The following is a 57,671-nucleotide window of genomic DNA, read 5'->3' as shown; positions in this document are numbered from 1 at the left end:
GATATTAGTGTAATTGAACAGGCAAAAACTTTAGATTTACCTATTTGTGTTATAGGGGGTATTACTTTACAAAATGCCCCTATTTTACTTAAACAAGGTGCTAATTTATTGGCTGTTGTTAATGAACTCTTTGCTGTCGAGTCGACCAAACAAGTTAAAGCCATAGCTGAACAATTTGTCCAGCTTATAAACTATTCAAATTAAAGGCTAGCCCCCTGTTAGCATTTTTTCTGCATGAGCTAAGGACTCTTTGGTTAAATCAACACCGCCTAACATTCTTGCTAACTCTTCTATTCTTTGTTGTTTATCCAGTGCTGTTACTGCTGTTTGAGTAGAGTTTTTAGTACGCTCTTTATGTACAAATAAATGATGATGCCCTTGTGCAGCTACCTGTGGTAAATGGGTTACTGTTAACACCTGCCCTTGTTCACCTAGTTTTCGTAATAACTTGCCTACAATCTCTGCTGTAGGCCCACCAATGCCCACATCCACTTCATCAAAAACTAATGTTGAAACTCGGGATGTTTGAGCAGTAATTACTTGAATGGCAAGACTAATTCTTGACAACTCGCCACCAGAAGCCACTTTATTTAAAGGCCGTACAGGTTGCCCAGGGTTACCACTTACCAAAAACTCTATTGTTTCTAAGCCATGCAATTGTGGTTCAGAAGTATTTATGGTTGTTAGTTCTATGGTAAATTGCCCTCCTGGCATACCTAATGTTTGCATTTCTTGCTGTACAGCTTTTGCCAATTTTGCTGCTGCTTTTTTACGTAGTGCAGATAGTTTTTCAGCGGCTTGCTGATAGTCTTTGGCTAATTGTTCTAATGTATTAGCTAATTCCTCTAACTTTTCATCACCTGCTTCAATATTGGCTAATTCATCCTGCAATCTCTGAGTAAGCTCAACCAACTCTGTAGGTTGTAAATGATGTTTTCTTGCTAGACTATAAATGGCATCTAGCCGATCCTCTACTTGTTGTTGGCGTAGTGGATCTATATCAAAGTGGTCTACAAAATGATTAATCTCAGCAATCGCTTCTTCTAATTGAATCTGTGCATTACTTAATAAACTAGTAGCATCTGCTAATCCTTCTACAGGTTCTTTAAAACCAGTTAAACGCCGCACACTCATGCTAAGTGCAGATAAAATATTGGCCTCATCATTACTACAAGTATCTAAAACTTGCTGGCAGGCGCTTAAAATAGTATCTGCTTGACTTAGATTTCTTTGTTCTGCTTCCAGTTGCTCTACTTCATTATCAGCTAAAGCCAGTTTTTCTAACTCCTCAAGTTGATAACTTAATAATTGTTGTTTTGCCTGTTGCTCTTCACTATTACTGGATAATCTTTGTAGTGTTTGCTGTGTTTGTTTCCATTGTTGGGCAAGTTGCTTAACTTGTTCAGCTAATGCTCGACTACCTGCATAATCATCTAATAAATGACGATGTGTTTCTAATTTTAACAACGACTGGTGTTCATGCTGACTATGAATATCTATCAGTAATTCACCTAGCAATTTGAGATGGGATAAAGGACAAGGCGTACCATTAATATAACCACGTGAACGACCATCTTGATTAATTACGCGACGTAATATACAAATATCATCACTTACAAGATCGTGGTCAATCAACCACTGTTTAGCTTCTGGAATATTGGTTAGCTCAAAACTAGCTAAAATATCTGCTTTATCTGCACCTTGTCTAACCACACTGTTATCACAACGATCACCCAAAGCTAAGCCTAGTGCATCTAACATAATAGACTTACCAGCCCCTGTTTCCCCTGTAATCACTGTCATTCCAGATGACAAATCAAGATCCAGATGATCGACAATGGCATAATTTTTAATAGACAAATGCACTAGCATGAATAATTAACCTATAGATAATGCTATAAATACACTAAATGACTATTATAAGCTATTAGTCAACAAAACGTGATCCATAGCCCATTATTCTTTAGTAAATGTTAAAATAATAACAGTGATTAAATAGATGAGTATTATTTGTGAAAAAATTTAAGGGTAAATTAGCGGTTGGCTTTCTTCGTTTATTAGCCTTATTACCTTGGGGTGGCATACAAAAAGTAGGGGGTTTTGTTGGCTATCTTATGTGGATATTCCCAAACCGTTCAAAGCAAGTGGCCTTAATTAATTTAGCAAAATGTTTTCCTAAACTTTCAGCAATAGAAATAGAAAAACTCGCTAAACAAACCTTAATTAACCAAGGTAAAACAATGGCCGAAAGTGCTTGTGCATGGTGTTGGCCTCCAGAAAAAACCCTTAAATATATTAAACAAGTTGAAGGACTAGATGTTTTACTAAACGCTATTAATTCAGGTAAAGGCGCGGTTGGTATTACTAGCCATTTAGGTAATTGGGAAATACTTAATCATTTTTACTCTAGTTATTGTAATCCTATTATTTTTTATCGCCCACCTAAATTAAAAGAGCTTGATGAGTTTTTAAAAAAACGTCGTGTACAAATGGGAAATAGAGTAGCCCCCTCCACCAAAGAAGGTATTTTAAGTGTTATCAAAGAAATCCGTAAAGGCGGCTGTGCCGGTATTCCAGCTGATCCAGAACCCTCTAGATCATCCGGTGTATTTGTACCCTTTTTTGCTACTCAAGTGCTTACCAGTAAGTTTGTACCTAGTATGGTTACAGGTAAAAAAGCAGTTGCGTTCGTAGGACATGCTATTCGTTTAGAAGATGGTTCAGGTTATAAGGTTATTTTTGAAAATGTACCTGAAGAAATTTACAGTAAAGATACAGATGAAAGTGTAGCTGTTATGGGACAAATTATTGAAGGCTGTGTGAAGAGATGGCCTACCCAATATATGTGGAGTATGAAACGTTTTAAACAACGTCCAGAGGGAGAGGATCGCTGGTATTAATTAAATCTAGCACTTTTTAATGTAATTAATATATTGTTTATAAAAGACTTTATAAAATGTTAGCATTAAGTCTCATAGTAATAATACTATTCATATTACCTATAATTACTACTGATCATTCAACCTATAAGGTATTATCATGTCTTTAACTGATATTATTTCACAATACACCAAACTAGCCGGCTCACTTTCCTCTAATAATGATGCAGGTGGTTTACTAGGTATGGCAAAAAGCCTGCTTGGTAATGAGGTTTCTGGCAATCTTATTCAGAAATTTTTAGGCAATCTTTCACCTGATATTATCCAAAAGCTATCTGCCCTAAAAGCACTAGGTAGCAATGAAACTAGTAATCCTGATTCATCAGAAAACTTTATTGCTATGTTTAAGCAGTTAGCTGGCCAATTTGCTGCAAAAGATACCGACCAGCAAGTTTCAGAATTAGCCAAACCTGATAATGCTAACCTTGTAGCTAAAGCATTAGATATGGCTAAAGGATTTGGTATTAATTTAGATAAATTTATTTAATAGTTATCGAGAGGGTATATTTTATACCCTCTAAACCTAATTCTTTTTAGGTTTTTGCCAGTCATCTTTTTGTATTTGACGAGCACGACCAATCGCTAAAGAGTTAGGTGCCACATCTTTAGTAATAGTTGAGCCGGCTGCTGTTGTAGCTGCATCACCAATAACTACTGGGGCAACCAGTGAGTTATTAGAACCAATAAATACTTCATCACCTAAAACCGTTTTGTATTTATTAACTCCATCATAGTTACAAGTAATCGTACCAGCTCCTATATTACAATAACTACCAACCTCTGTATCACCTAAATAAGTTAGATGACCTACTTTGGAGTATTCTCCTAAAGAGGTATTTTTTAACTCCACAAAATTCCCTACGTGAGCTTTTCTATGCAATATTGTACCTGGACGTATACGGGCAAAAGGACCTGCATCACTTTCTTCTTCTAAGATAGCACCTTCTATATGGCTATTTGGCTTAACAATCACACCTTCCTTTAAAGTAGTATTTTTAATAATACAGTTAGCCCCAATAGTTACACCATCTTCAATAACTACTTTGCCTTCTAAAATAACATTAATATCAATTTCAATATCAGAACCTACTTCCACTTCTCCCCGTAAATCAAAACGGCTAGGATCAAGTAAGGTAACACCCTTTTTCATTAATATTTGAGCTAATTTCAGTTGGTAATATCGCTCTAGTTGTGCTAATTGAACACGATCATTAGCCCCCTGTACTTCCATTTCTGTTTCGGGCTGTGTGGTCGCTATAGTAAAACCATCATTAACTGCCATGGCAATAATATCAGTTAAATAATACTCACCTTGCGCATTTTGATTGGATAATTTTGCCAACCATTTTTTTAATGGTTCAGTAGATAATGCTAGAATACCTGTATTACCTTCTTTAATCTGTTTTTGCTGCTCAGTAGCATCTTTTTGCTCAACAATGGCTATAACACTTCCCTGCTCATTACGAATAATACGACCATAACCTGTAGGATTAGCTAGATTAACAGTTAATAAACCCAAAAATAACGGTTGTATAAATTTAATTAAGCTTTCTAGTGTATTTGTTTCAATTAATGGCACATCGCCATACAGTATTAATACCTTTTCACTTTCCACAAAAGGTATCGCAGCGGCTACTGCATGCCCTGTTCCCAATTGCTGTTCTTGTAAGACAAAATGTATATCATCTGCTGTAAATAATTCTTTTACTTGTTCAGCACCATGACCAATAACCACATGTATTTTTTGAGGTTTTAATCTTCTAGCACTATCAATCACGTGCCCTAGCATAGTTTTACTTGCTATTTTATGTAAAACTTTAGGGAGTGTTGAACACATGCGAGTACCTTTACCCGCTGCAAGAATAATCACTTCTAATGACATAATTAATACCCCAAAAAACAAAGGGCAGCCTAAGCCACCCCTTTTTATAAATTAAATCACTTACCCAACAATTATTTAAACTTTTTTCTAAGTTCAGTAATTGTCCGTAATTGTGCTGCTGCCTGCGCAAGACTAGAAGCTGTTTTACTGTAGTCTTGGTGAGATGTTTTATCATTCAACTCATGTTCAGCACTAATCATGGCAGCTTTTGCTGCGGCTTCGTCAAGGTCTTCTGCACGAATACCTGTATCAGCTAGTACCACTACTTCTAATGGCTGAACTTCTAAAAACCCACCAGAGATATAGAAAATCTCTTCTGAATCATCTTCTTTAACAACACGCACAGGGCCTGGTAACAAACTAGTTAATAGCGGCGCATGATTAGGTAATATACCTAGATCACCCATACTACCATGAGCTACCACGCGTTTAACAGTACCAGTAAATAATGATTCTTCTGCACTGACTATGCTACATTTAATCATTGCCATATCTATATTACCCTCTACTTTATGCCCATAATAACATTATGGGCACACCCATTATAGGGTCTTAGCCTTTTCAATGACTTCGTCGATAGTACCTACCATATAGAATGCTTGCTCTGGTAAGTGATCATAATCGCCATTTAAAATGCCTTTGAAAGCACGAATTGTTTCTTTAAGAGGTACATATTTACCTGGCGAACCAGTAAATACTTCCGCTACGAAGAATGGTTGAGATAAGAAACGTTGCATTTTACGAGCACGAGCTACTAGTTGCTTATCAGCTTCTGATAACTCATCCATACCTAAAATAGCAATAATATCTTTTAACTCTTTATAACGTTGCAATACATATTGTACACCACGTGCCACTTCATAATGCTCTTGACCAATTACATGTGGATCAAGCTGACGAGATGTAGAATCTAGTGGATCAACTGCAGGGTAAATACCTAACGATGCAATATCACGCGATAATACTACGGTCGCATCTAAGTGAGCGAAAGTAGTTGCTGGTGATGGGTCAGTTAAGTCATCCGCAGGAACATATACTGCTTGAATAGAGGTAATAGAACCTTTCTTAGTAGTAGTAATACGTTCTTGTAATACACCCATTTCTTCAGCTAGGGTTGGTTGATAACCTACCGCCGATGGCATACGGCCTAAAAGCGCTGATACTTCAGTACCTGCTAGGGTGTAACGATAAATATTATCGATAAATAATAATACATCACGACCTTCATCACGGAATTTTTCTGCAATGGTTAAGCCTGTTAACGCTACACGTAGACGGTTTCCTGGAGGCTCGTTCATTTGTCCATAAACAAGAGCAACTTTATCAAGAACGCTTGATTCTTTCATTTCATGATAGAAGTCATTACCTTCACGAGTACGCTCACCCACACCTGCGAATACAGAGAAGCCACTGTGTTCCATCGCAATATTACGGATAAGTTCCATCATGTTAACGGTTTTACCAACACCAGCACCACCGAATAGACCTACTTTACCCCCTCTAGCAAAAGGACAAATCAAGTCGATTACCTTGATACCTGTTTCTAATAAGTCATTACCGCCTGCTTGCTCTTCAAACGAAGGAGCTTCACGATGGATACTCCAACGTTCTTCTTCACCAATAGGACCGGCTTCATCAATAGGATTACCTAATACGTCCATAATTCGACCTAAGGTTTTTACACCTACGGGTACAGAAATAGGAGCACCTGTATTAGCTACATCAAGACCACGCCTTAGACCTTCAGTAGATCCCATTGCAATGGAACGGACAACACCATCACCTAATTGTTGTTGAACTTCCAGCGTTGTCTCAACGCCTTGTACTTTTAATGCGTCATAAACTTTAGGTACATTGTCACGTGGAAACTCCACATCAATAACAGCACCGATAATTTGAATGATACGTCCGCTACTCATAGCTGGATATCCTCTGAATTTATAAACCTTTCTTACGATACAGCAGCTGCACCGCCAACAATTTCGGAAATTTCTTGGGTAATGGCCGCCTGACGAGCCTTATTGTAAATTAACTGCAATTCACCAATAAGATCTTCGGCATTATTAGTCGCATTCTGCATCGCAATCATACGCGCTGCTTGCTCTGCTGCCCCATTTTCCACCACCGCTTGATACACTAATGACTCAATATAGCGAATTAACAATGTATCAAGTAATTCTTGCGCATTGGGTTCATAAATATAATCCCAATTACGTTCAACCATCTTCTGATGTTCAACAGCATCATCTTTCGCCGTTGAAGTAGTTGGCAATGGTAATAGTTGTAATAATCTTGGCTTCTGAGTCATGGTATTAACAAACTCATTACCTACTAAATACACTCTATCTAAACGCCCTTCATCAAAGGCATCTAACATTACCTTAACACCGCCTACTAATTCTTTAATAGAAGCTTGCTCACTAATATTAGTTATTGCTGCAGTGACTTTTGCTCCAAAATGATGGAAAAAACTAATGCCTTTTGATCCCACCACACAAAGCTCAACTTCAACACCTTCATCATTCCATTTTTTGTAATCTTTGATTACTTCCTTAAATAAGTTAGTATTCAAACCACCACAAAGACCACGGTCAGTAGAAACAATAATATAACCAACACGCTTAACAGGTCTTTCTGTCATAAAAGGATGACGATACTCAGCTGCATTAGCATTGGCTAAATGAGTAATTACTTGATAAATGCGCTCAGCATAAGGACGACCTGCCGCCATTAGTTGTTGCGCTTTACGCATTTTACTCACTGCTACTTTTTCCATAGCACTGGTAATTTTCTGCGTACTTTTAATACTCGCAATCTTTGTGCGAATTTCTTTTGCGCCTGACATATTACACCTTTAGCATTAGTTAGCAGGTGTTGTTACAACACCTGCATCGTCTTACCAAGTATGGGTAGCTTTAAAGCTCTCAATACCTGCTTTAATCTCAGCATCAATCTCATCGTTAAAGTCACCTTTAACGTTAATTTTTGCCATAAGATCCGCTTTATCTCTGTTGAAGTATTCTAATAATGCTTCTTCAAAAGCACCAATCTTATCTAACCCAATATCTTGCAAATAACCACGTTCTGCCGCATAAAGAGAAACTGACATTTGTGCAACTGAGAATGGAGCATATTGTTTTTGCTTCATTAACTCTGTTACACGTTGACCATGTTCTAATTGCTTACGGGTTGCCTCATCAAGATCAGAAGCGAACTGCGCAAATGCCGCTAACTCACGATATTGAGCAAGTGCAGTACGGATACCACCTGATAATTTTTTGATTATCTTGGTTTGTGCTGCACCACCCACACGAGATACTGAAATACCTGCGTTTACCGCTGGACGAATACCTGAGTTAAATAATGATGCTTCTAGGAAGATCTGACCATCAGTAATTGAAATTACGTTGGTTGGTACAAATGCAGAAACGTCACCTGCTTGCGTTTCAATAATCGGTAAAGCTGTTAAAGAACCCGTTTGGCCTTTTACTTCACCATTAGTGAACTTCTCAACATACTCTTCTGATACACGTGAAGCACGTTCTAATAAACGACTGTGTAAATAGAATACGTCACCAGGATAAGCTTCACGTCCAGGAGGTCGACGTAACAATAATGAAATTTGACGATAAGCTACTGCTTGTTTTGACAAATCATCATAAATAATTAATGCATCTTCACCACGATCACGGAAGAACTCACCCATGGTACAACCAGAATAAGGTGCCAAGTATTGTAATGCAGCAGATTCAGAAGCACTTGCTACTACTACAATAGTATTTTTTAAAGCATCATTTTCTTCTAATTTACGTACCACGTTAGCAATCGTTGATTGTTTTTGACCGATAGCTACATAAACACACTTAATGCCACTATCTTTTTGGTTAATGATCGCATCAACTGCTAAAGCGGTTTTACCAATTTGACGGTCACCAATGATTAACTCACGTTGACCACGACCAATTGGAATCATCGCATCAACAGATTTATAACCTGTTTGTACTGGTTGGTCTACTGACTTACGCCAAATAACACCAGGTGCCACTTTTTCAATAGCATCAGTAGCAGAAGTGCCTAGAGGACCTTTACCATCAATAGGATTACCAAGCGCATCAACAACGCGACCTAATAACTCACGACCGATAGGTACTTCTAAGATACGACCTGTACATTTTGCACTCATGCCTTCAGAAAGGCTTAAGTATTCACCTAATACAACGGCGCCAACAGAGTCTTCTTCCAAGTTAAGTGCCATACCATAAACACCACCTGGAAACTCAATCATTTCACCATACATTACATCAGCAAGACCGTAAATACGTACAATACCATCAGAAACACTAACGATAGTACCTTCATTACGAGCTTGCGTTGAAACATCAAGTTTAGCGATACGCTCCTTGATAATTTCGCTTATTTCAGAAGGATTTAATTGCTGCATGCCATGCCCCTCAAATCAGGAATTCATTGCTTCGGCGAGCTTATCTAGCCGACCGCGAACCGAACTATCTATTACCAAGTCACCTGCACGAATGGTTAATCCACCAATTAATGCAGCATTTACTGTTTGCTTAGCTTTTACTGTTCGCTCAAGCCGCTTTGATAAGGCGGCAGTTATTTTTTGAAGCTGCTCATCAGATAATTCAAAAGCAGTTTCTATCTCTGCATCTACTACACGCTCAGCTTCTAGCTTATAGTCTTTATAAAGTTCACAAATAGTAGGTAATAAAGACAAACGATCATGTTCACCCACTATATGTAAAAAATTACTAAAGGTTTCGTCTATTTTGCCTGCCAATAAATTGGATAATAAATCAGCTTTATGAGCACGCGTTAATGTTGGTTTACCCAGTTCTTGAACAACTACAGGTTGCTCCAAAGCACAAGCAGCCAGTTCTAACATAGTAAACCAAGCGTCAACTTGGTTTGCTGTCTTAGCAAACTCAAAAGCAGCTCTTGCATAAGGTCTGGCAAGCGTATGGGTATTTATCATTGCTTGCTCCGCTTACAGTTTAGAAGCTATTTTATCAACCAGATCACTATGCGCATCAGCATCTACAGAAGACTCTAAAATCTTCTCAGCTCCTTGCACAGCCAAACTTGCTACTTGTGAGCGAAGTTGGTCTCTGGCACGATTTACTTCCAGATCAATTTCAGACCTAGCACTAGCAATTAATTTTTCGCCTTCGGTACGAGCTTGTTGTTTAGACTCTTCTATAATAGATGAAGCTGTTTTATTAGCTTTATCAAGAATGTCTGCTGCTTGCTCTTTACCTTCACGAAGTATTTGCTCTACTTGCTGTTGGACTTCTTGCAATTCGCGCTCAGCACGACCTGCCGCATCCAAACCTTCCGCAATTTTTTTCTTGCGTTCTTGCATAACCTGATTAATAGGAGGCCATACATATTTCATACAAAACAAGACAAAAATAGCGAAGGCAATAGTTTGACCGATTAATGTCAAATTTATATTCATAGCGACTTACCTCATGCTATCCCAGTTGATTTGGCTAGTTTCATTAAATTAAGCATCAAAATGCTCAAAATCTTTAACTAGCGTTAGGCAACTACGAAGATAAGGTACATAGCAATACCCACACCAATCATTGGTACCGCATCAAGTAAACCAGCCATTAAAAAGGTTTTAGTTTGTAAGGTAGAAGCTAACTCTGGTTGACGAGCTGTTGATTCAAGTAATTTTCCACCTAAGATAGCGAAACCGATACCAGTACCTAAGGCACCTAAACCGATCATTAAAGCTGCTGCTAAGTAAACCATATAAACTCCTAAAAGTAATATAATAAAAAACCAAAGTTAATAAAAAACTATCTCACACACCAATTATTTATTATTAGTGATGCTCGTGCGCTGCACTCAAGTAAACCACTGACAATACCATAAATACGAATGCTTGCAATGGAATAACTAGAATATGGAAGATTGCCCAAGGTACATTAAGCACCCATTGAATCCAGAATGGTAACAATGCAATCAAAATAAAGATTACTTCCCCTGCATACATGTTACCAAACAACCGGAGAGCCAAACTAAGTGGCTTAGTTAACAATCCGATGATTTCTAAAAACAGATTAAAAGGTACTAATAACCAGTGATTAAATGGTGTAAACGCTAATTCTTTGGTAAAACCACCTACCCCTTTAATTTTGAAACTATAGTATAGGATAAGGATAAACACACCAATAGAAATACCAAAAGTACCATTAGGGTCTGCTGTAGGAACAATTTTCCAATAAGGAATACCAATAGCATGTGCAAGACCTGGAATATAATCAACAGGAATCCATTTCAAACTATTCATCAAGAAAACCCAAACAAAGATTGTTAGGGCAAGTGGAGCAATAAGAGGATTATTGCCTTTAAAGACATCTTTTACAGTGCCATCAATAAACTCAACCGTCCACTCAACTAAGCACTGTAGTTTACTTGGATTATCTAGAGAAGCTTTTTTAGCTACCGAACGAAATAGCCATAAGAAGAAGACACCCATTAAAATGGAGAAAAACATAGTATCAACATGTATTGACCAAAAACCCATTTGCTGTACTTGCTCATGAGTCTTTGCAAACATCCAACCATCTGGAGTTTTACCAAAAACTAGATTTTGCAGATGGTGCTGAATATAACCTGCTGCCGTTTGTCCTTCGCCTGCTGCCATAATTGCCTCAACCGTTAATATTTTTTAAAACTTTTTTTAACTAATAACAACCCTAAGGATGAAACTATTAGCACTATAAAGTAACTAATGAACAGTGCTATTAAATTTGTTGGCTTAATAGCCAAAAACACCAGCACAAATAAAGCTGCTGTTAAAACATACTTGCCCATTTCACCAGTCCATAATGACAGAGTAATGGCCATAGCTGACTGGGCGCCAAAATAACGAAATGTTTTTAGTGCAAAATAAATATTAGGTAATAAGGCAATTAAACCACCTAATAATGCACAAAAACTTGCATTTAAATCTTTTAACAAGAAAGCTAATGCTAACCCTATTGCTACTAAAGCTTGTATTACTAGCACCTTAAATGCTGGTAACTGGTAAATAGGCATTTTATTGCGAAAAGCCACTGTATTAGCCTGACTATTTTAAACCAATAAAGTTATTTTTCATTAACTTCAATCATAATTATTTAATTTGGCGCAAAGTATAGGGATATCCAAGCAAAGCTTCAACTCAAAGTTACATTATTTTTTACAAATTTCCTTTAAGTCAATGAATATGCTTTAAAACACCCTGTAACTCATCAAGTGAATTATAACGTATTACTAACTCACCTTTACCTTTTTTATTATGCTTAATCGCCACAGGCGACCCTAAGCGTTCAGCCAGTTTTTGTTCAAGCCTTTTGATATCAGGGTCATTAGTCACTTTAGTAGTTTTCTTTGAGGTATCATTTAACCACTGACGAACCAAAGCTTCTGCCTGACGTACTGACAAACCCCTTGCGACAATAAACCGCGCGCCTTCTATCTGTCTTTCAACCGGCAATCCTAATAAAGCACGCGCATGCCCCATTTCTAAATCACCATGAGAAAGCATTACTTTTACATCTTCTGGCAAACTAATCAAGCGTAATAAATTAGTTACTGCTGTTCGAGACTTTCCTACAGCATCTGCTACCTGTTGTTGCGTTAACTCAAACTCTTGTTGTAAACGTTGTAAAGCTATGGCTTCTTCAATAGGGTTCAAATCTTCCCGTTGAATATTTTCAATTAAAGCTAATGCAATCGCCGTTTCATCAGGAATATCTCTTACCAATGCAGGTATTTTATCTAAACCTGCTTGTTGACTCGCTCTCCAACGGCGTTCACCTGCAATAATCTCATAGCGACCTTTAGCTATTGGACGCACCACAATTGGCTGCATCACGCCTTGCGATCTAATAGACTGCGCTAACTCTTCAAGACTTTGTGGATCCATATCACGACGTGGTTGATATTTTCCACGCTGGATAATTTCTAAAGGTAAATGTTGTAATTCACTTTGTGGAGTATTAGCTGCTTGCTCTTGAACGGCAGATACGGTATTGCCACCAAGCAATGCATCTAAACCTCGTCCTAGCCCTCTTTTCTTTACAGCCATAATGGTTCCTTATGAATTTGTATTCTTTGCACTACGTTGTCTTTTAATCAGCTCTTTAGCCAACGCTAAATAAGCCTCTGCACCTTTTGATTGTTTATCATAAATCAATGCAGGCAATCCAAAGCTAGGCGCTTCAGCTAACCGAATATTACGTGGAATCACTGTATCATAAAGCTTATCACCAAAATGTTGTTGCAATTGTACAGAAACATCATTGGTTAAACTCATCCGCGCATCGTACATAGTACGCACCAAACCTTCAATATGTAAGGTAGGATTTAATGACAACGTAATTCTTTCAATAGTATTTAATAAATCTGTTAATCCCTCTAATGCATAATATTCACATTGCATAGGGATAATAACTCCATCAGCAGCCACTAAAGCATTAACGGTTAACATAGAAAGTGAGGGTGGGCAATCAATCAGGATATAATCATAATTGTCACGAATAGGTGCTAAGGATTCTCGTAAACGATTTTCTTTATGAGCAATTTCTAATAACTCTACCTCAGCCGCTGTTAAATCTCTATTCGCAGGTAATAATTGATATCCCGCCTGCTCAGAAAAATGCATAGCCTCTACAAAGCTACAGTCTCCGACTAACACATCATAAACAGATCGCTCTAATGCCAACTTGTCAACACCGCTACCCGTGGTCGCATTGCCTTGAGGGTCTAAATCAATAAGCAATACATGTTTTCTAGAAGCTACCAAGGAAGCAGCAAGGTTGATACAGGTAGTTGTTTTACCTACCCCACCTTTTTGGTTAACAATTGCATAAACCTTGGCCATGTATTTACCTTTTACTGGTGATGTTTTATAACTAATAAATGACGCTGTCCATCACAATTTGGCACCGTCAACTGATAATCAGATTCTACCTTAAATTCTTTTGGCAGTGTTTGTAACTCTTCTTCAGGATAAAGACCTTTCATAGCAAACCATTGTGTTTTTTGATCTGCCAAGTGCTTAGTTAAGTTAATAAAATCTTCTAGTGAGCTAAAGGCACGAGAAACAATACCTGAAAAAGGTTGTTTCACGTGAAACGATTCCGCTCGCTGATTAACCACATGCACATTAGTCAATTTTAGCTCAAGTACTACTTGTGTTAAAAATCTAGTTTTCTTACCATTACTATCAAGCAAGGTAAAATCACTATCAGGAAACATAATAGCCAAAGGAATACCTGGCATACCGCCACCACTCCCCACATCTAACCAATTTTTTCCTGTTATATAGGGAACAATACTTAAACTATCTAATAAATGGCGAGATACCATTTCATTAATATCACGTACCGCGGTTAGGTTATAAGCTTTATTCCATTTCGCCAATAATTCTAAATAACCAAGTAATAACTGCTGCTGTTGCTCAGTTATTGCTAGTCCTAGCAGCTTTATACCTTGCTTGAGCAAATGAGCTTGTTGATCTGTGACCAAGCTCATTATACTTGCTCCAACTTACGGCTGGCATTACGTTTTTTCAAATAAACCATTAACAATGAAATGGCTGCAGGCGTTACCCCTGATATTCTGGATGCTTGACCTAATGTTTGTGGCTTAACTGCCATAAGCTTTTGCTGAATTTCCTTAGACAGCCCAGAAATGATGGTATAGTCTATATCTTCAGGTAGACTAATTTCCTCGCTCTCACGTAACTTAGCGATTTCCTCCTGCTGACGATCAATATAACCTGCATATTTGGTTTGAATTTCTATCTGCTCTGCTACTTGCTCATCAATACTTTCAATGCCAACAATAGCTGCTAATGATTTAAAATCAATCTCAGGACGAGCTAGCAAATTAAGTAAGTTATACTCATGTGTTAATGCTGTATCAAATCGTTTAACTATTGCATCACCTTTTGGTGTATTGGGTAATATCCAAGTAGATTTTAAACGTTCTGTTTCCTTTTCTATTTGCTCACGCTTACGACAAAATGCATCCCAGCGAATATCATCAACTAACCCCAATTCACGACCTTTTGCTGTTAAACGTAAATCTGCATTATCCTCTCTTAAAATAAGACGATACTCAGCGCGTGAAGTGAACATGCGATAGGGCTCTTGAGTACCTAAGGTAATTAAATCGTCGACCAATACACCTATATAAGCTTCGTCTCGACGAGGACACCAAGGCTCTTTTCCTTGTACTTTTAAAGCAGCATTACAACCTGCTAATAATCCCTGTGCTCCTGCCTCTTCATAACCCGTTGTACCATTAATTTGGCCTGCAAAGAACAGATTATTAATATGTTTAGTTTCTAAGCTCGTTTTTAAATCCCTAGGATCAAAGTAGTCATATTCAATAGCATAGCCTGGACGCAAAATATGTGCATTTTCTAGTCCTTTCATAGTATGAATAAAGGCTAGCTGTACATCAAAAGGCAATGACGTAGAAATACCATTCGGATACAACTCGTTAGTATTTAACCCTTCTGGCTCCAAGAAAACTTGATGACTTTCCTTATCAGCAAAACGATGTATCTTATCTTCGATGGATGGGCAATAACGAGCCCCCACACTTTCTATTACCCCTGAATACATGGGTGAGCGATCAAGATTTGCCGCTATAATTTCATGGGTTCGAGTATTGGTAGTAGTAATCCAACAACTAACTTGCCTAGGATGATCTGCAACACTACCTAAAAAAGACATAACAGGTGAAGGAAAATCACCTGGTTGTTCTGTCATTACTGAAAAATCAACAGTTCTTGCATCAATACGAGCTGGTGTACCTGTTTTTAAGCGACCCACAGTTAATGGTAACTCTCTTAAGCGATTACCTAATGCAATCGCTGGTGGATCACCGGCACGCCCTGCTGAATAATTTTGTAAACCTATATGAATTAAACCGTTTAAGAAAGTACCTGCCGTTAATACCACAGTATCAGAAAAAAAGCGCACGCCCATTTGGGTAACCACACCTTTTACTGTATCACCTTCTACAATTAAATCATCGCAGGCTTGTTGGAATAACCAAAGGTTTTCTTGATTTTCTAATTTATAGCGAATAGCGGCTTTATATAAAATACGATCTGCTTGGGCACGTGTTGCTCTAACTGCTGGCCCTTTCCTACTATTTAAAATACGAAACTGAATCCCTGCCTTATCAGCTGCATGGGCCATTTCACCACCTAGTGCATCAATCTCCCGCACCAGATGACTTTTACCAATCCCGCCAATAGCAGGATTACAGCTCATTTGACCTAATGTTTCAATATTGTGAGAAAGTAGGAGTGTCTTAACCCCCATCCGTGCAGACGCCAATGCAGCTTCTGTACCTGCATGACCGCCACCAACAACAATGACTCCAAAACGACTAGGAAAGTCCACCATTCAACCTCTTAGGAAAAAACAGACGAATGCCTGAAAAATAACCGCATATTATAGTTATTTTACCTACAACATTAAAGAAGTTATATATTACTTAGTTTACAAATTTAATTATTTATTGATTTTTAGGCTTTAGCTAATTATTTATTAACCTAATTGATGATAAGCATAAAAACTTAGATCGTGAAAACACTTAAAGAAAATAGCGACTGATCTTGATAACAACTTATGCTAGCAGGCTTAATAAATTAAACCTGCTAAAGCACTTTAATTTTTACTTATGTTTAACAGCAAATTCTTCTGTTAATGTTCCTGGTTCACCTGGTGCTTTAGGTGCATAATCTCTTGGAATATCATTATAAGTTGTAACAGTTACAGCTTCCGCCACACAGACTTCCTCAGCACCTTCTGCTGAATAATCTAACGCTTTTTGATCATTCGCTTTAATTTCTGATATTAATCTAGCACGCAACTCACTATCTGTTACTAGAGCCTCTACTGAATGCTCTAAATGTGCTTGCATTTCTTGATAATCTTGAGAAAGCTTTTGAGCAATATTAGCTGTTTTATTAAAATGGCTAGCTACTTCACTTTGATAATCTGTAAAGCGCTCTTCTAAACTCTCCATTTGATTTTTTAAATTGCCAGAGCGATCACTACTTCCAGTAGCTTTGCTGACTAAAAAGCCACCAAACATGCCTACTAAAAATGCTACGATAGCAATAATTACAACTAACCCCATCTCCATCATCATGCCTCTCTTTCAATATAATTAGCCATACAAGGAAATATTACAAAGTAATGGTATAAAACAAAAATACTTTGCTTTAAAATTTATTCTTTATATAGTCTACCAATATATTAATGTTTTGGACACGGAGTTTAACGTTGTCAGCTCAAGAAATTGTATTATTTATTGACGGGCCTGCTGGGAAACTTGAGGCACTATATCTTGAACAGCCTGATGCTAAAGGCATTGCTCTGGTATGTCATCCTCACCCATTATATGCAGGAACTATGCATAATAAAGTTGTAGCTACTTTACAACGTACTGCCAGAGATAATGGTTGGAGTACTTTACGCTTTAATTTTAGAGGCGTTGGTAATAGTGAAGGCAGCTACGGTGAAGGCGAAGGCGAAATAGCTGATGCTCAAGCTGCTTTTGAATGGCTACAAGTAAAAAATCCTAAGCAACCTATTGTCATTATGGGTTTCTCTTTTGGTTCTTGTGTAGCAGCTTGTTTAGCTGGCGATTTAGAGCGACAAGCTATTGCTATTAAGCAATTAGTGATGATTGCGCCCCCAATTGAACGCTTCAATATAGATGGCAGACTACCTGAGCAAAGTCCTTTATTAATTATTCAACCAGAAGCAGATGAAGTAGTTAATCCACAAACCGTTTATGATTGGGCTAACTCATTAACTAAACCCCATACATTGTTAACTGTGCCTGAATGCAGTCACTTCTTTCATGGCCGCTTAAACGATTTAAAAGAATTAGTAACCCCTTATCTTCAATAATTTATTTACAGTAAGCGATATTATTATGACAACTCGTGTTCTTACAGGCATTACAACAACAGGTACTCCCCATTTAGGAAATTATGCAGGGGCTATTCGTCCAGCTATTATGGCTAGCCGCCAGCCTGATGTTGATTCATTTTATTTTCTAGCTGATTATCATGCACTTATTAAATGCGATGATCCTGCACGTATTCAAAAATCACGCTTAGAATTAGCTGCTACTTGGTTAGCCAGTGGTCTTAATCCTGAAAAAGTAACTTTTTACCGCCAATCAGATATCCCTGAAATACCTGAATTAATGTGGTTATTAACCTGTGTTTCTGCCAAAGGTTTACTTAATCGAGCTCATGCTTATAAAGCTTCTGTTGATAAAAACTTAGAGCAAAATGAAGATCCAGATGCAGGCATTACTATGGGGCTTTTTTGCTATCCTGTACTCATGGCAGCAGATATCCTTATGTTTAATGCCCATAAAATCCCTGTTGGTCGAGACCAAGTACAACACGTAGAAATGGCTAGAGATATCGCGCAACGTTTCAATATGCTATTTGGTCAAGGAAAGGAACTATTTACTTTACCAGAGGCACAAATTGAAGAGGCTGTAGCCACTCTACCAGGTTTAGATGGCCGTAAAATGTCCAAAAGTTATGACAACACAATTCCTTTGTTCAGTTCAGAAAAGCAATTAAAAGAGGCTATCTTAAAAATTGTTACTGACTCAAAACAACCCGGTGAAGCTAAAGATCCTGACAACTCCCATTTATTCACTATTTACAAAGCATTTGCCACACCAGAACAAACCACCACTTTCTACAATGAATTAAAAGATGGTTTAGCGTGGGGAGAAGCTAAACAGCAATTATTTACTGTGATTAATAATGAATTAGCAGAGCCTCGCGAACTTTATCAAGAACTTATTAATCAACCTGCTAAAATTGAAGAAATCCTACAAGCAGGTGCTGCTAAAGCTAGAAAACTAGCCATACCTTTCTTACAAGAGTTAAGAGAATCTGTGGGATTACGCAGCTTTAAGCAGCAATTAATAACTACAAAATCTGAAAAGAAAAAATCAGCTAAGACAGCTCGTTTCGTTAGCTTCCGTGAAAAAGATGGTAATTTCCATTTTCGACTAATGGCTGCTAATGGTGAAGAATTATTATTATCTAAAGGTTTTGCTAACCCTAAAGAAATTGGTGAACTTACTAATCAACTTATTAATAACCCAGAACAGATAGGTATTATACAGCAAGGTTTACAATTAATTATTTATTGGAATAATGAGCGTATCGCCAATAGTATTGAATATACAACTGACGCCGAATTAGCAACCACTGTTCAAGAAATAAAACAAGCTCTACAAGAACTTGCAGAACAGGAATAATAATGGTCTTACCCAGTTTTAAACAACAATTTAGGCAGTTGCTACAAGCGGCTTCTGTCAGTTGTACCCAAGCCCATATAGATCAAAGTAATAAAGTTGTTATTGATCTATTGGCTACATGGTTAACAGAACTGGGATTTACTTGTGAAATAACACAAGTCACTAAAGGCAAATATAACCTATTAGCACAATATGGCTCTGGAGTTGGTGGCTTAGTATTAGCTGGTCATACTGATACTGTGCCTTACGACGAATCGCTTTGGAATAGTAATCCATTAGATTTATTTGAGGCAGATAATCGCTGGTATGGTCTAGGTAGTTGCGATATGAAAGGCTTTTTTGCTATTGCCATTCAAGCCATTCAACCCTTATTAACACAATCTTTTAAATACCCCCTATTTATTCTTGCTACCTGTGATGAAGAAAGCTCAATGAGTGGAGCAAGAGCATTAGTAGCTAACCAACAAAAATTTGGTCGTGCGGCTATTATTGGTGAGCCAACTAACTTGCGCCCTATTCGTTTGCATAAAGGGATTATGATGGAACGCATAGAATTACTAGGGCAAAGTGGACACTCTTCAAACCCTGCTTTAGGCCATAATGCTTTAGAAGCAATGAATGATGTAATCACAGAGCTTATAAAACTACGTACACAATGGCAGCAACAATATCAAAATCCATTGTTTACTGTGCCCTATCCTACTTTAAATTTTGGTTGTATCCATGGTGGTGATAATCCTAATCGGATTTGTGGGCAATGTGCTTTGGAGTTTGATTTAAGACCCTTGCCTAATATGTCTGCTGATGAGCTAAGAATGGCTATTAATAATAAACTAAAACCTATAGCAGAACAGCATCAGATAAGTGTTGAATACAATCCTTTATTTAGTCATGTACCTGCCTTCGAGCAAAATGCTAACTCTGAATTAGTAAAACTAGCTGAAAAACTAACTGGTTATCAAAGTGAAGCGGTTGCTTTTGCTACAGAAGCTCCCTATATTCAACAAGTAACAGGTGACACTATCGTATTAGGGGCAGGTTCAATTGATCAAGCCCATCAGCCTAACGAATACTTATCTCTTTCCCAAATTGAACCTTATACTTTATTATTACGCCAATTAATAGCATACTATTGTTTATAAATTAATCAGGAGCCTAAAGCAGTGAAACGACGATAAAACGAACTAACTCATGGGTATAAGTTGACTCTTTTCGTTTTAACAATAGGTTCTTATTATGTTTGATTTTGATTACGTACAATGGCTTCGGCAAGCATCCCCTTATATTAATGCCCATCGGGAAGGCACTTTTGTTGTTATGCTCCCTGGTGAAGGCATAGAACATCCTAACTTTAATAATATTATTTATGACTTAGTACTATTACATAGCTTAGGTGTTCGACTAGTTTTAGTACATGGCTCAAGACCACAAATTAATAAAAAAACAACCGAGAAACAGATTACACCAAAATATCACAAAGGCTTACGTATTACAGATGCTGCAACATTAGAATGCGTAACTGAGGTAGTTGGACGGCTACGCAGTATTTTTGAAGCAAAACTTTCTATGGATTTAGCGTCGTCTCCTATGCAAGGTTCTAGACTACGCGTCACCAGTGGTAATTTTGTCACTGCCAAGCCTCTTGGTGTGGTAGATGGTATTGATTACCAACACACTGGAGAAGTAAGAAGAATTGATCGTAAAGGTATTATCCGCCAGCTTGATGAAAGAAATATTGTATTACTCTCAGCTCTTGGTTATTCACCTACTGGTGAAATTTTCAACCTATCCTGCGAAGATGTAGCAATGGCTACTGCCATTAAACTGCAAGCAGACAAGCTTATTCTATATGGTGAGCAAAAAGGTATTTTCAACGAGCAAGGTGAACTTATTCGTGAACTACGTCCCAATGAAGCCCTACCCCATATTACAAGGCTAGCCAATGACTACCAAGCAGAATTATTAAATGCTGCTGTAGAAGCTTGTCGGCAAGGTGTGCAACGCTCACAAATTGTTTCCTATGTTGAAAATGGCGCTTTACTAGCAGAATTATTTAGTCGCGATGGCAATGGAACACTAGTAGCCCAAGAACAATTTGAAACCATTAGAGAAGCCACCATTGAAGATATCGGTGGCCTTATGGAGTTAATTCGTCCCTTAGAAGAGCAAGGTATATTAGTACGTCGTTCTCGTGAAGTGCTAGAAAGAGAAATTAATCAATTCTCTGTTATTGAGCGCGAAGGGATGATTATTGCCTGTGCAGCGCTTTACCCTATTTCAGATTCAGACTCAGGAGAGTTAGCTTGCCTAGCTGTTAATCCACAATATCGTCATGATGGTAAAGGAGATTTGCTATTGGCTAGAATTGAGTCACGTGCGCGCCAACAAACTATAAAAACACTATTTGTACTCACAACAAAAACAGCCCATTGGTTTTTAGAACGTGGTTTTAATCCAAGTAGTGTTGATCGATTACCTACAGCTCGAGCTTCTCTTTACAACTTTCAACGTAACTCAAAAGTATTTGAAAAAGTACTTTAATATAAAAATTACAAGGTCATACAATGAAAACAAAAGCCGTTTTAACACAACAAGAGGTGCAAAAAATATTAACTGCTGCTCGTGAAGAAGCATTAAAAAATAACTGGGCTATGGCAATTGCTATAGTTGATGATGGTGGTCATTTATTAGCATTAGAGCGTTTAGATGACTGCGTGCCTATCTGTTCTTACATTGCGATGGAGAAAGCACGCACTTCTGCATTAGGCCGCAGAGAGTCTAAAGCTTATGAAGATATCATCAACGATGGTCGTAACTCATTTATGACAGTACCCGTGCTTTCCGCCATATTGGAAGGTGGAGTACCTATTATCTATGAAGGGCAAGTTATTGGTGCTATTGGTGTATCAGGCGCTAAATCCTTTCAAGACGCTCAAGTAGCTAAAGCAGGGGCTAATGCTCTTAATTAGCTATTAAATTATCATATTATTTTACTTGGTTTTCATTATATAATAATGGGATTTTGAACATTATTTATATAGAAATAACTGAAAACTATTTCCCCATTAGTTTGTAATCAGTTACTTTATTCCCTAAAGAATGCTTTTTTAAATACCTGCTAAGCACGGTATGGAGTTTTTTATTAAATGATTGTATTGGATCAGGTTTACAAGCGTTATGCCCATCCTGAAAAGGGACAGTGGTTTGATGCAGTACATCCTACCTCTCTTACTATCGATCAAGGCGAAATTTTTGGGTTAATTGGTTTTTCTGGGGCTGGTAAATCTACTTTATTGCGCTTGATTAATCTGTTAGAGCGCCCTGATGGTGGTAAGGTAGAAGTTGACGGGCAAGACCTCACCAGATTACCAAGCCCACAATTACGTAAAGCACGCCAAAATATTGGAATGATCTTTCAGCAATTTAATTTACTAAGCAATTTAACAGTTGCTAATAACGTAGCCTTTCCCTTAAAAATTGCTGGTTGGTCAAAAACAGAAATTACCAAACGGGTAAAAGAATGTTTAGCTATTGTTGGTTTAGAAGATCGTATTAACCATTATCCTGCTCAACTGTCTGGTGGACAAAAGCAACGTGTCGGTATTGCTCGTGCTTTAGCACCTAGTCCACATGTTATTTTAGCTGATGAACCAACCAGTGCCTTAGATCCTTTTACTACCCGTAGTGTTTTAGACTGCCTAAAAGATATTAACCAACGTTTTAATGTCACTATTGTTATTGTTACTCATGAAATGCAAGTAATTCGCAGTATATGTAATCGTGCAGCACTGATGGAACATGGTCAACTCGTTGAAATTGCTGAAGTTAAAGACAAACAAATTTTAGCTAACTCTGAACTTGCTACAAAATTAATTGAGGATTTATAAATGGAGTATAGCTCTGGTCTCCTCTATTATTTAGAGAATATCTGGTCCATAAGAAGTGAGATTTGGTTAGCTAGCCAGCAAACTTTTATTATGGTTGCTATTTCGACAATAGTGGCTGTGGTTTTTGGCCTAACAATAGGTGTTTGTTTACACCTAACTAGTACCAATCAGTTATGGCAAAATAAATGGTTTAATAAAACATTAGGTACATTAGTAGATTTCTTAAGGGCTTTCCCCTTTGTTATTTTAATGGTCGCTATTAGTCCTTTCTCAACATTATTAACAGGTGCTCGCATTGGTCCTTATGCTGCTTCTGTAGCTTTATCTATTGCTGCTATCCCTTATTTTGCTCGATTGGTCGAACAAAGTTTAAGGGAAATCCCCAAAGGAATTATTGAAGCAGCCCAAGCAATGGGAGCTTCTAATGCCACTATTATCTTTCGTGTTTTAATTACTGAGGCTAGGGCAGGAATTGTATCCAGCACCACCGTACTAATCATTAGTATACTTTCTTATAGTGCTGCGGCAGGTATGATTGGTGGTGGTGGTCTAGGTGATTTAGCCATTCGTTATGGTTATAATCGTTATCAAACAGATGTGATGGTAGCTGTTGTTATCTTACTATCAGTTATTGTTATTATGATACAAGCATTGGGTAATCTTGTTACTCGTAAACTCGATAAACGTTAAGGTTGGATATAATAATGCAAAATAATATTGTCTTAAAAGTTTTAAGTACTGGGCTCTTAGCTGCTTGCTTAGGTTTAGCTGGCTGTGGTGATAAAAAACAAGAAGATCATTCTTCTCATAGTGCTGAATCAACTGTAAAAAGAACTATTGTTTTTGGTACTACTGTGGGTGATTTTGGTGATATGGTTAAATTTTCTATCAAACCTATCTTAGAAAGAAAAGGTTATGAAGTTAAACTAACTGAGTTTACTGATTATGTACAACCTAATCTTGCTTTGGCCGAAGGAAGTATTGATGTAAATATTTTCCAACATAAGCCTTATTTAGATACCTTTAAAGAAGAAAGAAAGTTAGATTTAACACCTGTATTCCAAGTGCCTACAGCTCCACTAGGCATCTATTCTGGTCGTTTAGAAAAACTAGATGAAGCTAAACAAGGCATGACGGTTTCTGTACCCAATGATCCTAGCAACTTTGCTCGTGCTTTAGTAATGATGGATGAGTTAGGATGGGTAACGCTTAAAGATAATATCAACCCACTAACTGCCTCTGAACGCGATATCCAAGAAAATAAGTATGAGATTAAGTTAGTACAATTAGAGGCTGCTCAAATCCCTCGTGCTCGTAATGATGTAGATTTTGCTATTATCAACGGTAACTATGCCGTAAGTTCTGGTGTGGATTTAACAACAGCTCTTTACCAAGAGCCTAGTTTTGCTTATGTTAATTGGGGTGTAATACGTACTAAAGATATTAATACCCCTTGGGCAAAAGATATTATTGCTGCTTATAATTCTGATGAGTTTAAAGCTTACTCTCATAAAACATTTGCTGGATACAAATGGCCTGCTAATTGGAATGAACAAACAAATGCTGTAAAGTCTGAAGAAAAACAGCAAGAAGAAGCCCCAAAAGAAACTAAAGTCACTCAATAATTATTTGCTTACTATAAAAAAGCCCTTCAAATGAAGGGCTTTTTTTATTATTTATGTTTTACTGTTTTCTAATAAGAGCCATTAAATCTAATGGATAGTCCACATAAACACGAACTTCATTATTATCCCCATAAGAGAATTTATTAGTCGCCCTATAGAATGAAGTACGTAATCTTAATGATAAATCTTTAGTGGGTCCTTCTTGGAAAGTATAAGAAACTTGGTTAAATAACTCTCTTTCCTTACCCTTTTTACCACCACTATAACCAGCAGTATCAGCATCCCAGCCATACACATAAGCTGATTTAAAAGCTAAACCTGGAACACCTATACCTGCCCCGTTTAACTCATAACTTACCTGCAATGATTTTTCATCTTTAGCATTAAAATCTGACTCATAAGAGTTAGCTAACCAAATAGTACTACCACCATCATTAGTACCATAGCCTGAACCATAGTCAAAACCATGGCCATACCAACCACCTTGTGATTGTTGATAGGCTAAAATAAAGGAGTGAGCATCATAAGTATACTTACCAGCTAAGCTCCATGTAGTATTATTAATACTCTTATCAATATCACCATTACTGGTACGACGCACATATTTTTTATCATAGTCTGTATGATAAATATTAAAATCGAAATTTACACTTTGTTTTTTATCAATGGGATAAGTGTAGTTCAAATTACCATAAGCACGTTTAGCAATATCCTCGTTCCAAGCATAATAGAGGCTAGAACTAAAATTATCTGTAAACTGATAAATACCGCCTATTAAATCTAAACGTTTCATACCAACAAAATAAGCATTTGGATAGCCTGAGTTGTCATGCCCTGTACTATGAGCACCACTTATAGCAGTAAAGTGCCCAGCATGAATGACTAGATTTTCAATTTCTTTACTTGTAATCAAAGTACCCGTCACGGACTCTGGTAATAGCCTTGTAGAATCCGTTGTTAAAACAGGCAAGTTTACAAACTGATTACCATATTTAATCGTTGTATTTGATATTCTTGCTTTAACAGCCCCACCAAGCTGACTCCAATCATGAGCTGCACGCCCTGAGTCCCCTACAGGAGTAACATCCATCGCAGCATTAGCATGGCCTCTACCACCATCTAAACGAATACCTTGTAATCCCCACGCATCAAAACCAAATCCAACCGTACCTTCAGTAAACCCAGACTCAAAAATTGTACTTAAGCCAAGTCCCCATGCCATACGTTTACTCTGGCCAGTATAATGACTACTTTTAAAATCACGACTAAAATAAAGGCTTCGAACATGAGCATTCCATTTACTATCTTCAATAAATCCTTTACTCTCACTTTGTTCGCTAGCAAATGAAAACGGCGGAAAAGCTAAACAGGCGGCTACTAGTAAGACACCTTTTTTGGATGGCTGCATTTATAGAGGACTCCCAAAGTCTAGTTAACTATTATTTTTTAAGACACATTTTGTTATAACTGAATCTTATTATACATAATCTTAATAATTATGCTTATACAAAAATGTAAAGGATTAACTTTATGAAAACATCACAACAATTTTTCAATAAGAATGGTTATTTACTAATAGAATCAATATTAACCGTTGAAGAACTAACAGCCATTGAACAAGAATTACATGCTATTAATATGGATGGTGCTGGTAGTAGAGAATTATTAACAGAAGACTGGTGTAAAAATTTAGCTAATAAACTCAAGAAACATCCTTTATTAACCCCCATATTGCCTAAAGAGCCTTCAACCATACAGTGTACTTTTTTTCGAAAATCATCAGCAAAGAACTGGTTAGTGCCTTTGCATCAAGACCTGAGTATACCTGTCAAAGAGCATCTTAATGAAACAGGTTTTACGGGTTGGTCAGAAAAACAAGGTTTTCTTTTTGTACAACCCCCTTCTTCTATTTTAGAACAAATCGTTGCTGTTCGATTACATATAGATGACTGTCACCAACAACATGGACCATTAAAAGTTGTTGCTGGAACCCATCAAGCTGGACGTATACCAGAAAAAGATTGGATAACTATTAGGGATCAAAAAGACGAGCAAGAATGTATTGTTAATGCAGGAGGAGCTGTTATTATGCGGCCACTTATTTTACATTCATCATCAAAGGCGAAAGAGGCTAATGGTCGGCGTGTTTTACATTTCTTATTCGTACCTAATAAGCTAACAAAAGAGATACCTTTTTTATTCACCATATAAAAGCTAATGCGTTGGTTTACGTAACCTATCACTACGACGACGTAAATACTCAATGCTTAGTAGTAATGCAGCAGAAGAAATCAACATAATTGTGGCAGCAGCAGCAATGGTAGGCTCAATATTTTCTCTTATACCACTAAACATTTGCATAGGTAGCGTTCGCTGACTAGAGCTGGCTAAAAACAAGGTAACAACCACCTCGTCAAAAGAAGTAGCAAAAGCAAATAACGCCCCTGAAATAACACCTGGTGCAATTAATGGGAAAGTAACTGTTCGAAAAACCACAAAGGGAGAAGCACCTAAACTAGCGGCTGCTCGTGAATAATTTTCATCATAACCACGTAACGCTGCACTCACTGTAATAACCACAAAAGGAATACCTAGTACAGTATGAGCTAAAATAAGCCCAAAATAACTATTAGTTAATTTAAGTTGTGCAAAGAAAAAATAAAGTCCTACAGCGATAATCACAATAGGAGTAACCATCGGCGACATAATAATACTCATAAACAGTATTTTGCCCCTAAATTTATTTTTAGCTACACCTATTGCCGCAAATGTTCCCAATACAGTAGCAAATAAAGTAGCAACAGGTGCAATAATAAAACTATTTTCTAACGCTCCTATCCAAGCCTCTGAGGCAAAAAATGCTTTATACCAATCTAATGAAAAACCATCTATTGGATAAGTTAAAAAAGAACTTTTATTAAATGAAAGTGGAATAATAACCAATACAGGCGTAATCAAAAATATTAATGCTAATACAGCAAAGCCATTAAATAAAAAACGACCTATTTTCCAGTTAGTAGAACGATAATAATGTCTAAACATTTTAGGCTTTCCGTCTTCTATAAGAGATTTTACTGTATATCCAACTGAGTACAATTACTATTACCATTAGTTGCACACTTAAAGCGGCTGCTAAGCCCCAGTTATTGGTTTCATTAGTATAGTAATTAATAAAATAACTAATCATCTGATCAGCCGGACCACCTAATAAAGCAGGTGTAATGTAATAGCCAATAGACATAATAAATACCAGTAAAACACCTGCTCTTAACCCTGCATAGGTTTGTGGAACATAAGCTGTAAGGAAAGCATAAGCAGGGTGTGCGCCTAGTGATATAGCTGCTCGTAAATGGCTAGAGGAAATTCCCCTCATCACTGCATAAAGGGGTAATACAATAAAAGGTAATAAAATATGAATCATTGCAATATAAACGGCAAAACGTCCTGGAATAAAGGATGTTGGATGATCCACTATATTTAAAAACTGTAATAGGTAATTAGCCAAGCCATTCGATTGTAATAGAATATACCAACCTGTAGTTCTTACTAATAATGATGTCCAGAAAGGCAATAACACTAAAATCAAAAATAAATTAGCTCGTTTTGTTGGCTGGCATGACAACCAATAAGCTAAAGGATAACCTATTAACACACAAAAGAATGTAATAACAAAAGCCATCCATAAAGTACGAAATAATATTTTTACATGGTAATTAGCCACTTCTTCATTATGGATCTTAATAGTAATAGGTGTTAACTTTTCTGTATGTGGATCTATTTTATAATCAAAAGATTGTAATAGGTAACGGCTGGTTAAAGTAGTTGATGCCCATTGTATCGTTTGCCATGTACTAGGTTCTTGCCATAAAGGTGAAGCTTTTATAACAGCACCTTTAATATCTGTTACATGCTGTGCAGGTAGTCTACGCAATGTAGCACTTATCATTACTCTATATTTATCATCCTCATAACCTAAACGTCTGCCAATTGCACCTGCCACACCTTGTTTTCTAGCTTCTCGTAAGTCATTCACTAATGCTTTAAAAACATCTTCATCAGGTGTTGATTTACCATCCCAATTTTTTAATGCTTCTAGTGTGGCTGGTAAATTTTTATGAATTTCTGGATTAATAACACTTTTACAAAGAATATCACCTAATGGAATTAAGAAGAAAAAAACTAAAAAAGCAATAGCAGGCATGACTAATAAACGGGATACCCAACGTTTTTTACGACCTGATTTATTAAGTCGTTTTTTTAGCCTTTTTTGATGTTTTACAGTTTGTTCCATTACTAATTCCACTATTGAGAAGCCCAAACATTAAAACGTTGTTCTAATGGTTCGCCTTGTTCAACCCAAAAATTAGCATTAATTTTATAAGAATGTTGCATAGTATCTGGATTATTGGGTAATTGTTTAAGTAACTCCGCATTAATGATGGGTATTGTATGGTTATTAACAAAACCATAACTAGAGTATTCTGAAAACTCTTTTTGTGGTTCAGCAGATACAGCAAAAGCGATAAACTTTTCTGCTAGCTCTTTATGATGACTACCTTTTACAATAGCAAAATTATCTACATCATAAAAACTATTGTGCCATATAAGCCCAACAGGCTTACCTTCTTGTTGAGCGATAACGCCCCTGCCATTAAAGGTTGTTGTCATTACCACATCACCTGCCAATAACATAGGTAATGGCTGTGAGCCTTTTTCCCACCATTTAATATAAGGTTTGATCTCATCTAATTTTTTAAAAGCTCTATCTATACCTTCTGGTGTTGCTAATACTTTATAAATATTATTTGGTGCTACACCATCGGCTAATAGGGCTGCTTCCATAGCAATCATAGCTGTTTTTTGTAAACCTCGATTACCTGGAAAATCTTTAACATTCCAAAAATCTTGCCACGTTTTAGGTGTTTTTGAGAGTTTATCGATATTGTAGGCAATAATAATTGACCAACTAAAAAAACCGACGCCACATTCTGAAAAATTACCCTTGATAAAATCTTTAGTGTTTCCTATGGCCAATTGATCTATGGGCTCAAATAATCCCTCACTACAACCTCGTATTAGATTAGGTGTTTCAACTTGTACAACATCCCAATCTATTTGCTTAGTTTCTATCATCGAGCGAATTTTTGCCATGCCTCCTGTATAGCTACCACCAATAATAGAAATATCGTTTGCTTCTGCAAAAGGTTTATAAAAAGCCACCTTTTGTGCTTTAGCATGTACCCCACCTAAGGAGATAACAGTTAATGAATCATCTTGTTGCTGACAAGCTGTTAATAAGCCCATGATAACAACAAACATTAATCTTTTTATCACCCTGCTAAGCTCCACTTAATAACACTAAACAAATCATATATTACTCAGAAGCCCACACATTAAAGCGCTGTTGTAGTGTTTCACCATAATCTATCCAAAAATCTGGATCTAATTTATGGGCATTTTTCATATGCTCAGGCGCAGTAGATAGATGATCAAGTGTTTTGGCGTCTAATAATTCTGCTGTTTTCTTATTAGAAAAACCATAACCTGCTACTTCTGAATAAACTTTTTGATTTTCTGGTTGCATAGTTAATTCAATAAAACGTTCAGCCGCTTGTTTATTTTTTGTTCCTTTAATAATGGCAAAACTATCCATATCATAGAAACTATCATTCCATACGATTTGTACTGGTTTACCCTCTTGTTGTGCATCATAAACTCGTCCATTGTAGGCTGAGGTCATCACCACATTACCAGAAATTAGCCATTGCATCGGCTGTGAACCTGACTCCCACCATTGCACATAAGGTTTAATTTCATCTAATTTTTTAAAGGCTCTATCAACGCCTTCAGGCGTTGCTAAAACTGTATAAATATCTTCTGTTTTTACTCCATCCGCTAACAAAGCTACTTCTAAAGCAAGGATAGGACTTTTTCTTAATGCTCTTTTACCAGGGAATTTTTTAACATCCCAAAAATCCTTCCAATCTTTAGGAGGCGTAGTGAGCTTAGAAGAATCATAAGCAAGCACAACAGACCAGATAAAAAAGCCAGCGCCACATTCGGAAAGCGATCCATCAACATAATCACTTTCACCATCAACCTTTAGATTTGACCAATCAAGTTGCTCAAATAAACCCTCACTACAACCTCGATAAAGATCACCTGTTTCAACTTGTAATACATCCCACGAGGTGCGACCAGTATCGACCATTGATCGTACTTTAGCCATTTCACCGTTGTATTCGCCTGTAATTATTTTAGTATTGTATTTTTTCTCATAGGGTTTATAAAAAGCCTCACCCTGTGCTTTTAAATGCAAACCACCATAGGAAATAACTGTTAATGGTTCTGCTTGGGTTTGCATAAAAATGCTTGTTAACAATGTAACTGCTAAAATTTTCTTTATCACAGTAAACCTCTTATTTAAAAGAATAGATTTTTACAATGGATTAAGTGCACAAGCATCTTCACCATACCAACTAACAGGAACTGTAACACCTGCTGTCCAATGACTTTGCATAGCTGAAATAGGGATTTTTGCGGTAAACTCAGTGTTATCTGCCACTTTTAACCGAACACGAACATGATCACCTAGATAGATAAGTTCTTCTATTATGCCCGTTAAACAATTACTTTCTGCTTGCGCTAAGATCACTCGCTCCGGTCTAATTGATAGCGAAGTAGCATCACCAACACTTAATGGTATTCCCATTCGAGCGATAACCTCAGCATTATTAGCTAAACGTATTCGACATGTATTATTTTCAATCGCTAGCACTATCCCAGGTAATTCATTATTTTCACCAATAAAATGAGCAACAAAAGAATTACACGGCTGTTCATAGAGTTTTTGTGGTGTATCTACTTGTTGAATAATGCCATCATTAAATACTGCTACCCGATCTGACATGGTTAATGCTTCAGATTGATCATGAGTAACAAACACAATAGTAACGCCTAGCTCTCTATGAAGATGTCTTATTTCTAACTGCATTTGTTCTCGCAGCTGTTTATCTAATGCCCCCAATGGTTCATCCATTAATACCAATTGTGGTTGAAAAACTAATGCCCTAGCTAACGCTATACGTTGTTGTTGTCCACCTGATAATTGTGCTGGATAACGAGCAGCCAAGTTTTGTAGCTTAACCATTGCTAAGGCTTGTTTTACTTTTTCAGCTATTACAGCTTTAGCTACTTTCCTAACTTTTAAAGGATAAGCTAAATTTTCTGCCACCGTCATATGAGGAAATAAAGCATAGTTTTGGAATACCATACCTATATCACGTTTATGGGGTGGTAATGTGTGCAATGGCTTATTTTCTAAAAAAATTTCACCTTTGGTTGGCATCTCAAACCCTGCCAACAACATTAAACACGTTGTTTTACCTGAACCCGAAGGCCCAAGTAAAGTCAGAAACTCTCCCTTTTCTATCTCTAAATTAAGATTTTTTACTACCAGTTGTTCACCATCATAAGTCTTTTGGACATTATGAAAATGCACATAAGGGTGAGAGACTGCTACCATATAATTAATCTCTTTTTACTCTTTAACTAATCACGTTTAGTTAATCAGTGCCATAATGACACTTTGTTATTTAAAAAACATTACTATTATCGCATATTAAGGCCGTTATAGTTAAACATCTCTTGACTTATTAGCAATAGTTATTAATGATAATTACTTACATTTAATTGGATACCTAATTATGGCTGACACAACTACTAAAAAAACACTGCTATTAACGGGTGCAAGCCGTGGTATTGGTCATGCTACGGTAAAACATTTTAATGCTGCGGGCTGGAATGTCATTACTGCTGCAAGAAATAATTGGAATAACGATTGTCCTTGGTCGCAAGGCTTAGAGAATCATATTAATTTAGATTTAGAAAATATTGAAAACCTTGACGAAACAATAGAGTTAATCAAAGAAAAACTACCCGATGGTAAATTACATGCACTTGTTAATAATGCTGGAATTTCTCCAAAAGGGATTAATGGTGAACGTTTAGGTGTGCTAGAAACAGATTACTGTACTTGGCTTAATGTATTTAATGTTAATTTGTTCTCTACGGCATTATTAGCAAAAGGATTATTTAATGAATTAAAAGCGGCAAAGGGTAATATCATTAATGTTACTTCTATTGCTGGCTCTCGTGTGCATCCTTTTGCTGGGGTTGCTTATGCAACTTCTAAAGCTGCTTTAGCCGCATTAACCCGAGAAATGGCTCATGATTTTGGCCCTCATGGTGTGAGAGTTAATGCCATTGCTCCAGGAGAAATTGATACTTCTATTCTTTCACCAGGCACTCAAGAAATTGTAGATCATGATATTCCTCTACATCGCCTAGGCAAACCTGAAGAAGTCGCTACCCTTATTTATTTCCTTTGTACAACGGGTGCTTCCTATATTAATGGCGCAGAAATTCATGTTAACGGTGGACAGCACGTTTAAGCCTATCATTAAGATAGGCTTCAGATTTTACTAAACTTTATCTTTTTGCTCTTTTAATAAATCTCTTATTTCTGCTAGTAATTCTTCTTGTGTAGGTTTAGCAGGCTCTTCTGGTTTTTCTTCTTCATGATGGGTTAATTTATTCATTGCTTTAATACCCATAAAGATAGCAAAGGCAATAATTGTAAAATCCACTATCGTTTGAATAAATTTACCATAGGCTAATACTACTGCTGGCGCACCATCAGCTGCTTCTTTCAAGGTAATGGCCAAATCGGAGAAATCAACCCCTCCAATTAAGATACCAAGAGGTGGCATAATTATATCGCCAACAAATGAAGAAACAATTTTGCCAAACGCAGCACCGATAATGATACCAACCGCCATATCAATAACATTGCCGCGCATTGCAAATTTTTTAAATTCTTGCAGTAAACTCATAGAAATACTTCCTCAACTAAAAATTAATTTTTTTATAATGCTATAGTTAATAATCCTTTACAATAACCCTTTTGTTTAATAGTTTACCTATTTAAAATGAGGACTGTATGGCTAAAGCTAAACGTTTATACGGCTGTACTGAGTGCGGTGCAACTTTTCCTAAATGGTCTGGACAATGCGCTGAATGTGGAGCATGGAATACCCTTATAGAAACCGTTGTTGATAATTCACCGATGGCTAGTACTATCCGTAGCTGGACAGGACAAGCCGCACAGGTAAAAACCTTAGCTGAAGTCAGCACCGAGGAAACGCCTCGTTTTACTACCCATTCTTCTGAGCTTGATCGTGTACTAGGTGGTGGTTTAGTAGATGGTTCGGTTGTATTAATTGGTGGTGACCCTGGTATTGGAAAATCAACTATTTTGTTACAAACCCTTTGTAACATAGCCAACTACCACCCTGCCCTCTATGTAACAGGTGAAGAGTCACAACAACAAGTGGCCATGCGTGCTCGTCGTTTAGGATTACCTGAAGATAAACTACGCGTGATGACTGAGACTTCTATTGAAGCCATTATTAGTACTGCTAAACAAGAACATCCTAAAGTAATGGTGATCGACTCCATTCAAACTATTTTTACTGAACAACTACAATCTGCTCCTGGTGGTGTAGCTCAAGTAAGAGAAAGCGCCGCACTATTAACCCGTTATGCTAAACAAAATAATACCGCTATTTTCTTAGTCGGCCATGTGACTAAGGAAGGGGCGCTAGCAGGCCCTCGCGTACTAGAGCATATGGTTGATACGGTACTTTACTTTGAAGGCGAATCTGATGGTCGCTTACGCTTATTACGTGCTGTAAAAAATCGTTTTGGTGCGGTTAATGAGCTAGGTGTATTTGCGATGACAGATAAAGGGTTAAGAGAAATTTCTAATCCTTCTGCTATTTTCTTAAGTCGAACCCAAGAAGAAGTACCTGGTAGTGTAGTAATGGCTACATGGGAAGGTTCACGCCCTATGCTAGTAGAAGTACAAGCCTTAGTGGATACTAGTCATTTAGGCAACCCTCGCCGTGTTACACTGGGCTTAGATCAAAACCGCTTAGCGATGTTATTAGCTGTATTACACCGTCATGGTGGCGTACCTACTTACGACCAAGATGTATTTATTAATGTGGTTGGTGGAGTAAAAGTACTTGAAACAGCTGCTGACTTAGCATTACTTGCTACCGTTATTTCCAGTCTACGTAACAGACCTTTAGCTCATGACTTATTAGTGTTTGGTGAGGTAGGTTTATCAGGCGAGATTCGCCCTGTTCCTAGTGGTCAAGAACGTTTAAAAGAAGCTGCTAAACACGGTTTTAAACGTGCCATCGTACCGAAGGCTAATGCACCTAAAACAGCACCTGAGGGTTTAACTATAATTGCCGTTACCCGTTTAGAACAGGCATTAGAAGCCTTATTTGAATGATTTAAGTTAATTCTGTTTGCTTAGTTTCTTTACCTAATACAAGTACAGCAATAACACCTATGGCAATAACCAAACAGAATATATTAAAAATAATACTTGGGCTAAAGTGGTAACTTACCATATAGCCCACCATTAAGGGGCCTAGTATTCCCCCTATTCTACCAATACCTGCTGCCATTCCTGCACCAGTCGCTCTAGCTAATGTTGGATATTGCTCAGGGGTATAGGCATACAAAGCACCCCATGCCCCTAAATTAAAAAATGATAAAAACATTCCTGCTATCACTAATTGCATCGCTGTATTTGCTATTCCAAAAAAATAAGCGGCAATAGCAGTACCTACTAGATAAGTTACCAACACAAATTTTCGACCAACTTTCTCAATAAGCCATGCAGCCGTAAAATAACCTGGTAACTGCGCTAATGTCATAATTAACACATATTCAAAACTTTTTACTAAATCAAAACCTTTTAAAATAACCACCGAAGGTAACCATAAAAACATACCATAGTATGAAAAAACCACACAAAACCATAATATCCACAGCATCAAAGTGGCTTTTTTATACTCTACTGACCAAATCATTTTAATATTGCGAATAATAGAAGGTTTAACGGTTTGTGCCGTATAGCGAGGTGAGTCTGGTAAATTTAATCGTAAATACACTGCATAGAACGCAGGCAATGCACTTAATAACATAGCCACTCGCCAACCATAATCAGTAATAACAAAATAACCAATAAGCGCTGCTACAATCCAACCAAACGCCCAAAAACTTTCCAGTAGAACAACAATTCTTCCTCTTTCATGAAGTTCAACACTTTCAGCAACCAATGTTGAAGCAACAGGTAACTCTCCCCCCAATCCCATACCAATAAAAAATCGTAGGATTAGAAATAATGTTAGACCTGTAGTAAATGCGGTTAAACCACTGGCTATACTGAATAATAATAAGGTAAAAATAAAAATAAAACGTCGACCAAAACGGTCAGCCATTAAACCAAATAGAAATGCGCCAACCGCCATCCCAATAGAGTTAACACTACCAATCCACGCTATTGTTTTTGCTGTCAGTTGCCAATCTTTTGCTAAAGCTGCTAACACAAAAGATAATAGGCCAACATCCATTGCATCAAATAACCATCCAAGTCCTGCTATTGTTAGGAGTTTATTTTTTGAAATTGTTTTTTCCATTCTTAAAGCCTTGCTATTAGTAATAATCTACAATGGACAAAAGTCTACTTATAGAACTTTTTTTCTGTTAAAAATAGGCATTAATCGTTACAATAGTCTATTAATAATAATGGATTTAATAGCTAATTATAGCTTACTCATTTAGCTTTCTATATAAATTATATTTTTATAATACCCTATTTATTTAAGGCTTTATTTTATGAAATTTCTAAAGTTATTATTTTGTTGCTTAGCACTTAATAACTTTTTCTCATTTATTGCTATGGCCAGTAGTGATATTAATTACTGCGACTACTCTTTATCATTAATAAATCAACAAAACAATATTTGTAGTAATTTACCTTTTCTTAGCCCTTTTAATGATAGCCGTACTAACTTAATTTTATTAATAAATAACACTGATATACAAAAAGCTACTTTTGCAACCCTTTCATCACCCCAAAATAGAGCACCTTATTTAGCTACTGAGGTTAGAAGTGGCATTGCTCATATTCCCTTTGAACTTACTATTTATGATGCTTATTTAGATGATTTACAAAGAACTCATCAAACCAAAGTAAAACGCGTAAAAGCAAACTTAAATGACAAAACTAAAAAACTTATTGAACAAGTAATGAATAACTCTTCTTTACTTGATAATAATGATTTCTTAGTTTCACCTGCCCTTGAATTTATTGAACAAATAGCTACTACTCATGGTTTAAATGATCAAGAACGTAAAGATTTACTACTTGCTCGCTATCTATTATTTGATAATCCAAAAGCCGATATTAGTTCATTTATTCCTGCTGATCCCAGTTTTACAGCAAGACATTTCTCTAATTATCTACAAGGTGCTAATGCTTTTTATAAAAATGATTACACCTCTGCCTTAAAGTTTTTTACTACTGCCAGTACAGCCGCCCAACTTTGGGTTAAAGAAGCGGCTACTTACATGATAGCTAGAACGCTACTTAATCAAGGACAGGCTGTTGCCTATAATAATTGGTTTGAATTGGATTTAAAGAAAGTTAATCAAGCCACTATTATTAAAAGTCGTACTGCTTTTAATAATTACTTAAAACTTTATCCAAAAGGCAAATATGCTAATTCGACAATAGCTTTGTTAAGACGTATTTATTGGTTACAAGGTAATCAAGTTGCATTAGCTAGTAGTTATGAAAATCTATTAGATAATCCTAGAAGGCATATTAATTTAACCTCATCTAATAGATATTCTGTTGCTGATCTTATTTTAGAAATTGATAATAAAGTTTACTTTAACAGTAATCCTGCTACTGTTCGTTCTTTATCACAAACACCAAAATTATTAGTGGTATATGATCTTCTTAAAATGAGATCTAACCAAATAAAATTAGAAGACTTGGAAAAACAGCAAAATACCTTCAAAAATAATCCTGAGCTTTATAACTATCTATTAGCCACTTATTACACCTATATAGAAACTAATCCTGAGCAAGTATTATCACTTATTCCAGAATTGATTATAGAAGATAAAACTATAACAATTACGCCACTTCAGTTTAGTGGCCAAGTATTAAGGACTATGGCTTTAGAAAATAGTTCTAGAGCATATGCAGCAGAAAAGCTATGGTTATCTTTAAAAGAACTGGCCAAACAATCTTATCAGGAACCTTTCGTTGAATTAGGTCTTGCCCTAAATTATGAAAAAACAGCAAGAATAAACAGTGTTTTTGCTAAATACTCTCCCATTACTACACCACAATTACGTTATATTTTATTAAGAAAAAATGCTAATCGTAGCCAGTTACAGCAATTACTCACTAATAATGAGTTACAAGAATTTGATAAAGCTACGATGATTTATCTATTACTTTATAAGGACTTACTCTCGCAAAATTACAGTGATTTTTTAACGGATAATTCATTATTAATTTCTAAAAATACACTGGATGAAGTTTATTTGGGTAATATCAGCAAATACGGCCAAACTAATTTAACCTTATTTTCTGAAGCTATTCCAAGTCATTCAGAATATCCTTGTCCTTCTCCTATTATTCTAGCTAATGTATTAAAGCTAAATCCTACTGATGGTAAAGCATTAAATTGTTTAGGTGAGTTTAGTGAGCATTATCAATTACCTTATCCTCGTTATATGCTTTTTTCATCTTTAAATAATACTAATAATACAGGTAGTTTAGGTACAAATAATCCCACAGATTTTGGCAAATTTTTATATTCACGATTAAAGGGTTACCAATTCATTATTAATGATGAAACAGCAACAGACGAAGACAAAGCCTATGCTCTCTATAAAGCCATTCGTTGTTTTACTGGTGGCTATAATCATTGTGATAGACAAGATATACCATTAACTAAACGGAAAGAATGGTTCCAATTACTACATTCTAAATATGCAAAAACACTATGGGCAAAACAGCAACCTATTTACTGGTAAAACTAGTAATAGCTTGGTTATTACTAGTTAGTTTTCCTTGCTTTGCTAAGGTAAAAGCAGAAGATTATGATGCTTTTTGGTTATGGAGCGGTATTCGTTCGCAATCTGTTTTAAATAATGCTTCTACTATCTACCTTTTAAGAGGACAAATAGTTTCTAATTACAATAATAAAACTCATTTTATTAGCCAAGGTAACTCTATTCATTCCCTTGATAATCAACAACTATGGCTAGTTTATCGTGCTCACACATTGAACTGGTCAGAAGATACTCTTACTATTCTTAGTAAACAATTAAAACAATGGCAATCAAATGATATTAAAGTAATCGGTATCCAAATCGATTTTGATGTAGCTACCAATCAATTGGCAGAATATATAGATTTTCTAATTAAAGTTAGACAATGGTTGCCCGAAAACTATAAGTTAAGTATTACAGGTTTATTAGATTGGGGCAGTAATGGTGATCCTGTTTTGATCAATCAATTAACCAATATTGTAGATGAAGTTGTATTCCAAACCTACCAAGGTAAACACACCATTAGTAACTATCAACAATATTTGAAAAATCTACAAGCTATAACCATTCCTTTTAAAATTGGTATTATTCAAAATGGTGAATGGCAAGCACCCAAATACTTAGAAAAGAATCCAAATTTTAAGGGTTATGTAGTTTTTCTACAAAACCCTTAAATAAGCTATTACTTCTTAGTTACTGCCCAAATTGTTGTGTCTTCTAATGCTTTTTCAAAACTATTTAGAATCATTTTAATTTCATTTTCTTTAATAATTAATGGTGGGCAAAAAGCGACAATGTCTCGCATAGAACGTGTAATCATACCATGCTGTATAGCTCTATCACTTAAGTACTTCCCTAAGTTACCTTCTTTTTCAAAAGGTGCTTTGGTTTGTTTATCTGCTACTAGTTCAACTGCTGCAATCAGTCCTTTACCTCGAATATCACCTACTAGTGGATGATCTGCAAATTGCTGTAATCCCTTTCTTAAAACTTCGCCCATAGCTATTGCATTAGCTACTAAGTTTTCTTCTTCAATTATTTTTAAGTTTTCTAGGGCAACTGCTGTTGCTACAGGATGACCACCAGCTGTATAACCATGACCTAAACCACCTAAAGCATTGGATTCATCAGCAATGCCTTGATAAACCGTATCATTAATTAAAATTGCAGAAATAGGCTGATAAGAAGAAGAAAGCTGTTTTGATATAGTGATAATATCAGGCTCAATATTAAAGGTTTGGCTACCAAACATATTACCTGTTCTACCAAAACCACAAATAACTTCATCAGCTACTATTAAAATATCGTATTTACGACAAACCTTTTGTACTTTTTCCCAATAACCTTGTGGTGGCACAATTACCCCACCTGCTCCCATAATAGGTTCACCAATAAAAGCGGCTATATTTTCAGGACCTTCTTTTTGAATCATTGCTTCTAGTTCAGCCACTAAACGATCAACAAACTGCTCTTCTGTTTCGCCTTGTTTAGCATCACGATAATAATAAGGACAAAGGGTATGTAAAAAACGATCAGATAAAGGTAGGTCAAAACCATTTAAGTTTGCAGGAATGCCTGTCAAACTACCAGCCGCCAAAGTAATGCCATGGTAAGCAAATTTTCTACTTATAAATTTCTTTTTATTAGGACGACCTTTAGCATTGTTATAGTACCAAACTAGTTTAATGACTGTGTCATTAGCCTCGGATCCTGAATTAGTAAAAAATACTTTACTCATAGGTACTGGGGCTAATTCTATTAACTTCTCTGCTAATTCGGCACTGGCAGGATGTGATTTTTGACCAAATAAATGATAAAAGGGTAATTTCTCAAATTGTTTGGTTGCTGCTACTGCCAATCTCTTATTGTTGAAACCTACCGCAACACTCCATAGTCCTGATAAAGCTTCTATATATTTATTATTATTTTCATCAAATACAAATACACCTTCGCCACGTTCAATCATTAATGAACCTTTTTGTTCTTGTAGACGAGCATTTGTATAAGGATGTAATTGATTTTTTATATCTTTTTCAACAATTTTAGAGAGATTGGTCATTACAAGTTACTCTTATTAAATTAATAGAATTATTTGACTAGTCTAATTATCATATAGCTGTTTCTATATAATTTTAGACGAGGCGAATGACTGAAGACAGTACAACTAGTACAGCAAAGTCATTCAACGACATATAAAAATATAGTGCAATAGCTATAATATACGACATAACCTAATTAACAGTAGTTCAAAGGTTATTAGTAATATGTCAAACTAATTGATACTAGTAGTTAATTCAATAACTACTTAAAATTATTTTTATTAAATTAACTGGATAGCTTCAATGAATATTTTAAAATCATGGATAACTAATTGTAATTATTTAAAAAAATTTACTTTATTAATTTTCTCAATATTACTATTAACTGCCTGTCAAAAGGATAATACCAAGCCTATGACTACTAAACATATTGAAGTAGCTCCTTACTTAGTTGATTGTACAGGTGTTGCTCCTATGAAATGTATGAAAATTAAGGAACAAGGCCAAACAGAATGGGAATTCTTTTATGGCTCTATTGATGGTTTTACTTTTGAGCCTGGTTATAATTACCAACTTGAAGTAAATGTTACTAAAAAACCTGAACCTATTCCTGCTGATGCCTCATCATTACAGTGGACTTTAGTAAAAATCATTAATAAACAAAAAATAGTTAATAATTAATTTATTACTGCTAGTTTATATTGTTTAATTCCATAGTATGCTGCCTATTAGCATTTAGCTAATTAGGCAGTTGCTAAAGATCAATTTATATATCGCCTTGCTTAATCCATATTAAATCTTCTGTTGCAAAACCAAGTTCTTTTGCTTTAGCAACTAAGCTATCTTTAATATTCTGATCTAAAGTTGGCGTACGCGATAAAATCCATAAATAGTTTTTATTAGGGCCACAAACCAGAGCGTATTGATAATTATCATCTAAAACTATAACGTTATAACCACCATAAATTGGCCAAAAGAAAGTAACTTTAAGTGAAGCTATATTAGGTGAATCTACAAAATAAGCTCGACCATCACTCTCTTTCCATGCTTTTTTATTTGGATTATAACCACGGTTAATTACATCAAGACCACCATCACTACGTAATTTGTAATTAGCCGTAACTTGTTCTAAATCTTTTTCAAAACTATGATTAAGTCGGGCTATTTCATACCAAGTACCTAAATAACGATTAGCATCAAAATTTTGGACTACGGTTACATTTGAAGGTGGTTTAGTAGAACAAGCTGTCAATATTAATGAAAAAATTGCAGTTAAAAATAATGAGAATAGTTTCATCTCTTTTCCTCTGAAAAATCTAATAACTGTATATATTTTTTTGTTATATATCATTAATAATGAAATAGTAAGTTGAGGTCTAGTAGATATATGTATTATCAAACGAAAAATTGTAGTAATTTAGTTAAAAATTATTGCAATTAGAATACTATAACTTAAAAAATCAATTAGTTATATTCATCACATTATTATCATTTTATTAATATTAATAGAAAAAGTTACATAAATAATAAAAATCTTTTGTAATTACTAATAAATATACTACTTTTAAAAATTTGTTATTTTCCTATACAAAAGCTTGAAAATATCCTACCCAATAAATCATCTGAGGTAAATGTGCCTGTAATAGTGCCTAATGCTTGCTGAGCTTGTCTTAAATCTTCAGCTAACAGTTCCCCTGCTCTCTGCTCTACTAATTGCTTATAACCATGTTGTATGGCTTCATGTGCTTCTTGCAATGCTTGTAAATGACGACGACGTGCACTAAAGCTACTTTCTGATGTATGTTCATAACCCATACATGCTTTTAAATGTTCTCTTAGTAAATCTATTCCTTGATTCCCTTTAGCACTTAAATAGATCGTAGTATGCCCATCTTTATTAACAATTAATTCTATTTGTTTATAGCTTAGATCTGCTTTATTACAGATAACAGTTACTTTTTCCATAGCAGGCTTTGGATTTAAAAAACTTGGCCAAACACTCAATGGATTTGCTACTTCTGGTTTTGTAGAATCTACTACTAATAATATTCTATCTGCTTCAGTAATAGCTAATAAAGCACGTTCTACCCCTATCTTTTCCACAGGATCATTAGTATCTCTTAAACCTGCAGTATCAATAATATGTAAAGGCATTCCATCTATTTGAATATGTTCTTTAAGAATATCTCTAGTGGTACCTTCTATATCAGTAACAATTGCTGCTTCACGACCTGCTAAAGCATTTAATAGACTAGATTTACCTGCATTAGGTAGACCTGCTATTACTACATTCATACCATCACGTAATAAAGCACCTTGTGAAGCTTCTCTTGCTACTTTTTCTAACTGTTCTAATAATTGTTGTACTTGAGTTAATACATTACCCTCAGATAAAAAATCAATTTCTTCTTCAGGAAAATCAATAGCAGCTTCTACATAAATTCTTAAAGCTATTAAACTTTCAGTAAGTGCATGTACTTTATTCGAAAATTCACCTTGTAGAGAACGCAAGGCATTACGAGCAGCTTGCTTAGAACTGGCATCAATTAAATCTGCAATAGCTTCTGCTTGTGCTAAATCTAATTTATCATTCAAAAAAGCTCGTTCACTAAACTCCCCTGGTCTAGCTTGCCTTGCTCCAAAGCTTAAACAAGTTTCTAATAATAAATCTAATACTACAGGCCCACCATGGCCTTGTAATTCTAATATGTCTTCACCAGTAAATGAGTTTGGTGCAGCAAAAAATAATAAAATACCTTGGTCTATTATTTGATCTTGATTATCAAACCAAGGGCCATAATAAGCATGTCTAGCTTTTAAATCTGTTTGTTTAGATAGTTTTAAAGCGATAGTTTTAGCTAAAGAACCAGATACCCTAACAATACCTACACTTCCCCTACCCTGTGCAGTCGCAATGGCAACAATAGTATCTTTAGTATAAATCATATTTTTAACTATCCAAGTAAAACGCCCCTATCGGGGCGTTTTTTATTTTAGTTTGTTGGTTTCTTTTTCAAATTCTCAATTTGTCGAGTAATAACCCACTGTTGAGCAATTGATAAGACGTTATTCACAACCCAGTATAATACTAAACCTGCTGGGAACCAAATAAAGAAGAAAGTAAAGATAATAGGCATCATCTTAAATACTTTTGCTTGTATTGGATCAGGTGGTGCAGGGTTTAATCTTTGTTGGAAGAACATAGTAGCACCCATAATAATAGGTAATATTAAGTATGGATCGCTTGTTGATAAATCATGAATCCAACCTAGCCATGGTGCTTGACGTATTTCCACACTTTCCAATAATACCCAATATAAAGCAATAAACACAGGCATTTGGATAACAATGGGTAAACATCCGCTTAATGGATTAAGTTTTTCTTCCTTATATAATTTCATCATTTGCTCAGACATTTTCTGTCTATCATCACCATAGCGCTCTCTAATAGACTGCATTTTTGGTGATGCTGCACGCATTCTAGCCATAGATTTATAACTAGTTGCAGATAACGGGAAGAATATTAATTTAATAATAATAGTTAATACAATAATCGACCATCCCCAATTGCCTACAATATTATGAATAACTTGTAGTAACCAGAAAATAGGCTTACCAATCATACTTAAAATACCATAATCAATGGTTAAATCTAAGCCTGGTGATAATTCTTTTAAACTATCTTGTAATTTAGGGCCTGCATAAAGCGTAAAATCTTCATTTACTTGACCACCAGCAGGTGCTGTAACTAATGGCGTAGTAAAACTAACTATATAATTACCTTGTTGATCTTTATAAGTTTTAACTACATGGTTTTCGCTCTTATCCCCTACCCAAGCTGTTACAAAGTAATGTTGTAACCAAGCTATCCAACCACCTTGTACAGTTGCTGAAGGTAAAGGTAAGTAATTAAGATTTCCTTCTGCTTTCTTCTGTGTAGCAACCTGCATAATCTTATCAACATCTTTAATAGCAATTCTAGTATAAGGTTTATCAGGTGTCCAATAGGCCATACCTAAGAACGTTGTCATACTGGTAGCTGTTGTAGAAGAAGGATCACCAGCATTGTTACGAGTTAAGGAAGCTAAGAAATAACCTTGCCAAGCTTTATCTGTATTATTGGTAATTTGATAATTAACACCTATACGATAAGCAGCTGGATCTACACAACCTACCCTATTTTTCTTTTTACTAGCACAAGCTTCATCCATGCCACGTAAGAAGGTATAAGTTTTAACGTAATTAATACCATCTTTTGTATAAGTTAAATTAACTTTTAATTCTTTTTGACCATCAGCTAATTTATAACTTTGTTGTTCAGTTTGATAAACAGGAACAACATTATTATTAGAAGTGGAAAATACCCTACTTCCTGCGGTATATAAAACTTCTCCAGAATTACTAAATAATCTGAAAGGCGTATTAGGTGTATTTAAAGCTTTTGGATAAGCTTTTAAATCTAACTCAACAACATCACCACCTTTTGGATTAATTTTAAGTTTTAAAATATCCGTTTCTACTTCTATAAATTGACCATTAGTAGAAGTGGCAATTGGTTGATTAGGCACAGTAACTTGATGATTTTCTGTAGTATTAGCATTTTCACCAGTAGTAGGTGCAGGCTGATGAATATCTGACTCAATATTATTTTCACCAGTAGAATTCTGCACATTTTGAGTTACTTGCGCTGTTTGAGTCCCTTCTTCATTAGGAACTTTATGATAATCATCATTCCATTGTAGTAATATTAAATAAGCCACAACAGCTAATGCAACTAATAAGATAGGACGTTGAATATCCATAGTTATTTAATCTTCAATTGAATGTTTAGAGGTGTTTTTAGGAGGAACCGGATCATAACCACCTGGATTCCATGGATGACAGCGGAGTAAACGGCGAACTCCTAAATAGCTACCATGTAGCAAACCATACTGTTCAATTGCTTCATAAGTATAACAAGAACAGCTAGGATAAAAACGACAGTGACTTGCCATTAACGGACTAATAGCATACTGGTAAAACTTTATGGACAATAATGCTACTTTACGCATATCAGCCGCCATTTTCAGAATTTGTAAAGTTTTTAACTGAAAGCTTTTTCCAAAATTTAATGAATTGTGCTTGTAATTCATTATTTTCTATTTCAGCTAATCCTCTACGCGCCACCACTACAACATCATAAGTATCAATTAGATGTTGATTTAGACGAAATACTTCTCGTATTTGTCTTTTTAGTCGATTACGTTGTACTGCTAATTTTACGCTTTTTTTGCCTATTACTAGACCTAAGCGAGGATGATTTAAATTATTTTTACAAACAAGTAGTAAAATATAACTTGTTGATAGTTTTTTATCTGGCGAGTCAAAAACACGCTTAAAGTGTTCAGCTTCTAGCAAACGTTTTTGTTTGGAAAAGTCGTGACTCACCACAATAAAAATTAAATAGCAATACGTTTACGACCTTTAGCACGACGGCGATTAAGAACTTGACGACCACTTTTAGTAGCCATACGAGCGCGAAAACCGTGTACACGTGCACGTTTTATATTACTAGGTTGAAATGTACGTTTCATATTAATGTTACCTTGTGTTCAAAAAAGGACACCTAATTTTAAAGAGCCAGCAATTTTATTTGAAGCTGAGCAGAAGGTCAAACAATAAATAGTACTTTACATAAAAAAGTTTATTTTACGTGTAATAAAATAATAAATATAAAATATATATGTATTTAAAAGATTATTTATATTGTTTTTATTAGTAAGCTAATAATCTGTTAATAACTTTATATAAGTCTTACTATATAATGAGTATAGTGTTTTATAAAGATGTTTATATTCTATGAGAAAGATGTGTTTTAGATGTAGTTTAACTGTGGATAAATAGTACTTTTATTCACAGTAGATTTATCCACTGTTTTATTTACACTTTATAAAGGTAGTTTAAGCTTATTTATGCACAGCTTTACTTTACAACTATTTATTTTATTTTTAATAGTATTTAGCTGTGGATAACTTTTCTTAGAGCCGTTAGAATGTCTATTTATTTATCAGTTGAGCTATATTGTGTTATTAGATCTTTGGCAACAATGTATTAATATTTTAGGTGATGAATTACCAAGTCAACAATTTAATACTTGGATAAGACCGTTACAGGTTGATGTAAATAATGATGGTTTAATCATTTATGCACCCAATCGTTTCGTATTGGATTGGGTAAATGAAAAATATTTTTCTCGTTTACAAGAACTTATTATTGAACGTTCAGCTGATGCACCTCCTAATATAACATTAACTATAGGCAGTAAAAGTGCTGCTGTTACTACTAAAACAGCTGCTAATAAAACTGAGAAATTGTCTTCTGTTAAATCTACAAAAAAAATAACTGAAAGAAATATTGTAGATATATCTAATAGAATAATAGATGGTGATATTAGTGAAGAACAAGTTGAAATCACAAAATTACATCATTCTAACTATTTAAATAAGCAATTTACCTTTGATAATTTTGTAGAGGGTAAGTCCAATCAAATGGCTAGAGCAGCTGCTTGGCAAGTAGCTGATAATATGAAGCATGGTTATAATCCACTATTTCTTTATGGTGGAGTTGGTCTTGGTAAAACTCACTTAATGCATGCGGTTGGTAATTATATGCTGACCAAAAAACCTGATGCTAAGATAGTTTATTTGCATTCAGAGCGTTTTGTAGCGGATATGGTGAAAGCGTTACAAATGAATGCTATTAATGATTTTAAAAAGTTTTATAGATCTGTAGATGCTTTATTAATTGATGATATCCAGTTTTTTGCTAATAAAGAACGTTCGCAGGAAGAGTTCTTCCATACTTTTAACGCCTTATTAGAAGGTGGTCAACAAATTATTTTAACTAGCGATCGTTATCCTAAAGAAATTGATGGCTTAGAAGAACGATTAAAGTCTCGTTTTGGCTGGGGGTTAACAGTAGCTATAGAGCCTCCTGAATTGGAGACTAGAGTAGCTATTTTAATGAAGAAAGCAGAGCAAGCTAAGATAGATCTTAACCAACATGATGCTTTTTTTATAGCACAGCGTATACGCTCAAACGTGCGTGAATTAGAGGGCTCTTTAAAGCGGGTAATGGCTCATGCTCAGTTTACGGGTAAACCTATTACCATTGAGCTAATAAAGGAAGCATTGAAGGATTTATTAGCTTTACAGGATAAGTTAATAAGTATTGATAATATTCAACGTACAGTTGCAGAATATTATAAAATAAAAGTATCTGATTTATTATCTAAGCGTCGTTCTAGATCTGTTGCAAGGCCTCGACAAGTAGCTATGGCTTTAGCCAAAGAACTTACTAATCATAGTTTACCTGAGATTGGTAATGCTTTTGGTGGTAAAGACCATACAACTGTATTACACGCTTGTCGTAAAATTGAAGAGCTTAAAAAGCTTGATGTAGATATTCTTGAAGATTATAAAAACTTATTACGTACATTAACTACCTAATTAAAAACTATTAACTTGCGCGAATGAGCAAGAAAAGGCAAAATTAGCTAGTTTAAATTAGCTTATGGAAAGTATAGGGATAACTGGGACGTTTTGAGCAAATATCAACAGGGTTATAAACATGCATTTTAGTATTCAACGTGAACAGTTATTAACACCTTTACAGCTAGTGACAGGCGTTGTAGAGCGTCGTCATACATTACCTATACTTTCTAATGTGTTGTTAACAGTAGAAAATAATCAACTATCTTTATTAGGTACTGATTTAGAAGTTGAATTGATTGGTAGAGTAGCTTTAGAAAATGTTACTGAAGTAGGTGAAATTACTGTACCAGCTAAAAAATTAATGGATATCTGTCGTAGTTTGCCTAGTGAATCTATGATTGATATTAAATTAGATGATCAAAAGCTATTAATTAAAGCAGGACGTTCAAAGTTTACATTATCTACTTTACCTGCTAATGATTTTCCTACTGTAGAAGATGGTCCAACTTCTTTAACCTTTGAAGTTGAACAAAGTAAATTGCGTCGAATTATTGAACATACTAGTTTTGCTATGGCTCAACAAGATGTACGTTACTATTTAAATGGTATGCTATTGGAGCTAAGTGATAGCCATTTAAGAACGGTAACTACAGATGGTCATCGTATGGCGGTTTGTTCTGTTCCTTTAGAATTAAATGGTGCTATTGCTGAAAAGCAACAAATTATATTACCTCGTAAAGCTATCTTAGAACTAGTAAAACTACTTACAGATCAAGAAGCTAAGTTATCTATTGTATTAGGTGAGCATCATATTCGTGCAACTACTGGTCATTTTACATTCACTTCAAAATTAATTGATGGTAAATTCCCAGATTATGAAAGAGTATTACCTAAAGGTAGTGATAAATTAGTAATAGCAGATCGTCAGTCATTAAAAGAATCATTTACACGTGCGGCTATTTTATCTAATGAAAAATATCGTGGTATTCGTTTAAATCTTGAAAATAACTTATTGAAAATACAAGCAAATAACCCTGAACAAGAAGAAGCAGAAGAAGAAATTGCTGTAGAATATACAGGTGCTTCTTTAGAAATTGGTTTTAATGTAAGTTATTTATTGGATGTATTAAATGTAATCAGTACAGAAAAAGTACGTATATTCTTAGCTGATTCAAATAGCAGTGCATTAATTCAAGAAGAAACTAATGATGATTCTTCTTATGTTGTAATGCCCATGCGTTTATAAGGTTAAATGTCTGTTATTCGTTTAGATGTTACTGGTTTACGTAACTTAGAGCCAGTAACATTATCTCTTTCTCCTCGTGTAAATATTTTTTATGGTGCTAATGGCAGTGGTAAAACCTCTGTCTTAGAGGCTATTCATTTATTAGGATTAGCTCGTTCTTTTCGTAGTCATAAAATAAATACAGTTATTAATTATGATAAAAATGATTGTACTATTTTTGGTCAAGTTAAGCAGAATGAACATATTATTCATCAATTAGGAATAAACCGTAATAAACAAAGTGAATTACAAATAAGAATAAATAATCAAAATATTCGTACAACAGTACAATTGGCAGATATTTTGCCCTTACAAATTATCAATCCTGATAGTTTTAGATTATTAGAAGGTTCACCCAAATTAAGAAGGCAATTTATAGATTGGGGTGTATTCCATGCTGAACAAAGATTTCTATCTGCTTGGCAACGAGTACAAAAATCTTTAAAACAAAGAAATTCTTGGTTAAGACAAGGTAGAAATAATTTAAAAGAACTAGAAGTTTGGAATCATGAATTTTGTCAGGCTAGTGAAGAAATAGATAATTATCGAAAAGCTTATATAGAAGAACTTAAACCTATTTTTGATAAAATATTAATTGAATTATTAGATATTAAAAATTTTTCTTTAAGTTATTATCGTGGTTGGGATAAGGACAGTAGTTTACAGCAAATACTTACTAATAATTTAGAAAGAGATCAGCAATTAGGACATACTCAAGCAGGCTCACAACGTGCTGATTTACGCTTAAAATTAGATGGTTATAATGCAGCTGATGTACTTTCTAGAGGACAGCAGAAATTAGTAGTATGTGCCTTAAAAATAGCACAAGGTTATCTAATTAATAATTATAAAAAAGGACAAGTCATTTACTTAATAGATGATCTTGCATCTGAATTAGATGAACAACATAGAAAAGCTCTTTGTAAATTATTAGAAGATTTGGAATGCCAAATATTTATTACAGGTGTTGAAAAAGAACCTTTATTTAATATATGGAAAGAAAAAACTGAGATTGCATTGTTTCACGTGAAACAAGGTAATATTCAATTAATGTAATAGGTTAAAAACTTAAGCTGTTTTAGCAAAAAATCCTACCACTGAAATCTTATATTATTTGAGTAATTTATAAATTTTATAATTCACTAATGGAATTACTTCTGTTTCACGTGAAACATTTTTTTATAAATATAATTTTTTATACAATGTCTAAATGTATTTTATGTTTAGGTGGAGTAAATATGCTATCTAACAAATCTAATTCATCTTGATTAAAGCTAATAGTAGAAGCTTGGGCATTTTCGTGTACATGAGTTTTATTAGAAGCTTTTGGAATAGCAATAACATTGCCATTACGAATGCACCAAGCTAATAATAACTGGGCAGTTGTACATTGTTTTGCTTTAGCTATATCTTGAACAATTTTATTATTCATAAGATCTTTTCTTAAAGTACCTCCTTGAGCAATTGGGCAGTAGGCCATAATAGGCATTTGATGATCTTTACACCAAGGTATTAGATCATATTCAATACCTCTAGAACCTAAATGATATAAAACTTGATTAACAGCACAATTCTTACCATTAGTAATTTGCCACAGTTGTTTCATATCATCTGTATCAAAATTAGAAACACCCCATCTTTTTATTTTGCCAGATGCTTTAAGATTTTCCATTACTTCAACAGTTTCAGCAAGAGGGATAGATCCACGCCAGTGTAATAGATATAAATCTAAATAATCAGTTTGCAGTCTTTTAAGGGAATTTTCGCAGGCTTTAATCGCACTATTTTTTCCTGCATTATGAGGGTATACCTTAGATACTAAAAACACTTTATTTCGAATATGTTTAATGGCTTTACCTACTATTAATTCTGCACCACCATTAGCATACATTTCAGCAGTATCTATAAGTGTCATACCTAATTCTACACCTAATTGTAATGCACTAATTTCATCCATTTCTTTAGATGGGTTTTCACCCATAAACCAAGTACCTTGACCTATAGCTGGAATTATTGTGCCATCAGCTAATTTTACTGATCGTTGAGTTTCAAATTGGCTCATTGAATAACTCCTATTCAATTAGTGTTTCACGTGAAACATGTGTAGAAATTTTGTATGACTATAAAACTATATTTAATATTATATCTGTTTATTAATTACCACGATAAGTAGAATAACCATAAGGGCTAATTAATAGAGGTATATGATAATGTTTAATATTAGTATCTGCTTTAAATATAACAGGTACTTCAGGGAAGAAAGTTTCTGTATTATGTGCTTTAAACCATTTTGCTGTTTTAAAAGTGACTTTATAAATACCATCTTGCATTGTTTCTTTGTTAGGAAATAATGCGGTTATTCTGCCATTATTATCTGTTATTCCTTTATTTAATAATTTCCAGTCATCACCATTTTTTTGCTCAAGTACAACTTCAACATTAGAAGAGGGTAGGCCTGTTTGTAAGTTTAATACATGCACACTAAGAGGATTAGTTTCAGCTATAGCAGTTAAAGATAGAAAGGTTAATGCAAAACAACTTATTAAATATTTAATATTTTTCACGTGAATTCCTTTATTAGGTTGGATTAATAAAACTAGTTTGATTTTTTATAGTAATTTTTACAATCGCTACTAAAGTCTAGCTTTTAAGAATGTTTCACGTGAAACAATAAAGATTAATGTTTTTCTATTAAATATTTCCAAAATCGTTTAGGCATATATTGTTTTTGTTGTCTCAGGTTAATTCGTTCTTTAATAGTTAACGCTTTAAAATATTTTTGCCACATGGTTTGAAATAACTCTTCATTATCAGCTAAAGCCTCTTTATTAAGTTTACCATTATCAATATATTGCTCAATATCTAAAGTTATTTCAGTGGTAGTTTCTAAATTATAGTAAAAACCATAGTTACGATTTATATCGTAAATAATCCATTGTTGGTCAGCAAATCTATTCTTGAAGTGTTTTAAGGCTAAGGGAAGGGCATTGTAGATGGGATTTATTACAGCAAAATAAATATCATCAATAGTTTTTTGAAAACGTACAAACTGCATTAAATGGTGGCGTTCTTTGCTTACTTTTTTAGCTAATTGAAATAAAGATAAAATATCATTATCTGCATAATTAAATTCTATAGGGGTAGGGCTATCTACCATTTTTTTGATAACATCAAATAATAGTTTATCAGCACCTTCTTGTTCAGATAGCCAGCCATAGAATAATAATTGAATAGCCCTTTTAGAAAGCTTATTTTGTAATTTTTCCCAGACACGAGAAGATTTTTCTAAATCTGTAATAATAGTATAAGATTTTTCACAGAGTAGTGGTTCTAAATTACCAATAGCTAATAATTGTTCTGGGTATTGTTTTAAACGATAAGCTTCAAATACTACTGTGAGTAAACCCTCAAAACTTTTATCATAAAAAAATACAATCATAACAATAGGTTATAGAATAAAAGAAAGTTGTTGCTGTTCAGTTTGAGCTGTAATTTTTTGACTATTAATAAGCATTTGTCGAATAGTTATAGGATTAATTGAATAATTTGTAGACAACGGTGAACCTAAACAATAAATAAAGTACTGAGCACGTTTTAAAACTACACCTATTTTACGTAATTGCTCAAAATCTAATTTACTATGCTTTCTTGCAGTAACAATCAATTTAGCTGATTTAATACCTATACCAGGTACTCTTAATATTTCAGCATAATCAGCTTTATTAATATCAATAGGAAAAAATTCAGGATGTCGTAATGCCCAAGCTAACTTAGGGTCCATATCTAAGTCTAAATTAGCTGTATTACCATCTACTATTTCTTCTGCTTTAAACTGATAAAAGCGCATTAACCAATCAGCTTGATAAAGTCTATTTTCACGTACTAAAGGAGCCGCTTTTAAAACAGGCAAACGGTTATCATAGCTATTAACAGGAATAAAACCAGAATAATAAACACGCTTCATGCTTTGTCGTTGATAGAGTAAGGAAGACAACTTTAATATATCCCTATCGGATTCATTAGAAGCCCCAATAATCATTTGAGTACTTTGTCCCGCTGGAACAAAGCGAGGAGCTTTTCGAAACTTTTTTCTTTCCTCTTTATATTGAATCATACCTTGCTGAATATAATGCATAGGTTTATAAACGCTCTGGTGGTCTTTTTCAGGTGCTAATAATTTAAGGCTATGTTCTGAAGGTATTTCTATATTTACGCTTAAACGATCAGCGTATAGACCTGCTTCATATACTAATTCCTGACTAGCACCAGGAATACTCTTCATATGGATATAACCATTATAGTGATAAACAGTACGTAGTTCTTTTATGACACGTACCATTCGCTCCATTGTATAGTCAGCACTTTTTACGATACCCGAACTTAAGAAAAGCCCTTCAATATAATTTCTTCGGTAAAATTCTATAGTTAACTCAGCTAATTCTTTAACAGTAAAAGAGGCTCTTTCAATATCATTGCTTCTACGATTAATACAATAGGCACAATCGTAAATACAAACATTAGTGAATAAAATTTTAAGCAAAGAAACACAACGACCATCTTCGGTATAAGTATGACAAATTCCCCAACCAGAAGTATTACCAATAGCTCCATCCTTGCGGCCTCTTGTTATACCACTAGAGGAACAAGATACATCATATTTAGCTGATTCAGCTAATATCTCAAGTTTTTTAACAATGGTATCTTTCATTTGCTATTAAGGGAGAGTAATAAACTAAATAAACTTTCTATTAGGGTATAGATTACTCTTGTAAAAATACCCCTACAAGGTCTAAATCAATAGATTTTGAAATAGCTACTAACAGCTTAGTTAGGTGCTTTAAAGTATAAAAAATGCTATAATAATCTATTAATTTTAAAGACCTATATATACTACCCTTATATTGTTGCTTATGCTTGTTTATTAACAGGTTTCACGTGAAACATTTAAGGGTATAAATGCCCCTGTTAGGAGTAATTTCATGACTGATAAACGCGAATATGATTCGTCCAGTATTAAAGTTCTAAAAGGATTAGATGCTGTACGTAAACGTCCTGGTATGTACATTGGTGATACCGATGACGGCACAGGGCTACATCATATGGTGTTTGAAGTAGTAGATAATGCAATTGACGAAGCTTTAGCAGGTTATTGTGACGATATCCATGTCACTATCCATGCAGACGAATCAATCACCGTATCTGACAATGGTCGTGGTATTCCTACCGATATGCATGAAGAAGGCGTATCTGCTGCTGAAGTTATTATGACAGTACTCCACGCAGGTGGTAAGTTTGACGATAACAGCTATAAAGTATCAGGTGGTCTCCATGGTGTGGGTGTATCCGTTGTAAACGCCTTATCAGAAGAATTAATCCTAACTATTAATCGTGCGGGCAAAGTGTGGGAACAAACTTACTCTCATGGTGTTCCACAAGGTCCATTGCATGAAATAGGAACAACAGATAAATCAGGTACTCAAGTTCATTTTAAACCATCTGCAGAAACTTTCTCCAATATCCAATTTATTTGGGATATTTTAGCTAAACGTCTACGTGAACTATCTTTCCTGAACTCCGGTGTAGGTATCTACTTAAAAGATGAACGTACTGACAAAGAAGAACTCTTTAGATTTGAAGGTGGTCTTTGTGCATTCGTAGACTACCTTAATACCAATAAAACAACCGTTAACAATGTATTCCATTTTACTACCCAACGTGATGACGGTATCAGCGTAGAAGTAGCTTTACAATGGAATGATGGTTTTAATGAAAATATCCTTTGTTTTACCAATAACATACCACAACGTGATGGTGGTACCCATTTAGCAGGTTTCCGTTCAGCACTAACCCGTAACCTTAACAACTATATAGAACAAGAAGGTTTAGCTAAAAAATTCAAAATTAGCACTACAGGCGATGATGCAAGGGAAGGTTTAACTGCTATTATCTCAGTAAAAGTACCAGACCCTAAATTCAGCTCACAAACTAAAGATAAATTAGTTTCATCAGAAGTTAAAACAGCAGTAGAACAAGAAATGGGCAAATACTTTGCTGATTTCTTATTAGAAAACCCTAATGATGCAAAATCTGTTGTAGGTAAAATGATCGATGCAGCACGTGCTCGTGAAGCAGCGCGTAAAGCCCGTGAAATGACTCGTCGTAAAGGTGCGTTAGATATTGCAGGTTTACCAGGTAAACTAGCAGATTGCCAAGAAAAAGACCCAGCACTTTCAGAACTATACATAGTGGAAGGGGACTCGGCAGGTGGCTCTGCCAAACAAGGGCGTGATCGTAAAACACAAGCAATTCTGCCATTAAAAGGTAAAATTCTAAACGTAGAAAAAGCACGTTTCGATAAAATGCTATCTTCACAAGAAGTAGGTACCCTAATTACGGCACTAGGTTGTGGTATTGGTCGTGAAGAATACAATATTGAAAAACTACGTTACCACAATATCATCATCATGACCGATGCTGACGTGGACGGTTCACATATTCGCACCTTATTACTTACCTTTTTCTTTAGACAAATGCCAGAGCTATTAGAGCGTGGCTATATCTATATTGCTCAACCACCTTTATATAAAGTTAAAAAGGGCAAACAAGAGCAATATATTAAAGACGACGAAGCTCTAGAAGAATATGTAATTCAACTAGCATTAGAAAATGCTAGCCTACATGTTAATGAAAGTGCTCCAGCACTAGCAGGCGCACAACTAGAAAAACTAATTAATGATTATCGTCAGATAATGAAAACATTAAATCGTTTATCACGTATCTATCCAAAAGAACTAACCGAACACTTTATGTATATGCCTAGAGTGATGCCAGAAGACTTAAAAGACCAACAAAAAATGCAAACCTTTGTTGATAGCCTAAAGGCTCGTTTAACAGCAGATCAACAATCAGGATTAGAATACATTGTAAAACTACGCTACGATGAAGAAAAAACTGCATGGTTACCTGTTGTAGAAACAATTTCTCATGGTCGTATCCATTACACCCTATTTAACCGTGACTTCTTTGCAAGTAACGACTACAAATCAATGGTAACCTTAGGTGAGCATTTAAATAGCTTACTAGAAGAGGGTGCCTATGTTAAACGTGGTGAACGCACTAAAGCAGTAACAACCTTTAAAGAAGCAATGGAATGGCTAAAAACAGAAGGTGGCAAACGTTACGATATCCAACGTTATAAAGGACTAGGTGAAATGAACCCAGAACAACTTTGGGAAACAACCATGGATCCTAATACTCGTCGTATGCTACAAGTAACCATTGAAGATGCCGTAGCAGCAGACCAAATTTTCAATACTCTAATGGGCGATCAAGTAGAGCCTAGAAGAGAGTTTATTGAAAGTAATGCATTGGCTGTATCTAATTTGGATGTTTAATTAGTTGTGTGTCGGTTCTCATATGAATTGAAACCGTTTCTCATAAGCGTGAAACGATTTCTCATTAAAATGAAACAACAAGAAGTATTAGTTAGAAAACGATTGAATAATAATGGTAGAAAATAAAAACGGGATACAGTTATTAACTGACCCCGTTATATATGTAAGATAGTTTATTATCCTACAATCTAGACAATTGTTAGTATCTATCTTTCCTTTATAACTCGTCAAGTTTTTTAATTAATTGTAGTAATAATCAGTATCATATTAAGTGATAATAAGTAATTTGGTTTCAATTTAAAAAAATTAGTTGTTTCATTTACATGATAATTAATTTTTAACTTGTTGAATTATTATAGTTTATGGTTTCAACTTTGATAAGAACCTACAAGTTAAGGGAATATCTACAAGAAGTTATTAAAAAAGTAGGTAGTGAATGGAGAAAAAAACGTAGAGAAGAAAAATCGAATGAAATGAAAAAAGATGGATTAGACGTAGAAAATTTTTTAGGCGGGTTGAAAAGTCATGAAAAAAAACTAGGAGAAGATATTTTAACTCCAATTTTAACTGATGCAAATATTGATTACAGCTTAGCAAAAAAGCTAACAAAAAGTGTAATTGATAAATTTGATAATGAAGATTTTAAAGACTATGCACATGAAATCGTTCAATTAGATATGACAGACAGCAGCAGGGTTCAATTATTAAGGTTATTAGATGATTGGAAAATGGTAGAAGCCAAACAATATTCTGCATTAGCCACAACTAGAATTGAGGTAATACAAAAATTTCAAGAACTTTTAGATG

57 protein-coding genes (2 of these 57 running past the window's edge) are annotated in these 57,671 nt (G+C 35.2%); 22 read left to right on the top strand and 35 right to left on the bottom strand.

Translation table 11 applies throughout. The features are described from left to right. A protein-coding gene (gene thiE, locus ACQVD9_RS01410; protein WP_264747125.1) for a thiamine phosphate synthase crosses the window boundary here: on the top strand, positions 1-204 show its 3' end. 426 nt of this gene lie to the left of the window's left edge; the window shows 204 of its 630 coding nt (coding positions 427-630); its start codon lies off the left edge, out of view; its stop codon occupies positions 202-204. 3 nt (positions 205-207) lie between these two features. Here thiE and recN read toward each other — a convergent pair whose 3' ends face one another. Continuing rightward, positions 208-1,872 (bottom strand): DNA repair protein RecN, encoded by a 1,665-nt coding sequence (gene recN / locus ACQVD9_RS01405; protein WP_264747124.1) that lies wholly within the window; start codon positions 1,870-1,872, stop codon positions 208-210. A gap of 140 nt (positions 1,873-2,012) precedes the next feature. Here recN and ACQVD9_RS01400 point away from each other — a divergent pair, with 140 nt between their 5' ends. Further along, positions 2,013-2,900, top strand: coding sequence for a lysophospholipid acyltransferase (locus tag ACQVD9_RS01400; protein WP_264747123.1), 888 nt, complete (start codon positions 2,013-2,015; stop codon positions 2,898-2,900). 139 nt (positions 2,901-3,039) lie between these two features. Beyond that, entirely contained in the window at positions 3,040-3,426 is a 387-nt protein-coding gene (locus ACQVD9_RS01395; RefSeq protein ID WP_264747122.1) for a hypothetical protein, read from the top strand. A 36-nt stretch (positions 3,427-3,462) separates the two neighbouring features. On the opposite strand, the gene glmU is transcribed toward ACQVD9_RS01395, so the two are convergent. The 15 genes from glmU to ACQVD9_RS01320 form a co-directional block, all read right to left on the bottom strand. Continuing rightward, positions 3,463-4,821, bottom strand: coding sequence for a bifunctional UDP-N-acetylglucosamine diphosphorylase/glucosamine-1-phosphate N-acetyltransferase GlmU (gene glmU, locus ACQVD9_RS01390; protein ID WP_264747121.1), 1,359 nt, complete (start codon positions 4,819-4,821; stop codon positions 3,463-3,465). A 71-nt stretch (positions 4,822-4,892) separates the two neighbouring features. Next, positions 4,893-5,312: a F0F1 ATP synthase subunit epsilon gene (locus ACQVD9_RS01385; protein ID WP_264747120.1), complete on the bottom strand. Its 420-nt coding sequence runs from the start codon at positions 5,310-5,312 to the stop codon at positions 4,893-4,895. A gap of 51 nt (positions 5,313-5,363) precedes the next feature. Next, on the bottom strand, positions 5,364-6,740 hold the full coding sequence (gene atpD / locus ACQVD9_RS01380) for a F0F1 ATP synthase subunit beta (RefSeq protein ID WP_264747119.1): 1,377 nt from the start codon (positions 6,738-6,740) through the stop codon (positions 5,364-5,366). A 32-nt stretch (positions 6,741-6,772) separates the two neighbouring features. Continuing rightward, on the bottom strand, positions 6,773-7,666 hold the full coding sequence (atpG, locus tag ACQVD9_RS01375; protein ID WP_264747118.1) for a F0F1 ATP synthase subunit gamma: 894 nt from the start codon (positions 7,664-7,666) through the stop codon (positions 6,773-6,775). A 51-nt stretch (positions 7,667-7,717) separates the two neighbouring features. Then, on the bottom strand, positions 7,718-9,262 hold the full coding sequence (atpA, locus tag ACQVD9_RS01370) for a F0F1 ATP synthase subunit alpha (protein WP_264747117.1): 1,545 nt from the start codon (positions 9,260-9,262) through the stop codon (positions 7,718-7,720). Between the two features lie 15 nt (positions 9,263-9,277). Then, positions 9,278-9,814, bottom strand: a complete 537-nt coding sequence (locus ACQVD9_RS01365; RefSeq protein WP_264747116.1) for a F0F1 ATP synthase subunit delta — start codon at positions 9,812-9,814, stop codon at positions 9,278-9,280. A 12-nt stretch (positions 9,815-9,826) separates the two neighbouring features. Beyond that, positions 9,827-10,297, bottom strand: coding sequence for a F0F1 ATP synthase subunit B (locus tag ACQVD9_RS01360; RefSeq protein ID WP_264747115.1), 471 nt, complete (start codon positions 10,295-10,297; stop codon positions 9,827-9,829). An 83-nt stretch (positions 10,298-10,380) separates the two neighbouring features. After that, positions 10,381-10,599, bottom strand: coding sequence for a F0F1 ATP synthase subunit C (gene atpE, locus ACQVD9_RS01355; RefSeq protein ID WP_201092493.1), 219 nt, complete (start codon positions 10,597-10,599; stop codon positions 10,381-10,383). Positions 10,600-10,672: 73 nt separating this feature from the next. Next, positions 10,673-11,497, bottom strand: a complete 825-nt coding sequence (gene atpB / locus ACQVD9_RS01350; RefSeq protein WP_264747114.1) for a F0F1 ATP synthase subunit A — start codon at positions 11,495-11,497, stop codon at positions 10,673-10,675. Between the two features lie 14 nt (positions 11,498-11,511). Further along, entirely contained in the window at positions 11,512-11,910 is a 399-nt protein-coding gene (locus ACQVD9_RS01345; RefSeq protein WP_264747113.1) for an ATP synthase subunit I, read from the bottom strand. 142 nt (positions 11,911-12,052) lie between these two features. Then, positions 12,053-12,925 (bottom strand): ParB/RepB/Spo0J family partition protein, encoded by an 873-nt coding sequence (locus ACQVD9_RS01340; protein ID WP_264747112.1) that lies wholly within the window; start codon positions 12,923-12,925, stop codon positions 12,053-12,055. Positions 12,926-12,934: 9 nt separating this feature from the next. After that, positions 12,935-13,720, bottom strand: coding sequence for a ParA family protein (locus ACQVD9_RS01335; RefSeq protein WP_264747111.1), 786 nt, complete (start codon positions 13,718-13,720; stop codon positions 12,935-12,937). A gap of 11 nt (positions 13,721-13,731) precedes the next feature. Next, positions 13,732-14,373 (bottom strand): 16S rRNA (guanine(527)-N(7))-methyltransferase RsmG, encoded by a 642-nt coding sequence (gene rsmG / locus ACQVD9_RS01330; RefSeq protein ID WP_264747110.1) that lies wholly within the window; start codon positions 14,371-14,373, stop codon positions 13,732-13,734. Next, positions 14,373-16,262 (bottom strand): tRNA uridine-5-carboxymethylaminomethyl(34) synthesis enzyme MnmG, encoded by a 1,890-nt coding sequence (gene mnmG / locus ACQVD9_RS01325; RefSeq protein ID WP_264747827.1) that lies wholly within the window; start codon positions 16,260-16,262, stop codon positions 14,373-14,375. Before mnmG ends, rsmG begins: the two co-directional genes overlap by 1 nt. 274 nt (positions 16,263-16,536) lie before the next feature. After that, positions 16,537-17,016, bottom strand: coding sequence for a Z-ring associated ZapG family protein (locus ACQVD9_RS01320; protein WP_264747109.1), 480 nt, complete (start codon positions 17,014-17,016; stop codon positions 16,537-16,539). Positions 17,017-17,150: 134 nt separating this feature from the next. On the opposite strand from ACQVD9_RS01320, the gene ACQVD9_RS01315 reads away from it, so the two are divergent. The 8 genes from ACQVD9_RS01315 to ACQVD9_RS01280 all read left to right on the top strand — a co-directional run bounded on the left by ACQVD9_RS01315 (position 17,151) and on the right by ACQVD9_RS01280 (position 24,679). Beyond that, complete coding sequence (locus ACQVD9_RS01315; RefSeq protein ID WP_264747108.1) at positions 17,151-17,783, top strand: alpha/beta hydrolase; 633 nt, start codon at positions 17,151-17,153, stop codon at positions 17,781-17,783. Between the two features lie 25 nt (positions 17,784-17,808). Further along, complete coding sequence (locus ACQVD9_RS01310) at positions 17,809-19,167, top strand: tryptophan--tRNA ligase (protein WP_264747107.1); 1,359 nt, start codon at positions 17,809-17,811, stop codon at positions 19,165-19,167. 2 nt (positions 19,168-19,169) lie between these two features. Continuing rightward, positions 19,170-20,309: an acetylornithine deacetylase gene (argE, locus tag ACQVD9_RS01305; RefSeq protein WP_264747106.1), complete on the top strand. Its 1,140-nt coding sequence runs from the start codon at positions 19,170-19,172 to the stop codon at positions 20,307-20,309. A 94-nt stretch (positions 20,310-20,403) separates the two neighbouring features. Further along, a complete protein-coding gene (gene argA, locus ACQVD9_RS01300) occupies positions 20,404-21,708 on the top strand; it encodes an amino-acid N-acetyltransferase (protein WP_264747105.1) in 1,305 nt (434 codons plus the stop codon). Positions 21,709-21,731: 23 nt separating this feature from the next. Beyond that, positions 21,732-22,136, top strand: a complete 405-nt coding sequence (locus ACQVD9_RS01295) for a heme-binding protein (protein ID WP_264747104.1) — start codon at positions 21,732-21,734, stop codon at positions 22,134-22,136. Positions 22,137-22,313: 177 nt separating this feature from the next. After that, positions 22,314-23,054 carry a methionine ABC transporter ATP-binding protein gene (locus tag ACQVD9_RS01290; protein ID WP_413774173.1) on the top strand — a complete coding sequence of 247 codons (741 nt, stop codon included), beginning with the start codon at positions 22,314-22,316 and terminating at the stop codon, positions 23,052-23,054. Continuing rightward, on the top strand, positions 23,055-23,744 hold the full coding sequence (locus ACQVD9_RS01285; protein WP_264747103.1) for a methionine ABC transporter permease: 690 nt from the start codon (positions 23,055-23,057) through the stop codon (positions 23,742-23,744). A 14-nt stretch (positions 23,745-23,758) separates the two neighbouring features. Continuing rightward, positions 23,759-24,679 (top strand): MetQ/NlpA family ABC transporter substrate-binding protein, encoded by a 921-nt coding sequence (locus ACQVD9_RS01280; protein WP_264747102.1) that lies wholly within the window; start codon positions 23,759-23,761, stop codon positions 24,677-24,679. Positions 24,680-24,737: 58 nt separating this feature from the next. Here ACQVD9_RS01280 and ACQVD9_RS01275 read toward each other — a convergent pair whose 3' ends face one another. Beyond that, the gene (locus ACQVD9_RS01275; RefSeq protein ID WP_264747101.1) at positions 24,738-26,087 is read right to left on the bottom strand and encodes an OprD family porin; all 1,350 of its coding nucleotides are present in this window, start codon (positions 26,085-26,087) and stop codon (positions 24,738-24,740) included. A gap of 122 nt (positions 26,088-26,209) precedes the next feature. Between ACQVD9_RS01275 and ACQVD9_RS01270 the strand changes: the two genes are divergently transcribed. Then, positions 26,210-26,890 carry a phytanoyl-CoA dioxygenase family protein gene (locus tag ACQVD9_RS01270; protein ID WP_264747100.1) on the top strand — a complete coding sequence of 227 codons (681 nt, stop codon included), beginning with the start codon at positions 26,210-26,212 and terminating at the stop codon, positions 26,888-26,890. Between the two features lie 3 nt (positions 26,891-26,893). Here the strand turns inward: ACQVD9_RS01270 and ACQVD9_RS01265 are convergent, their stop codons facing one another. From ACQVD9_RS01265 to ACQVD9_RS01245, 5 genes are read right to left on the bottom strand one after another with little or no spacing between them, the layout of a single operon-like run. Then, complete coding sequence (locus ACQVD9_RS01265) at positions 26,894-27,721, bottom strand: ABC transporter permease (RefSeq protein WP_264747099.1); 828 nt, start codon at positions 27,719-27,721, stop codon at positions 26,894-26,896. A 1-nt stretch (position 27,722) separates the two neighbouring features. Beyond that, complete coding sequence (locus tag ACQVD9_RS01260; RefSeq protein WP_264747098.1) at positions 27,723-28,970, bottom strand: ABC transporter permease; 1,248 nt, start codon at positions 28,968-28,970, stop codon at positions 27,723-27,725. 11 nt (positions 28,971-28,981) lie between these two features. Then, positions 28,982-30,013, bottom strand: a complete 1,032-nt coding sequence (locus ACQVD9_RS01255) for an ABC transporter substrate-binding protein (protein WP_264747097.1) — start codon at positions 30,011-30,013, stop codon at positions 28,982-28,984. Between the two features lie 40 nt (positions 30,014-30,053). Then, positions 30,054-31,088 (bottom strand): ABC transporter substrate-binding protein, encoded by a 1,035-nt coding sequence (locus ACQVD9_RS01250; RefSeq protein WP_264747096.1) that lies wholly within the window; start codon positions 31,086-31,088, stop codon positions 30,054-30,056. A 30-nt stretch (positions 31,089-31,118) separates the two neighbouring features. Beyond that, positions 31,119-32,204, bottom strand: a complete 1,086-nt coding sequence (locus ACQVD9_RS01245) for an ABC transporter ATP-binding protein (RefSeq protein WP_264747095.1) — start codon at positions 32,202-32,204, stop codon at positions 31,119-31,121. A 181-nt stretch (positions 32,205-32,385) separates the two neighbouring features. Between ACQVD9_RS01245 and ACQVD9_RS01240 the strand changes: the two genes are divergently transcribed. Then, complete coding sequence (locus tag ACQVD9_RS01240; RefSeq protein WP_264747094.1) at positions 32,386-33,132, top strand: SDR family NAD(P)-dependent oxidoreductase; 747 nt, start codon at positions 32,386-32,388, stop codon at positions 33,130-33,132. Between the two features lie 30 nt (positions 33,133-33,162). On the opposite strand, the gene mscL is transcribed toward ACQVD9_RS01240, so the two are convergent. Next, the gene (mscL, locus tag ACQVD9_RS01235; protein ID WP_264747093.1) at positions 33,163-33,573 is read right to left on the bottom strand and encodes a large-conductance mechanosensitive channel protein MscL; all 411 of its coding nucleotides are present in this window, start codon (positions 33,571-33,573) and stop codon (positions 33,163-33,165) included. 107 nt (positions 33,574-33,680) lie between these two features. Between mscL and radA the strand changes: the two genes are divergently transcribed. Continuing rightward, on the top strand, positions 33,681-35,042 hold the full coding sequence (radA, locus tag ACQVD9_RS01230; RefSeq protein WP_264747092.1) for a DNA repair protein RadA: 1,362 nt from the start codon (positions 33,681-33,683) through the stop codon (positions 35,040-35,042). Position 35,043: 1 nt separating this feature from the next. Here the strand turns inward: radA and ACQVD9_RS01225 are convergent, their stop codons facing one another. Further along, positions 35,044-36,237: an MFS transporter gene (locus ACQVD9_RS01225; RefSeq protein ID WP_264747091.1), complete on the bottom strand. Its 1,194-nt coding sequence runs from the start codon at positions 36,235-36,237 to the stop codon at positions 35,044-35,046. 199 nt (positions 36,238-36,436) lie between these two features. Here ACQVD9_RS01225 and ACQVD9_RS01220 point away from each other — a divergent pair, with 199 nt between their 5' ends. Together ACQVD9_RS01220 and ACQVD9_RS01215 are read left to right on the top strand one after the other, a co-directional pair. Next, complete coding sequence (locus ACQVD9_RS01220) at positions 36,437-38,656, top strand: PA5441 family protein (protein ID WP_264747090.1); 2,220 nt, start codon at positions 36,437-36,439, stop codon at positions 38,654-38,656. After that, positions 38,626-39,348 carry a DUF3142 domain-containing protein gene (locus ACQVD9_RS01215; protein ID WP_264747089.1) on the top strand — a complete coding sequence of 241 codons (723 nt, stop codon included), beginning with the start codon at positions 38,626-38,628 and terminating at the stop codon, positions 39,346-39,348. The genes ACQVD9_RS01220 and ACQVD9_RS01215 overlap by 31 nt, the downstream gene beginning before the upstream one ends. Positions 39,349-39,356: 8 nt before the next feature. Here ACQVD9_RS01215 and ACQVD9_RS01210 read toward each other — a convergent pair whose 3' ends face one another. Then, positions 39,357-40,733, bottom strand: a complete 1,377-nt coding sequence (locus ACQVD9_RS01210; protein ID WP_264747088.1) for an aspartate aminotransferase family protein — start codon at positions 40,731-40,733, stop codon at positions 39,357-39,359. A 394-nt stretch (positions 40,734-41,127) separates the two neighbouring features. Between ACQVD9_RS01210 and ACQVD9_RS01205 the strand changes: the two genes are divergently transcribed. Next, a complete protein-coding gene (locus ACQVD9_RS01205) occupies positions 41,128-41,394 on the top strand; it encodes a DUF4377 domain-containing protein (RefSeq protein WP_264747087.1) in 267 nt (88 codons plus the stop codon). 85 nt (positions 41,395-41,479) lie between these two features. Here ACQVD9_RS01205 and blc read toward each other — a convergent pair whose 3' ends face one another. From blc to rpmH, 6 genes are all read right to left on the bottom strand, one after another. Further along, complete coding sequence (gene blc, locus ACQVD9_RS01200; RefSeq protein WP_264747086.1) at positions 41,480-42,010, bottom strand: outer membrane lipoprotein Blc; 531 nt, start codon at positions 42,008-42,010, stop codon at positions 41,480-41,482. Positions 42,011-42,288: 278 nt separating this feature from the next. Continuing rightward, a complete protein-coding gene (gene mnmE, locus ACQVD9_RS01195; RefSeq protein WP_264747085.1) occupies positions 42,289-43,659 on the bottom strand; it encodes a tRNA uridine-5-carboxymethylaminomethyl(34) synthesis GTPase MnmE in 1,371 nt (456 codons plus the stop codon). Between the two features lie 47 nt (positions 43,660-43,706). Further along, complete coding sequence (gene yidC / locus ACQVD9_RS01190) at positions 43,707-45,515, bottom strand: membrane protein insertase YidC (protein ID WP_264747084.1); 1,809 nt, start codon at positions 45,513-45,515, stop codon at positions 43,707-43,709. Positions 45,516-45,521: 6 nt separating this feature from the next. Further along, complete coding sequence (gene yidD, locus ACQVD9_RS01185; RefSeq protein WP_201095943.1) at positions 45,522-45,764, bottom strand: membrane protein insertion efficiency factor YidD; 243 nt, start codon at positions 45,762-45,764, stop codon at positions 45,522-45,524. A gap of 1 nt (position 45,765) precedes the next feature. After that, positions 45,766-46,143, bottom strand: a complete 378-nt coding sequence (gene rnpA / locus ACQVD9_RS01180) for a ribonuclease P protein component (protein ID WP_264747083.1) — start codon at positions 46,141-46,143, stop codon at positions 45,766-45,768. An 8-nt stretch (positions 46,144-46,151) separates the two neighbouring features. Next, a complete protein-coding gene (gene rpmH / locus ACQVD9_RS01175; protein WP_264747082.1) occupies positions 46,152-46,286 on the bottom strand; it encodes a 50S ribosomal protein L34 in 135 nt (44 codons plus the stop codon). A 489-nt stretch (positions 46,287-46,775) separates the two neighbouring features. Between rpmH and dnaA the strand changes: the two genes are divergently transcribed. The 3 genes from dnaA (at position 46,776) to recF (ending at position 50,526) form a co-directional block, all read left to right on the top strand. Next, the gene (dnaA, locus tag ACQVD9_RS01170; RefSeq protein WP_264747081.1) at positions 46,776-48,200 is read left to right on the top strand and encodes a chromosomal replication initiator protein DnaA; all 1,425 of its coding nucleotides are present in this window, start codon (positions 46,776-46,778) and stop codon (positions 48,198-48,200) included. 121 nt (positions 48,201-48,321) lie between these two features. Then, the gene (dnaN, locus tag ACQVD9_RS01165) at positions 48,322-49,431 is read left to right on the top strand and encodes a DNA polymerase III subunit beta (protein ID WP_264747080.1); all 1,110 of its coding nucleotides are present in this window, start codon (positions 48,322-48,324) and stop codon (positions 49,429-49,431) included. Between the two features lie 6 nt (positions 49,432-49,437). Next, positions 49,438-50,526, top strand: a complete 1,089-nt coding sequence (recF, locus tag ACQVD9_RS01160) for a DNA replication/repair protein RecF (RefSeq protein WP_264747079.1) — start codon at positions 49,438-49,440, stop codon at positions 50,524-50,526. Between the two features lie 139 nt (positions 50,527-50,665). Here recF and ACQVD9_RS01155 read toward each other — a convergent pair whose 3' ends face one another. The 4 genes from ACQVD9_RS01155 to ACQVD9_RS01140 form a co-directional block, all read right to left on the bottom strand. Next, positions 50,666-51,532: an aldo/keto reductase gene (locus ACQVD9_RS01155; RefSeq protein WP_264747078.1), complete on the bottom strand. Its 867-nt coding sequence runs from the start codon at positions 51,530-51,532 to the stop codon at positions 50,666-50,668. A gap of 91 nt (positions 51,533-51,623) precedes the next feature. After that, positions 51,624-52,034, bottom strand: a complete 411-nt coding sequence (gene uraH, locus ACQVD9_RS01150) for a hydroxyisourate hydrolase (protein WP_264747077.1) — start codon at positions 52,032-52,034, stop codon at positions 51,624-51,626. Between the two features lie 113 nt (positions 52,035-52,147). Next, positions 52,148-52,909 (bottom strand): TIGR03915 family putative DNA repair protein, encoded by a 762-nt coding sequence (locus ACQVD9_RS01145; protein WP_264747076.1) that lies wholly within the window; start codon positions 52,907-52,909, stop codon positions 52,148-52,150. A 9-nt stretch (positions 52,910-52,918) separates the two neighbouring features. Beyond that, the gene (locus ACQVD9_RS01140; RefSeq protein ID WP_264747075.1) at positions 52,919-54,178 is read right to left on the bottom strand and encodes a putative DNA modification/repair radical SAM protein; all 1,260 of its coding nucleotides are present in this window, start codon (positions 54,176-54,178) and stop codon (positions 52,919-52,921) included. 271 nt (positions 54,179-54,449) lie between these two features. Between ACQVD9_RS01140 and gyrB the strand changes: the two genes are divergently transcribed. Then, a complete protein-coding gene (gene gyrB / locus ACQVD9_RS01135; RefSeq protein ID WP_264747074.1) occupies positions 54,450-56,864 on the top strand; it encodes a DNA topoisomerase (ATP-hydrolyzing) subunit B in 2,415 nt (804 codons plus the stop codon). A 362-nt stretch (positions 56,865-57,226) separates the two neighbouring features. Then, positions 57,227-57,671, top strand: partial view of a hypothetical protein gene (locus ACQVD9_RS01130; protein ID WP_492089218.1) — the 5' portion only. 494 nt of this gene lie beyond the right edge of the window; the window shows 445 of its 939 coding nt (coding positions 1-445); its start codon is at positions 57,227-57,229; its stop codon lies beyond the right edge, outside the window.

Source organism: Entomomonas sp. E7T21 (genome assembly GCF_058693955.1).
Note: the sequence above shows the minus strand (reverse complement) of the source record. Positions and strands in the feature narration are given on the sequence as shown.

Excerpts from the sequence above, each read along its gene's own strand:
- recN (WP_264747124.1), bottom strand. The coding sequence starts at position 1,872 with ATGCTAGTGCATTTGTCTATTAAAAATTATGCCATTGTCGATCATCTG.
- ACQVD9_RS01395 (WP_264747122.1), top strand. The coding sequence starts at position 3,040 with ATGTCTTTAACTGATATTATTTCACAATACACCAAACTAGCCGGCTCA.
- glmU (WP_264747121.1), bottom strand. The coding sequence starts at position 4,821 with ATGTCATTAGAAGTGATTATTCTTGCAGCGGGTAAAGGTACTCGCATG.
- ACQVD9_RS01385 (WP_264747120.1), bottom strand. The coding sequence starts at position 5,312 with ATGGCAATGATTAAATGTAGCATAGTCAGTGCAGAAGAATCATTATTT.
- atpD (WP_264747119.1), bottom strand. The coding sequence starts at position 6,740 with ATGAGTAGCGGACGTATCATTCAAATTATCGGTGCTGTTATTGATGTG.
- atpG (WP_264747118.1), bottom strand. The coding sequence starts at position 7,666 with ATGTCAGGCGCAAAAGAAATTCGCACAAAGATTGCGAGTATTAAAAGT.
- atpA (WP_264747117.1), bottom strand. The coding sequence starts at position 9,262 with ATGCAGCAATTAAATCCTTCTGAAATAAGCGAAATTATCAAGGAGCGT.
- ACQVD9_RS01365 (WP_264747116.1), bottom strand. The coding sequence starts at position 9,814 with ATGATAAATACCCATACGCTTGCCAGACCTTATGCAAGAGCTGCTTTT.
- ACQVD9_RS01360 (WP_264747115.1), bottom strand. The coding sequence starts at position 10,297 with ATGAATATAAATTTGACATTAATCGGTCAAACTATTGCCTTCGCTATT.
- atpE (WP_201092493.1), bottom strand. The coding sequence starts at position 10,599 with ATGGTTTACTTAGCAGCAGCTTTAATGATCGGTTTAGGTGCCTTAGGT.
- atpB (WP_264747114.1), bottom strand. The coding sequence starts at position 11,497 with ATGGCAGCAGGCGAAGGACAAACGGCAGCAGGTTATATTCAGCACCAT.
- ACQVD9_RS01340 (WP_264747112.1), bottom strand. The coding sequence starts at position 12,925 with ATGGCTGTAAAGAAAAGAGGGCTAGGACGAGGTTTAGATGCATTGCTT.
- ACQVD9_RS01335 (WP_264747111.1), bottom strand. The coding sequence starts at position 13,720 with ATGGCCAAGGTTTATGCAATTGTTAACCAAAAAGGTGGGGTAGGTAAA.
- rsmG (WP_264747110.1), bottom strand. The coding sequence starts at position 14,373 with ATGAGCTTGGTCACAGATCAACAAGCTCATTTGCTCAAGCAAGGTATA.
- ACQVD9_RS01320 (WP_264747109.1), bottom strand. The coding sequence starts at position 17,016 with ATGATGATGGAGATGGGGTTAGTTGTAATTATTGCTATCGTAGCATTT.
- ACQVD9_RS01310 (WP_264747107.1), top strand. The coding sequence starts at position 17,809 with ATGACAACTCGTGTTCTTACAGGCATTACAACAACAGGTACTCCCCAT.
- argE (WP_264747106.1), top strand. The coding sequence starts at position 19,170 with ATGGTCTTACCCAGTTTTAAACAACAATTTAGGCAGTTGCTACAAGCG.
- argA (WP_264747105.1), top strand. The coding sequence starts at position 20,404 with ATGTTTGATTTTGATTACGTACAATGGCTTCGGCAAGCATCCCCTTAT.
- ACQVD9_RS01295 (WP_264747104.1), top strand. The coding sequence starts at position 21,732 with ATGAAAACAAAAGCCGTTTTAACACAACAAGAGGTGCAAAAAATATTA.
- ACQVD9_RS01290 (WP_413774173.1), top strand. The coding sequence starts at position 22,314 with ATGATTGTATTGGATCAGGTTTACAAGCGTTATGCCCATCCTGAAAAG.
- ACQVD9_RS01285 (WP_264747103.1), top strand. The coding sequence starts at position 23,055 with ATGGAGTATAGCTCTGGTCTCCTCTATTATTTAGAGAATATCTGGTCC.
- ACQVD9_RS01280 (WP_264747102.1), top strand. The coding sequence starts at position 23,759 with ATGCAAAATAATATTGTCTTAAAAGTTTTAAGTACTGGGCTCTTAGCT.
- ACQVD9_RS01275 (WP_264747101.1), bottom strand. The coding sequence starts at position 26,087 with ATGCAGCCATCCAAAAAAGGTGTCTTACTAGTAGCCGCCTGTTTAGCT.
- ACQVD9_RS01270 (WP_264747100.1), top strand. The coding sequence starts at position 26,210 with ATGAAAACATCACAACAATTTTTCAATAAGAATGGTTATTTACTAATA.
- ACQVD9_RS01265 (WP_264747099.1), bottom strand. The coding sequence starts at position 27,721 with ATGTTTAGACATTATTATCGTTCTACTAACTGGAAAATAGGTCGTTTT.
- ACQVD9_RS01260 (WP_264747098.1), bottom strand. The coding sequence starts at position 28,970 with ATGGAACAAACTGTAAAACATCAAAAAAGGCTAAAAAAACGACTTAAT.
- ACQVD9_RS01245 (WP_264747095.1), bottom strand. The coding sequence starts at position 32,204 with ATGGTAGCAGTCTCTCACCCTTATGTGCATTTTCATAATGTCCAAAAG.
- ACQVD9_RS01240 (WP_264747094.1), top strand. The coding sequence starts at position 32,386 with ATGGCTGACACAACTACTAAAAAAACACTGCTATTAACGGGTGCAAGC.
- mscL (WP_264747093.1), bottom strand. The coding sequence starts at position 33,573 with ATGAGTTTACTGCAAGAATTTAAAAAATTTGCAATGCGCGGCAATGTT.
- radA (WP_264747092.1), top strand. The coding sequence starts at position 33,681 with ATGGCTAAAGCTAAACGTTTATACGGCTGTACTGAGTGCGGTGCAACT.
- ACQVD9_RS01225 (WP_264747091.1), bottom strand. The coding sequence starts at position 36,237 with ATGGAAAAAACAATTTCAAAAAATAAACTCCTAACAATAGCAGGACTT.
- ACQVD9_RS01220 (WP_264747090.1), top strand. The coding sequence starts at position 36,437 with ATGAAATTTCTAAAGTTATTATTTTGTTGCTTAGCACTTAATAACTTT.
- ACQVD9_RS01215 (WP_264747089.1), top strand. The coding sequence starts at position 38,626 with ATGGGCAAAACAGCAACCTATTTACTGGTAAAACTAGTAATAGCTTGG.
- ACQVD9_RS01210 (WP_264747088.1), bottom strand. The coding sequence starts at position 40,733 with ATGACCAATCTCTCTAAAATTGTTGAAAAAGATATAAAAAATCAATTA.
- ACQVD9_RS01205 (WP_264747087.1), top strand. The coding sequence starts at position 41,128 with ATGACTACTAAACATATTGAAGTAGCTCCTTACTTAGTTGATTGTACA.
- blc (WP_264747086.1), bottom strand. The coding sequence starts at position 42,010 with ATGAAACTATTCTCATTATTTTTAACTGCAATTTTTTCATTAATATTG.
- mnmE (WP_264747085.1), bottom strand. The coding sequence starts at position 43,659 with ATGATTTATACTAAAGATACTATTGTTGCCATTGCGACTGCACAGGGT.
- yidC (WP_264747084.1), bottom strand. The coding sequence starts at position 45,515 with ATGGATATTCAACGTCCTATCTTATTAGTTGCATTAGCTGTTGTGGCT.
- yidD (WP_201095943.1), bottom strand. The coding sequence starts at position 45,764 with ATGCGTAAAGTAGCATTATTGTCCATAAAGTTTTACCAGTATGCTATT.
- rpmH (WP_264747082.1), bottom strand. The coding sequence starts at position 46,286 with ATGAAACGTACATTTCAACCTAGTAATATAAAACGTGCACGTGTACAC.
- dnaN (WP_264747080.1), top strand. The coding sequence starts at position 48,322 with ATGCATTTTAGTATTCAACGTGAACAGTTATTAACACCTTTACAGCTA.
- recF (WP_264747079.1), top strand. The coding sequence starts at position 49,438 with ATGTCTGTTATTCGTTTAGATGTTACTGGTTTACGTAACTTAGAGCCA.
- ACQVD9_RS01155 (WP_264747078.1), bottom strand. The coding sequence starts at position 51,532 with ATGAGCCAATTTGAAACTCAACGATCAGTAAAATTAGCTGATGGCACA.
- ACQVD9_RS01145 (WP_264747076.1), bottom strand. The coding sequence starts at position 52,909 with ATGATTGTATTTTTTTATGATAAAAGTTTTGAGGGTTTACTCACAGTA.
- ACQVD9_RS01140 (WP_264747075.1), bottom strand. The coding sequence starts at position 54,178 with ATGAAAGATACCATTGTTAAAAAACTTGAGATATTAGCTGAATCAGCT.
- gyrB (WP_264747074.1), top strand. The coding sequence starts at position 54,450 with ATGACTGATAAACGCGAATATGATTCGTCCAGTATTAAAGTTCTAAAA.